At 56.2% G+C, this 57,671-nt stretch carries 49 protein-coding genes, 1 tRNA gene and 1 other RNA gene (2 of these 51 cut by a window edge); 36 read left to right on the top strand and 15 right to left on the bottom strand.

The features are described 5' to 3' along the window. The 4 genes from FQ179_RS17970 to FQ179_RS17955 all read left to right on the top strand — a co-directional run. Positions 1–313, top strand: partial view of a fumarate hydratase gene (locus FQ179_RS17970; protein WP_149398679.1) — the 3' portion only. It extends 1,214 nt beyond the left edge of the window; only the last 313 of its 1,527 coding nucleotides appear in the window; the start codon falls outside the window, past its left edge; its stop codon occupies positions 311–313. A 440-nt stretch (positions 314–753) separates the two neighbouring features. Continuing rightward, positions 754–1,584: a MaoC family dehydratase N-terminal domain-containing protein gene (locus FQ179_RS17965; protein ID WP_149398678.1), complete on the top strand. Its 831-nt coding sequence runs from the start codon at positions 754–756 to the stop codon at positions 1,582–1,584. A gap of 184 nt (positions 1,585–1,768) precedes the next feature. Next, positions 1,769–2,983 (top strand): CaiB/BaiF CoA-transferase family protein, encoded by a 1,215-nt coding sequence (locus tag FQ179_RS17960; protein ID WP_149398677.1) that lies wholly within the window; start codon positions 1,769–1,771, stop codon positions 2,981–2,983. Beyond that, on the top strand, positions 2,983–3,813 hold the full coding sequence (locus tag FQ179_RS17955) for a CoA ester lyase (protein WP_149398676.1): 831 nt from the start codon (positions 2,983–2,985) through the stop codon (positions 3,811–3,813). Before FQ179_RS17960 ends, FQ179_RS17955 begins: the two co-directional genes overlap by 1 nt. Positions 3,814–4,046: 233 nt before the next feature. Here the strand turns inward: FQ179_RS17955 and folK are convergent, their stop codons facing one another. The 4 genes from folK to hda all read right to left on the bottom strand — a co-directional run bounded on the left by folK (position 4,047) and on the right by hda (position 7,463). Continuing rightward, entirely contained in the window at positions 4,047–4,550 is a 504-nt protein-coding gene (folK, locus tag FQ179_RS17950; protein WP_149398675.1) for a 2-amino-4-hydroxy-6-hydroxymethyldihydropteridine diphosphokinase, read from the bottom strand. A 73-nt stretch (positions 4,551–4,623) separates the two neighbouring features. Then, positions 4,624–6,048 carry a polynucleotide adenylyltransferase PcnB gene (pcnB, locus tag FQ179_RS17945; RefSeq protein WP_149398674.1) on the bottom strand — a complete coding sequence of 475 codons (1,425 nt, stop codon included), beginning with the start codon at positions 6,046–6,048 and terminating at the stop codon, positions 4,624–4,626. Positions 6,049–6,057: 9 nt separating this feature from the next. Then, positions 6,058–6,759, bottom strand: coding sequence for an HAD family phosphatase (locus FQ179_RS17940; RefSeq protein WP_149398673.1), 702 nt, complete (start codon positions 6,757–6,759; stop codon positions 6,058–6,060). After that, complete coding sequence (gene hda / locus FQ179_RS17935; RefSeq protein ID WP_149398672.1) at positions 6,756–7,463, bottom strand: DnaA regulatory inactivator Hda; 708 nt, start codon at positions 7,461–7,463, stop codon at positions 6,756–6,758. The genes FQ179_RS17940 and hda overlap by 4 nt, the downstream gene beginning before the upstream one ends. A 110-nt stretch (positions 7,464–7,573) precedes the next feature. On the opposite strand from hda, the gene purM reads away from it, so the two are divergent. Beyond that, on the top strand, positions 7,574–8,626 hold the full coding sequence (gene purM, locus FQ179_RS17930) for a phosphoribosylformylglycinamidine cyclo-ligase (protein ID WP_149398671.1): 1,053 nt from the start codon (positions 7,574–7,576) through the stop codon (positions 8,624–8,626). 53 nt (positions 8,627–8,679) lie between these two features. Here the strand turns inward: purM and miaA are convergent, their stop codons facing one another. After that, positions 8,680–9,633: a tRNA (adenosine(37)-N6)-dimethylallyltransferase MiaA gene (miaA, locus tag FQ179_RS17925; protein ID WP_188074651.1), complete on the bottom strand. Its 954-nt coding sequence runs from the start codon at positions 9,631–9,633 to the stop codon at positions 8,680–8,682. Between the two features lie 108 nt (positions 9,634–9,741). Beyond that, positions 9,742–11,727 (bottom strand): DNA mismatch repair endonuclease MutL, encoded by a 1,986-nt coding sequence (gene mutL, locus FQ179_RS17920; RefSeq protein ID WP_149398670.1) that lies wholly within the window; start codon positions 11,725–11,727, stop codon positions 9,742–9,744. Positions 11,728–11,850: 123 nt separating this feature from the next. On the opposite strand from mutL, the gene FQ179_RS17915 reads away from it, so the two are divergent. After that, positions 11,851–12,492 carry a VTT domain-containing protein gene (locus FQ179_RS17915; protein WP_149398669.1) on the top strand — a complete coding sequence of 214 codons (642 nt, stop codon included), beginning with the start codon at positions 11,851–11,853 and terminating at the stop codon, positions 12,490–12,492. 42 nt (positions 12,493–12,534) lie between these two features. Here the strand turns inward: FQ179_RS17915 and FQ179_RS17910 are convergent, their stop codons facing one another. From FQ179_RS17910 to FQ179_RS17900, 3 genes are read right to left on the bottom strand one after another with little or no spacing between them, the layout of a single operon-like run. Further along, entirely contained in the window at positions 12,535–13,932 is a 1,398-nt protein-coding gene (locus FQ179_RS17910) for an N-acetylmuramoyl-L-alanine amidase (RefSeq protein WP_149398668.1), read from the bottom strand. Then, positions 13,863–14,420: a tRNA (adenosine(37)-N6)-threonylcarbamoyltransferase complex ATPase subunit type 1 TsaE gene (gene tsaE / locus FQ179_RS17905; protein ID WP_149398667.1), complete on the bottom strand. Its 558-nt coding sequence runs from the start codon at positions 14,418–14,420 to the stop codon at positions 13,863–13,865. The genes FQ179_RS17910 and tsaE overlap by 70 nt, the downstream gene beginning before the upstream one ends. A 9-nt stretch (positions 14,421–14,429) precedes the next feature. Then, positions 14,430–15,332 carry an AEC family transporter gene (locus tag FQ179_RS17900; protein WP_149398666.1) on the bottom strand — a complete coding sequence of 301 codons (903 nt, stop codon included), beginning with the start codon at positions 15,330–15,332 and terminating at the stop codon, positions 14,430–14,432. 212 nt (positions 15,333–15,544) lie between these two features. Here FQ179_RS17900 and FQ179_RS17895 point away from each other — a divergent pair, with 212 nt between their 5' ends. The 10 genes from FQ179_RS17895 (at position 15,545) to FQ179_RS17850 (ending at position 27,738) form a co-directional block, all read left to right on the top strand. Then, on the top strand, positions 15,545–16,534 hold the full coding sequence (locus tag FQ179_RS17895) for a tripartite tricarboxylate transporter substrate binding protein BugE (protein ID WP_255475053.1): 990 nt from the start codon (positions 15,545–15,547) through the stop codon (positions 16,532–16,534). Between the two features lie 950 nt (positions 16,535–17,484). After that, positions 17,485–18,615: a zinc-dependent alcohol dehydrogenase family protein gene (locus FQ179_RS17890; protein WP_149398665.1), complete on the top strand. Its 1,131-nt coding sequence runs from the start codon at positions 17,485–17,487 to the stop codon at positions 18,613–18,615. A gap of 14 nt (positions 18,616–18,629) precedes the next feature. Next, positions 18,630–19,643, top strand: coding sequence for an ABC transporter permease (locus FQ179_RS17885; RefSeq protein ID WP_255475052.1), 1,014 nt, complete (start codon positions 18,630–18,632; stop codon positions 19,641–19,643). A gap of 105 nt (positions 19,644–19,748) precedes the next feature. Beyond that, positions 19,749–20,813, top strand: a complete 1,065-nt coding sequence (locus tag FQ179_RS17880) for a sugar ABC transporter substrate-binding protein (RefSeq protein ID WP_149398664.1) — start codon at positions 19,749–19,751, stop codon at positions 20,811–20,813. A gap of 123 nt (positions 20,814–20,936) precedes the next feature. Further along, positions 20,937–22,001 (top strand): sugar ABC transporter substrate-binding protein, encoded by a 1,065-nt coding sequence (locus FQ179_RS17875; protein ID WP_149398663.1) that lies wholly within the window; start codon positions 20,937–20,939, stop codon positions 21,999–22,001. Positions 22,002–22,063: 62 nt separating this feature from the next. Further along, positions 22,064–24,172 (top strand): SMP-30/gluconolactonase/LRE family protein, encoded by a 2,109-nt coding sequence (locus FQ179_RS17870; RefSeq protein WP_149398662.1) that lies wholly within the window; start codon positions 22,064–22,066, stop codon positions 24,170–24,172. Between the two features lie 4 nt (positions 24,173–24,176). After that, positions 24,177–25,265 (top strand): hypothetical protein, encoded by a 1,089-nt coding sequence (locus FQ179_RS17865; RefSeq protein ID WP_149398661.1) that lies wholly within the window; start codon positions 24,177–24,179, stop codon positions 25,263–25,265. Between the two features lie 4 nt (positions 25,266–25,269). Then, complete coding sequence (locus FQ179_RS17860; RefSeq protein ID WP_149398660.1) at positions 25,270–26,760, top strand: sugar ABC transporter ATP-binding protein; 1,491 nt, start codon at positions 25,270–25,272, stop codon at positions 26,758–26,760. Between the two features lie 439 nt (positions 26,761–27,199). Continuing rightward, positions 27,200–27,274 (top strand) — tRNA-Arg (locus FQ179_RS17855). 335 nt (positions 27,275–27,609) lie between these two features. Then, positions 27,610–27,738 (top strand): entericidin A/B family lipoprotein, encoded by a 129-nt coding sequence (locus tag FQ179_RS17850; RefSeq protein ID WP_137235980.1) that lies wholly within the window; start codon positions 27,610–27,612, stop codon positions 27,736–27,738. Between the two features lie 316 nt (positions 27,739–28,054). On the opposite strand, the gene ybaK is transcribed toward FQ179_RS17850, so the two are convergent. Beyond that, entirely contained in the window at positions 28,055–28,549 is a 495-nt protein-coding gene (gene ybaK / locus FQ179_RS17845) for a Cys-tRNA(Pro) deacylase (RefSeq protein ID WP_149398659.1), read from the bottom strand. 11 nt (positions 28,550–28,560) lie between these two features. Beyond that, positions 28,561–29,469: a site-specific tyrosine recombinase XerD gene (gene xerD / locus FQ179_RS17840; RefSeq protein ID WP_149398658.1), complete on the bottom strand. Its 909-nt coding sequence runs from the start codon at positions 29,467–29,469 to the stop codon at positions 28,561–28,563. A 283-nt stretch (positions 29,470–29,752) separates the two neighbouring features. On the opposite strand from xerD, the gene modA reads away from it, so the two are divergent. The 3 genes from modA to FQ179_RS17825 are packed head-to-tail and all read left to right on the top strand — an operon-like array spanning position 29,753 to position 31,939. Further along, positions 29,753–30,508: a molybdate ABC transporter substrate-binding protein gene (modA, locus tag FQ179_RS17835; protein WP_149398657.1), complete on the top strand. Its 756-nt coding sequence runs from the start codon at positions 29,753–29,755 to the stop codon at positions 30,506–30,508. A gap of 7 nt (positions 30,509–30,515) precedes the next feature. After that, positions 30,516–31,205, top strand: coding sequence for a molybdate ABC transporter permease subunit (gene modB / locus FQ179_RS17830; protein ID WP_149398656.1), 690 nt, complete (start codon positions 30,516–30,518; stop codon positions 31,203–31,205). Beyond that, positions 31,202–31,939: an ATP-binding cassette domain-containing protein gene (locus FQ179_RS17825; protein ID WP_149398655.1), complete on the top strand. Its 738-nt coding sequence runs from the start codon at positions 31,202–31,204 to the stop codon at positions 31,937–31,939. The genes modB and FQ179_RS17825 overlap by 4 nt, the downstream gene beginning before the upstream one ends. On the opposite strand, the gene FQ179_RS17820 is transcribed toward FQ179_RS17825, so the two are convergent. Next, complete coding sequence (locus FQ179_RS17820) at positions 31,891–32,736, bottom strand: TOBE domain-containing protein (protein WP_149398654.1); 846 nt, start codon at positions 32,734–32,736, stop codon at positions 31,891–31,893. The genes FQ179_RS17825 and FQ179_RS17820 overlap by 49 nt on opposite strands. Before the next feature lie 90 nt (positions 32,737–32,826). Here FQ179_RS17820 and FQ179_RS17815 point away from each other — a divergent pair, with 90 nt between their 5' ends. The 10 genes from FQ179_RS17815 to FQ179_RS17770 all read left to right on the top strand — a co-directional run bounded on the left by FQ179_RS17815 (position 32,827) and on the right by FQ179_RS17770 (position 46,062). Next, complete coding sequence (locus FQ179_RS17815; protein ID WP_188074650.1) at positions 32,827–35,709, top strand: PD-(D/E)XK nuclease family protein; 2,883 nt, start codon at positions 32,827–32,829, stop codon at positions 35,707–35,709. Beyond that, complete coding sequence (locus FQ179_RS17810; protein ID WP_149398652.1) at positions 35,702–39,118, top strand: exodeoxyribonuclease V subunit beta; 3,417 nt, start codon at positions 35,702–35,704, stop codon at positions 39,116–39,118. Before FQ179_RS17815 ends, FQ179_RS17810 begins: the two co-directional genes overlap by 8 nt. Next, on the top strand, positions 39,006–39,308 hold the full coding sequence (locus tag FQ179_RS22810; RefSeq protein ID WP_370459893.1) for a hypothetical protein: 303 nt from the start codon (positions 39,006–39,008) through the stop codon (positions 39,306–39,308). The genes FQ179_RS17810 and FQ179_RS22810 overlap by 113 nt, the downstream gene beginning before the upstream one ends. 150 nt (positions 39,309–39,458) lie before the next feature. Then, positions 39,459–39,556: signal recognition particle sRNA small type (gene ffs / locus FQ179_RS17800), an RNA gene on the top strand. 91 nt (positions 39,557–39,647) lie between these two features. Beyond that, the gene (dnaX, locus tag FQ179_RS17795) at positions 39,648–42,086 is read left to right on the top strand and encodes a DNA polymerase III subunit gamma/tau (RefSeq protein ID WP_149398651.1); all 2,439 of its coding nucleotides are present in this window, start codon (positions 39,648–39,650) and stop codon (positions 42,084–42,086) included. Positions 42,087–42,151: 65 nt separating this feature from the next. Next, the gene (locus FQ179_RS17790) at positions 42,152–42,478 is read left to right on the top strand and encodes a YbaB/EbfC family nucleoid-associated protein (protein WP_149398650.1); all 327 of its coding nucleotides are present in this window, start codon (positions 42,152–42,154) and stop codon (positions 42,476–42,478) included. A gap of 7 nt (positions 42,479–42,485) precedes the next feature. Continuing rightward, a complete protein-coding gene (gene recR, locus FQ179_RS17785; RefSeq protein ID WP_149398649.1) occupies positions 42,486–43,094 on the top strand; it encodes a recombination mediator RecR in 609 nt (202 codons plus the stop codon). A 327-nt stretch (positions 43,095–43,421) separates the two neighbouring features. Next, positions 43,422–44,462, top strand: a complete 1,041-nt coding sequence (locus tag FQ179_RS17780) for a substrate-binding domain-containing protein (RefSeq protein ID WP_149398648.1) — start codon at positions 43,422–43,424, stop codon at positions 44,460–44,462. Beyond that, positions 44,455–45,264, top strand: a complete 810-nt coding sequence (locus FQ179_RS17775; RefSeq protein ID WP_149398647.1) for an ABC transporter ATP-binding protein — start codon at positions 44,455–44,457, stop codon at positions 45,262–45,264. Before FQ179_RS17780 ends, FQ179_RS17775 begins: the two co-directional genes overlap by 8 nt. 3 nt (positions 45,265–45,267) lie before the next feature. Further along, positions 45,268–46,062, top strand: coding sequence for an ABC transporter permease (locus tag FQ179_RS17770; protein WP_149398646.1), 795 nt, complete (start codon positions 45,268–45,270; stop codon positions 46,060–46,062). A gap of 330 nt (positions 46,063–46,392) precedes the next feature. On the opposite strand, the gene tal is transcribed toward FQ179_RS17770, so the two are convergent. After that, positions 46,393–47,352, bottom strand: a complete 960-nt coding sequence (gene tal, locus FQ179_RS17765) for a transaldolase (protein ID WP_149398645.1) — start codon at positions 47,350–47,352, stop codon at positions 46,393–46,395. Between the two features lie 296 nt (positions 47,353–47,648). Here tal and carA point away from each other — a divergent pair, with 296 nt between their 5' ends. Genes carA through FQ179_RS17750 form a run of 3 tightly spaced genes read left to right on the top strand, consistent with a single transcriptional unit; the run spans position 47,649 to position 52,985 of the window. Further along, on the top strand, positions 47,649–48,803 hold the full coding sequence (carA, locus tag FQ179_RS17760) for a glutamine-hydrolyzing carbamoyl-phosphate synthase small subunit (protein ID WP_188074649.1): 1,155 nt from the start codon (positions 47,649–47,651) through the stop codon (positions 48,801–48,803). A gap of 9 nt (positions 48,804–48,812) precedes the next feature. Beyond that, positions 48,813–52,055: a carbamoyl-phosphate synthase large subunit gene (gene carB / locus FQ179_RS17755; protein WP_149398644.1), complete on the top strand. Its 3,243-nt coding sequence runs from the start codon at positions 48,813–48,815 to the stop codon at positions 52,053–52,055. A gap of 12 nt (positions 52,056–52,067) precedes the next feature. Then, positions 52,068–52,985 carry an SDR family oxidoreductase gene (locus FQ179_RS17750; protein ID WP_149398643.1) on the top strand — a complete coding sequence of 306 codons (918 nt, stop codon included), beginning with the start codon at positions 52,068–52,070 and terminating at the stop codon, positions 52,983–52,985. Between the two features lie 185 nt (positions 52,986–53,170). Here the strand turns inward: FQ179_RS17750 and FQ179_RS17745 are convergent, their stop codons facing one another. Further along, positions 53,171–53,809, bottom strand: a complete 639-nt coding sequence (locus FQ179_RS17745) for a histidine phosphatase family protein (RefSeq protein ID WP_188074648.1) — start codon at positions 53,807–53,809, stop codon at positions 53,171–53,173. 225 nt (positions 53,810–54,034) lie between these two features. Here FQ179_RS17745 and FQ179_RS17740 point away from each other — a divergent pair, with 225 nt between their 5' ends. Together FQ179_RS17740 and greA are read left to right on the top strand one after the other, a co-directional pair. Beyond that, the gene (locus tag FQ179_RS17740; protein WP_149398641.1) at positions 54,035–55,357 is read left to right on the top strand and encodes a solute carrier family 23 protein; all 1,323 of its coding nucleotides are present in this window, start codon (positions 54,035–54,037) and stop codon (positions 55,355–55,357) included. Positions 55,358–55,733: 376 nt separating this feature from the next. Next, a complete protein-coding gene (gene greA / locus FQ179_RS17735; protein ID WP_149398640.1) occupies positions 55,734–56,210 on the top strand; it encodes a transcription elongation factor GreA in 477 nt (158 codons plus the stop codon). 54 nt (positions 56,211–56,264) lie between these two features. On the opposite strand, the gene FQ179_RS17730 is transcribed toward greA, so the two are convergent. Next, a complete protein-coding gene (locus FQ179_RS17730; RefSeq protein ID WP_149398639.1) occupies positions 56,265–56,822 on the bottom strand; it encodes a YhbY family RNA-binding protein in 558 nt (185 codons plus the stop codon). Positions 56,823–56,839: 17 nt separating this feature from the next. On the opposite strand from FQ179_RS17730, the gene FQ179_RS17725 reads away from it, so the two are divergent. Both FQ179_RS17725 and ftsH read left to right on the top strand, forming a co-directional pair. Beyond that, a complete protein-coding gene (locus FQ179_RS17725; protein ID WP_149398638.1) occupies positions 56,840–57,478 on the top strand; it encodes an RlmE family RNA methyltransferase in 639 nt (212 codons plus the stop codon). A 120-nt stretch (positions 57,479–57,598) separates the two neighbouring features. Then, positions 57,599–57,671: the beginning of an ATP-dependent zinc metalloprotease FtsH gene (gene ftsH, locus FQ179_RS17720; RefSeq protein WP_149398637.1), read on the top strand. It continues 1,823 nt past the right edge of the window; 73 of the gene's 1,896 nt are visible here — the first part of the coding sequence; the start codon lies at positions 57,599–57,601; its stop codon lies off the right edge, out of view.

Raw genomic sequence — 57,671 nt, 5'->3', positions numbered from 1 at the left:
GCTCGACCAGACAGGCCTGATTGCCATGGTTGGCAAGGCAGAGCGTGGTCCTGTAGCCATTGACGCCATCCGCAGGCACAAGTCTGCGTATCTGATGGCTGTGGGTGGTTCGGCTTATCTGGTGTCTAAAGCCATTCGCGGCGCACGCGTCGTCGGGTTTGAAGACCTGGGCATGGAGGCGATTTACGAGTTTGATGTCAAAGACATGCCTGTGACCGTTGCCGTCGATGCACAAGGGGTGTCGGTGCATGAAACGGGGCCAAAACAGTGGAAGGCTCGCATCGCTGAAATCCCTCTGATCCCGGTGAGCTGATCGCCGCCCAGCGTGCCCGTGCAAGTGCGAGTACGAGCAGAAAAAGTACAGAGGTTGATATCTCTGTTAGACGTGCCCGCGCAAGTGGATGAGAGTACGGGTAAGCTCAGCCGTGGCCCACAGCGCCTTTAGCGCTTAAAAGCGGCCTGAGCGAGCAATACCCTTACGGGGTTTGGCATTTTGGGCGTAACGTTAAGCGTAACTACTTAACGTTGAAGGGCTTCATACTGATCTGGCCGGACTCGGCCCAGAGAAGCATGAAGCCCTTTTACATTATGGTAAGTTTCTATGTAGCGCAAAGCACGTATTTCCGTTGGGTTTTGCTGCATGGCCGTCGAGTGCTTTGGCAGAAGTAAACGGCCTCTTGCAGAAAAACGAATTCCAGATTTACGGCGACTCAGGCAATCTATAGCCTGAACTTTTAGTATGCGGAATAAATCATGACAACACCAGATTTCAGCGCTTGGTTAGGGCGCACCGAGTCCACCGAAGACAATCTTGACATCGGGCACGTGCGCAAAGTGGCGCTCGCGATCGGCGAGACGGCTCCCGCTGCAGGCGGCGCGCTTCCTGCTCTCTGGCAGTGGGCTTTCTTCGTAGAGGGCGTACCATACGCCGAGATCGGCGAGGACGGGCATCCGCGGCGAGGGGGCTTTTTGCCGCCTATTGAAGGTCGCAACCGCATGTGGGCGGGCGGGCGCGTGCATTTTCACCAGCCGCTGCGTGTGGGCACGCCAGCGCAACGCAAGTCAGAAATTATTGCGGTAAAAGAAAAAGAAGGCCGAACCGGCAAGCTGCTGTTTGTGACGGTTAACCACCAGTACGTCCAGGACGGCGTGATGTGCATCAATGAAGAGCAGGACATTGTTTACCGCGAGCCTAGCCCACCCAAGTTGACGGGCAGCACAGAACCACCTGAGGCGCAGTGGTCTGAATCTGTTACCCCTGACGCGGTCATGCTGTTCCGCTATTCGGCGGTCACCTACAACGGCCATCGCATTCATTACGACTACCCTTATGTCACCGAGGTTGAAGGTTACCCAGGCCTGGTGGTGCATGGGCCTTTGCTGGCGACACGTATGTGTAGCGCTTTTCAGAAGGCACACCCAGAAAAACGGCTGCAGTCTATGTCTTACCGAGGATTAAGGCCTTTGACTTCGCCGCGCCCATTTCAAGCCGCTGGCCGCCTGGAAAGCAACGAAAAAGCTCAGCTGTGGGTTGAGCAGGATGGTACGCTGGCACACCAGGCTGAGCTGATTTTTTCCGTCTGATTGCCGCTTTGCCCTTGCGCACCAAATTACCCGTGTGAGGGCCCCAAGGCCGAGCCAGTCGCGATACCGGCGCGCCGGGCAGGCACACACAGCGCACAAAAGCACAGTTACGCCGGCAATGTAAACAAGTAGGGTGTGGCGTTGAGCCACGCCCGGTTTCTGAGCTGAATTCTCGAGAATAAATATGCCAACTACCACTACCAAGCCCGCTCACGACGCTCCGCGCCCTCTGGACGGCATTACTGTCATCAGCCTGGAGCATGCCATCGCTGCGCCGTTTTGCACGCGTCAGCTTGCCGACATGGGCGCGCGGGTCATCAAGGTGGAACGGCCGGGTGTGGGTGATTTTGCCCGAGGCTACGATGAACGCGTCAAGGGTCTGGCTTCTCATTTTGTGTGGACCAATCGCTCCAAAGAAAGCCTGACGCTCGACTTGAAACACCCTGATGCGTCGGGTGTTCTGGAAAAACTGCTGAATGAGGCCGATGTGCTGGTGCAAAACCTGGCTCCGGGCGCGGCAGCACGTATGGGCCTGTCCTATGATGCGCTAAGCAAGAAGTATCCCCGACTTATCGTCTGCGATATTTCCGGGTATGGGGAAGGGGGCGATTACGAAAAGAAAAAAGCGTACGACCTGCTTATTCAGAGCGAAAGTGGCTTTTTGTCGGTAACGGGTACGCCTGAAACCCCAGCCAAAGCCGGGTGCTCAATGTCAGACATCGCTGCGGGCATGTACGCCTACAGCAGTATTCTTTCGGCGCTACTGTTGCGTGGGCGAACCGGCAAGGGCTCACGTATAGACGTGACCATGCTTGAAAGTACGGTGGAGTGGATGGGGTTTCCCATGTATTACGCTTTCGATGGGGCCGAGCCTCCTCCCCGTGCAGGCGCCTCACACGCCACGATCTCTCCTTACGGGCCTTTCCCTGTGGGTGATGGCAGCGAGGTTATGTTGGGTCTGCAGAACGAACGTGAATGGGCGTCATTCTGCACGACCGTGCTAGGCCAGCCTGAGCTCATCGACGACAGTCGTTTCAATGCCAACTTCAAGCGCGTTGAAAACAAAGATGCACTGCGGGTGCTTATTGTTACGGTGTTTGCAGCGCTGACGCGTGAACAGGTTATTGAGCGACTTGAAGCGGCCAGCATCGCCAATGCCAGCGTAAACACCATGGCTGATGTCTGGGCCCACCCCCAGTTGCAGCAACGTGCGCGCTGGACACAGATAGATAGCGAAGTAGGCTCGCTTCCGGCATTGATTCCGCCAGCCACGAACTCTGAGTTTCAGGCCCGTATGGATAAAGTACCCGCTTTGGGCGAGCATTCTGCCGCCATCTTGCAGAAATTGGGCTATACCCCCGAGCAAATTCAAACCTACACCGAGCAGGGGATGATCTGATGACCAGCGCTGCTAAATCACTTCGCAGTGCCCTGTTTGTGCCCGCCACCCGCCCCGAGCGTTTTGAAAAAGCGCTGGCGGCTGGGGCTGACGCCGTTATCATCGACCTGGAAGATGCGGTAGAGCGCACCGCCAAAACACAGGCCCGTGACCATGTGCGTGAATTTGCCCTTACCGCCGCACCAGCCTCATTTTTGCTACGGGTCAATGATGCGTCGACACCGTGGTTTGAAGATGATCTTGCATTGTGTGCTGACTGTGATGCCATTGCCGGCATTATGCTGCCTAAGACAGAGTCGGCGGCTCAGGTCAACCGTGTAGCGGCTGTTGGCAAGCCGGTTGTGCCTATTATAGAAAGCGCGCGCGGTGTACTGGCCTTGGCTGAGATTGCCGGTGCAGGTGGCATAGAGCGACTTTCTTTCGGCTACCTTGATCTCATGCTTGATACCGCCACCACACCCGATACGGCAGGTGCACGATTATTGCTGGATCACATTCGGTGCCAGATCTTGCTGCACAGCGCCGCAAATACACTTGCGGCACCGCTGGACGGGGTTTATCCCAATTTTGCCGATGCCCAGGGCCTTGCGCAATTGGCAACACAGGTGCGTGATATGGGTTTTGGCGGCATGCTGTGCATACACCCTAAGCAGGTAGGTGTAATTCATACGGTTTTTCAGCCTGCCGAGCAAGAGGTGAGCTGGGCTCGTCGTGTGCTGGAACAGGCCGAGGCCACTGCATCGTCAGCGTTTCAGCTGGACGGGCAAATGGTGGACGCGCCGGTGATCGAACGGGCACGACGCATAGTGGCGCAGGTGAGTGAGCAGTAGGCTGTAGTCGTGCCCGCTAGCATGAGTTGCGCGCAATGGCTCGCAATCTGCGCTTCGGCGGGCATTGCACAGCAGCAAATCACCGCTGCGCCCGAAGTGAGTGGATGCGCCTGGTACACGGTGCCACAGCACCGTTGTGGGTATTTATTGCTTTGGGCAGCTGTTGGGCCGTTTGCTGCAAAGATGCTCAGGCGTTCGCAACGCCAGCAATTCGTCGACCTAATCAAGCATTGTTAATTGATACGGTGCAATGCCTGATCGGCGCAGGCTTCAATAAGATCGTGCAGGCCACCCTGGGCCAGCATTAGCGTGGAATCCAGATCAGCGAGTGGGCGCAGCACAAAGGCGCGTTCATGCATGCGCGGGTGGGGCACACGCAGGTCGGGCGTATCAATATCTTGGTCGCCGTAAAGCAACAGATCAAGATCCAGCGTACGCGGGGCATTACGGTATGGGCGTTGGCGCCCATGCAGGTGCTCTATGTGCTGAAGAACAGACAACAATTCATGCGCGTCGAGTGACGTGAGAATCTCGGCCACGGCATTGATATAGTCGGGGCCGCTGGCGTCCACGGGTGCACTGCTGTACAACGGAGAAACTCGCACAAACTCAATGTGGGGCAAACAAGCCAGCTGCTCGATGGCTTGGTGCAGGCTGGCCTCTGCGTCGCCCAGGTTGGCACCCAGGCCGACATAGGCGCATACAGGCGGGGCACTGGGGTGCTTAGTGTGTGTCATTAGCACCTGGTGCCATCTGAACAAGCCTGTGCGGGTGAGTGATTACCCGCTTAACCATGCCTTGTGCCATCGTTTAGTCTTGTGGTGCGCTGTCGTGGTGTGTGCCAGAGCTGGCCTGCTGCGCACCTGAGCCGCCATCGGTATGTGCTGATGCACCGTCTGCGCTGCGTTTTTTGCGGGGGCGACGGCGTCGTTTGGTGGCGACGGTGGCACCGCTTTTGCGGGATTGTTCCTGATAAGACTCGATCATTTCAGCGCGGGTTGAATCATCGGCATTGGCCAGATCCATCCACCATTGCGCCTGCACGCTGTCGACCTCTTTGGCTTCTGCGCGCAATTGCAGAAAGTCGGCAGCGGCCCTGAAGCGCGGCTGATCCAGCATGCGCCAGATGGCGCGTGGGTTGACGCGCTCGAAACGGGCCTGCATAAACCAGATCTCGCGCATATCGGCCTGAAAGCGCCGTTGTATGGCCAGCTTGCGTGTTTGCTGTTCAATAACCGAGTCGGCAGCCTGTACCAGGGCTTGTGACGCCGGTTCGCCTGACGCGCGTAATTCGTTCCATCGTCGGTAGACCAGCTTCCAGAGTAGTGCAGCGAAGAGAAAGCTTGGGCTGACGGTTTTACCGCCTCGCACACGCGTATCTGTACGTGCCAGGGCAAATTCTACGAACTCTTCGCCGCCTTCTTCAGCAAAAACCTGGTCAATAAGTGGTATTAGCCCGCGGTGCAAGCCTGCTTTCTGCAGCAGTCGCAGGCAGTCCATGGCGTGGCCGCAGGTTAGCAGTTTGAGCGTTTCATCGAACAGGCGCGAAGCAGGCACATGCTCAATTAGCCCCGCCATGCGCTGTATGGGTTCGGCCGTTGCCGGGTCTATGGTGGCGTCGAGCTTGGCAGCAAAACGCATGGCGCGCAGCATGCGTACGGGGTCTTCACGATAGCGCGCCTCGGGGTCGCCAATCATGCGAACAACGCGATTTTTTAGGTCAGCAACGCCCCGGTGGTAGTCAATGACGTATTCGTCGATGGGGTCGTAATAGAGTGCATTGAGCGTAAAGTCGCGTCGGGCGGCGTCTTCTTCCTGGCTGCCAAACAGGTTGTCGCGCAAAATGCGACCATGCTCGTCGGTGAATTCGTCGCCATTGGCCATGGCCCGAAATGTGGAGGTTTCGATGATTTCTTGCCCGAACACCACATGCACGAGCTGAAAACGGCGACCAATTATGCGCGCGCGCCGAAACAAGGGTCTAACCTGTTCGGGGGTGGCGTTGGTGGCAACGTCGAAATCTTTGGGCTGCAGGCCCACGATAAGGTCGCGCACGGCACCCCCGACAATGTAGGCCTCGTAGCCGGCATTGTGCAGCACTTCGCATACCTTGACGGCATGGCGCGATACTTTGCGCTTGTCGATGCCGTGTTTTTCGGGGGATATTCGCTCTGGCCCGCGAGCAGGGCCTGCGAAAAGGCGCCCGACAAAGTTCTTTATTGTTTGCTTTAGCATTGCGATAGTTTAAGACTTTGCGTCCAGCATGTCGCTGAACAGGTCGAGTACGGGCCAGCTGCGGGCCTCTGCGATCTTTCGCAGTGCAGGGCTGGGGTTGGTGGCGACAGGGTGGGTAACGACTTCGAGCAAGGGCAAATCGTTGGGTGAGTCGCTGTAAAAGAACGAAGCCTCAAAGCTGTCGAGCGTCAGCCCCATTTCGGCCAGCCACGCTTGAACGCGCGTGATCTTCCCTGCCTGGAAGCTGGCCACACCTTGTATACGGCCTGTATAGCGACCGTGGTGCATTTCGGGCACGGTGGCAATGAGGTGGGGTATGCCAAAGGCCTGGGCGATGGGTTGGGTGACGAACTCATTGGTCGCCGTCACGATGGCGCACAGGTCGCCACGGCTGATGTGCTCGTGCACGAGTGCGCGTGCCGAGGGCAGAATGGCGGGCATTACGATGTTGGCCATGAAGTCTTCATGCCAGGCATTGAGCTCAGCGGGTGCCGCGCGTGTCAGCAGGCCCAGCATAAACTCGGCCGACTGCTCGGCCGTGAGCTGGCCTGCGTTATAGCGCTCCATAAGCTCATCGTTGCGTCGCTGGGCCTCGGCCGGATCGCCGGCACGTCCGGTGCGGGCGAGGAAGTCGGCCCATTGATAGTCGCTGTCGAGCGGAAGTAGGGTGTGGTCCAGATCGAATAAGGCCAGGCGTTGCGAGCTTGTCATGTGTCTTCAGGATGATGAGTTGGGTGGCCAGAGGCCAGCAAGTCTTTAAGCAGGGGCAAGGTAATGGCCCGATGTTTAGCAAGTGAATAGCGGTCAAGCGCATCAAGCAGCGCACTCAGCATGCGCATGTCGCGTGTGTAATGGGTAAGAACCCAGGCGACCACCTCGGGCGCCAGACGCAGGCCGCGCTCGGTGGCTTTGGTATTAAGCGCCCGTGCACGGTCGTCATCAGACAATAATTCAAGCCGAAACACCAGATCCCAGCCCAGACGGGTGCGCAGGTCTTCACGTAACGGCATGGACAGCGGCGCACGGTCACCTGCCAGCACCAGCATGAAGCCCTGATCCGCTGTAGCAACCTCACGCCAGCGATTGTACAGGGTGAACAGGGCTGCCTGCCCTGCCTCATCGAGCAGTTCGACATTATCGATGGCGATCAGGCGATACGTCAGGGTGTCTGAGGTGGCAATATTGGACAGCACGCCGGGCGGCGAGTCGGCGCCAGAATAATAGGCGTGTTCGCCGCTGGCCATGGCGCGCAACAGATGCGTGCGGCCTGCACCGGGTGGGCCCCATAGATAAATAGCTCGACCGGGCCCGCCGTGCCGAAGCGCATCGAGAACGCCGTCGTTGGCGCCCACAACGAAGTTTTCGAGTGAGGGCGGTGGGGGTGGGAGCAGGTCAAGAATCAGTTGTTGTGTCATGATTTTGTTGTGCAGGGCGAGCGACTTTCCATAGAAAGCCGCGTTCGTCGTAAAATCACCCTTCAAGTTCAACTAAACATGCAATTCTTGCACATCCCACGGCTTTTCTCATGACAAACAAATTTTCCGCTCCCATGACCTACCGCGACGCAGGGGTCGACATCGACGCTGGTGAGGCGCTGGTTGATCGTATCAAGCCTCTTGCGGCACGTACTATGCGGCCAGGGGTCATGGCCGGAATCGGCGGGTTTGGCGCATTGTTCGAGGTGCCGCGCCACCTTAAAGAGCCTGTGCTGGTGTCAGGCACTGACGGCGTGGGCACCAAGCTGCGCCTGGCGTTCGAATGGAATCGTCACGACACCGTGGGCATTGATCTGGTGGCCATGAGTGTTAACGACATTCTGGTGCAGGGTGCCGAGCCTCTGTATTTTCTCGATTATTTTGCTTGCGGCAAGCTGTCCGTCGACACTGCAGCCAGCGTGGTAGCTGGCATTGCAAAAGGCTGTGAGCTGGCAGGCTGCGCATTAATCGGTGGTGAAACGGCCGAAATGCCGGGCATGTACCCCGATGGCGAGTACGATCTGGCGGGTTTTGCGGTCGGGGCGGTTGAAAAATCACGCATTATCGATGGCAAATCAATTGCCGTCGGCGATGTGGTGCTGGGCCTGGCTTCCAGTGGCGCGCACTCCAATGGGTTTTCCTTGTTGCGTAAAATTCTCACGCATGCCAACGCCAGGCCTGACCAAGAACTTGGCGGCCGTCCTCTGCGTGATGCCGTCATGGAACCTACCCGTATCTATGTCAAGTCAGTGTTGGCCGCGTTGGCTGAACATGGCAATGCCATTAAAGGCCTGGCGCACATTACGGGCGGCGGTCTGCTTGACAACGTGCCCCGTATCCTTCAACCCGGTCTGGCCGCACGCCTGCATCGTGATGCCTGGCAAATGCCCGAGCTCTTTACCTGGCTGCAGCAAAACGGCGACGTCGACGACGTCGAAATGTATCGTGTGTTCAACTGCGGCATTGGCATGGTGATTGTTGTTCCGGCTGACCAGGCAGACGCCATAGTCGCTACGCTGACCCAACATGGTGAGCAAGTTAGTCACCTGGGCGAGATCGTGCCCCAGGAAAGCGCTGACGCACCGCAAACGACGGTCGTTTAATCAGTGCCCTGACGGTAACGGTGGCGCTGCAGCAACGCCATAGCGTGGCGTGCTCAGCGCCAGTGCAGGGCCACCTCGTCTGCGATCTGGGCTGCAGCTGTTGGCGCCAGGCAATCAACAATCGTTCTTTCTGGTTGCGACCGCAGCCAGGTCAGCTGCCTTTTTGCCAACTGGCGTGTGGCGGCGATGGCACGCTCTATGGCTGCGTCCAGCGTACACGTGCCATCGAGGTAGTCCCAGATCTGGCGATACCCCACGCAGCGCACCGACGGGAGCCCTGTATGCAGGTCTGGCCTGACGTGCAGCGCCTTGACCTCTTCCACTAGCCCGGCCTGAATCATGCTTTGGTAGCGCTCGGCAATGCGGGCATGCAGCGCCAGCCTGTCCGACGGTTCCAGACTAAGCGTAATAAATGAAAACGGTGTTGCCGTGCGCGGTCGAGACTGCTCCAGCCAATCTGTCATGGTGCGTCCGCTGACGCGATAAATTTCAATAGCGCGTTGCACGCGCTGGCTATCATTAGGTTTTAGCCGTTCAGCGCTTTTGGCGTCGAAGGATGCCAGCTGCTGATGCATGGCGGGCCAGCCTTGTTCACGGGCTTCCTGATCGATTTGCGCACGCAGGGCAGGGTTGGCCTCGGGCAGGTCGCTCAGGCCCTCGCGCAGGGCCTTGTAATACAGCATGGTGCCCCCGCACAGCAGCGGGTAGTTTCCGCGCGCGATGATTTGCGGGATAAGCGTGCTGGCATCGCGTTGGAACTCGGCCGCCGAATAGCTTTCAGCCGGGTCGCGGATGTCGAGCAGATGATGCGGTATTTTGGCCTGCTCTGCTGCGCAGGGCTTGGCGGTGCCTATATTCATGCCGCGATAAATCGTGGCTGAATCAACCACAATAATCTCAACTGGCCAGCGTGCGGCAATGGCAAGCGTTGCGGCGCTTTTCCCCGAGGCGGTGGGCCCGGCCAGGCAGATAACGGGTAACGTGTCGGAACCAGCAGGCATACTCATGGGTGATATCGGCAAGTGTGGTCGAGGCGTAAGCGGTAGGTGCGATGCCCAAAGCGGTGGTGACAGCGGTTTGCGTCGGGGACGGCAGGCTGGCGGCGTTTCAACTGGCTACTGACCGCGCATGAAGAGTCGGTCGAGCTCGGCAATTGGCCATTGCATCCATGTGGGGCGACCATGGTTGCACTGGTCGGCTCGCTCGGTGGTTTCCATGCGGCGTAGCAGGCCGTTCATTTCGTCCAGTGTCAGACGACGGTTGGCCCTGACAGAACCATGACATGCCATGGTGGATAGCAGCTCGTTGCGCTGCTCTGTAAGCCGCGGTGACGAACCCACGCCGGCCAGGTCACGCAATACGCCGCGTGCCAGCGACTCGATATCACCGCCTGCCAGCAGTGCCGGTACGGCCCGCACAGCGACCGAGGCGGGGCCAGCGGCCCTGATGTCCAGCCCTAGTTCGGACAGCGTATCGGTATATTCTTCAATGAGGCCGATTTCTTTTTCGGCCACGCTGAAGACCACGGGGACAAGTAGCTCTTGGCGCGGCAGGCTGCGGGTGTCCATGGCCTTTTTGAGTTGCTCATAAACAACCCGCTCGTGTGCCGCATGCATATCGACCAGAACAAGACCGTGCTCATTTTGCGCCAGTATGTAAATGCCGTGAAGCTGTCCCAAAGCCATGCCAAGTGGAAACTCTGAATCAGTTTGAACCCGTGTTTGCGGCTCACCCATGCGCTGCATGGCGGCCGGCAGCGATGTCAGAGGCCCGGCAGCTGCCGTGGTATAGGTTTGATAGGGGGCGGCATCCAGCCCGTCAGCGTGCCCGGAGAAGGGGCCGGCGCCAGGCGTACTGGCGTGTAGGGCGTCATCGGCAGGGCGATACAGCTCGCGCCAGTCGGTACCCGCTGCGTCATCCGGACGCAGCCGCAGTGGCTGTTGCTGCGGTCGACTGCCAAACGGGAAGGCACCGGGCCTGGGTGCTGGCTGACCTGGAGGGGTAACGCCGTCTGCTGCGCCCGCTTGGCCGCGCCCTTCAGCGTGCCCCGATTGCGGCGTGCCGCTGGCATCTGTAGGGGTGGCGTTGCCCTGGGCAGAATCGAGCATATGACCGCCAGCCGCCGCCAGAGCCTCGCCCAGTGTCTGGCTGACAAATCGGTGGATGGCGCCGCTGTTGCGAAAGCGCACTTCGTGCTTGGCAGGGTGTACGTTGACATCAACGCCCGATGGGTCGGTTGAAAGAAACAACACATAGGCGGGTTGCCGATCACCGTGCAGCACATCGGCATAGGCCTGTCGTATGGCATGCGATACGGTGCGGTCTTTGACGTAGCGCCCGTTTACATAGAGATACTGGCGATCGGCGCGGCTGCGCGCGAATGTGGGGCGCGTGATGATGCCATGCAGCGCCACCAGGCCAAGCTCGTGGCTGACCTGTACGCCCTGGCTGACAAACTCGGCGCCAAGCACATCGCGTACTCGCTGGCCCATGTCACAGGCGCGCCAGTTACGTTGTGGCTTGTCATTGTGAAACAGCCTGAAGGCGATGTGAGGTTGGGCCAGCGCAATGCGTTCGAGCGCGTCGACACAGTGGCCGTACTCGGTGGATTCGGTACGCAAAAATTTGCGGCGCGCGGGCACGTCATCAAAAAGCTGTCTTACGTCTATGGTGGTGCCTACTGAACCAGAAGCGGGCACAGGGGGGTCAAATTCGGAAGTGACTTGCCAGGCGTGCGGGGCGTCAGCCGTTCGTGACGTGAGCGTAAGGCGCGACACCGAAGCAATCGAGGCCAGTGCCTCGCCCCTGAACCCCATGGAAGCGACCGCCTCGAGTTCGTCCAGCGAGCTGATCTTGCTGGTGGCGTGACGGGTAAGCGCCAGGTGCATTTCGTCGGCGGGGATGCCGCTGCCGTCATCGCTGATGGCGATACGCCGTATGCCACCGCCATCCAGACGAACCTCTATGGCGCGGGCGCCTGCGTCAATGGCGTTTTCGAGCAATTCTTTCAGGACGGAGGCCGGGCGCTCAACGACCTCACCAGCAGCGATCTGGCTGATCAGCAGGTCGGGCAGGGCGGTAATGGAGCGTCGTTCATGCATGGCGTAAATTTATCAAAGTAATAAGAGTGGGAGAATGGTACGATTTTAGCCCTTGGCAGCCAGGGGGGCGGGTGGGCTTCACCCTCGTCAGTTTCGGGCAGGCCGCTTTTTCCGGTAGACGCTATGCTTGATTTTTTACACATGATTCTTCATATCGACCAGACCTTGGGTATTTGGGTGGCTGAATATGGAGCGTGGATCTACCTGGTTCTGTTCCTGATTGTATTTGGTGAGACTGGGCTTGTGGTGCTGCCTTTTTTACCGGGCGATTCGTTACTGTTTATTGCCGGGGCATTTGGTGCCAGCGGTCTGCTTGACCCCGTGTTGCTGGCGGCGCTGCTGGTGGTGGCTGCGGTGTTAGGGAATACGGTTAATTATCATATAGGCCGGTATATCGGCCCACGTGTGTTTACCAGTAATTCACGCTATCTCGACCGCAAAGCCTTGGTGCGTACCCATGCTTTTTACGAGAAGCACGGCGGCAAAACCATAATAATGTCGCGGTTTTTGCCGGTATTTCGCACCTTTGCGCCGTTTGTGGCTGGTGTGGGCAGCATGAGTATTCTGAAGTTTCAGCTGTTTAATGCAGTGGGCGCACTGCTTTGGGTCTGTGGGCTGATTACGCTGGGCTACTTTTTTGGCAACGTGCCCATTATCAAAGAGCACCTGAACACCATTGTACTAATTGGCATTGGCGCGGCGGCCGTGCCTGTGGTTGGCGGTGTGCTTTGGCGCGTGATCAAGGGCCAGACGAGCAAGCCCTGACCCTGGTAGTGTCAGGCATGCCGTACCGTCGGCATGCCATGCCTAGCTGCGCTGAGCGAGTGTCGGGCTAGACTCAAAATAGCCATTGATACCGACCAGAACTGCCCGGGCAATACGGTCTTGGTGGCGGTCGCTGCGCAATTTACGCTCTTCTTCAGGGTTGCTGATGAAGGCCGTTTCAATCAGGATGGACGGGATATCAGGCGCCTTCAGTACGGCAAAGCCTGCCCGTTCGACGTTGCGCTTGTGCAAGGTATTGATCTTGCCGATTTCTCCCAGAATCATATCCCCCACACGCATGGAGTCGTTGATCTGTGCTGTGGTTGAAAGATCTAGCAGCACTTTTGCCACTTGCTCATTATGCGAGCCCAGGTTTACGCCGCCGATCAGGTCCGCTTCGTTTTCACGTTTGGCCATCATGCGGGCGGCAGCGCTTGAGGCGCCATTTTGCGAAAGTGCATACACCGAGGACCCGCGTGCGCTAGGCTTGATCCAGGCGTCGGCGTGCACTGAGATGAACAGGTCGGCCTTTACCCTGCGGGCCTTTTGAACACGCACATGCAGTGGCACGAAGTAATCGCCGTCACGAGTGAGATAGGCGCGTGTGTTGGGCTGAGCGTCAATTAATTTCTTGAGCCGCTTGGCAATACTGAGCACGATGTCTTTTTCACGCGTGCCAGCACGCCCGATGGCGCCAGGGTCTTCGCCACCATGGCCGGGGTCAATGGCAATCAATAACGGCTTGCTGCGCTGCCGGGTAAAGCTGGGCGGCGCAGGAGCAGGCTCGTTGGGCTTTGTGGCAATGGGCGGCAACCTGCTGGGCGGTGGAGGCGCACTGGGCTTTGACGGAAGGTTTTGCCCAGGCACGGTTGGCACGGGCGCATCGGCAAGAGGCGCGTTTTGAGCCAGGTCTTCAAGCACCGAAGCCAGAGGGTCACTTTCAGTGTTGTTCAGGATGGCCAGCAAGGGGTCTTGCGCAATCTTGGGGTACAGGTCGAGCACCAGGCGGTACTTGTATTCGCCTATTGGCTTTAGCGTAAAAACCTGGGGGGCAATGGGCTGCTTCAGATCCATGACCAGACGCACGACATCGGCCCGGTTCTGGCCAACACGCACGGATGCAATGTACGGGTCGTTAGGCCTGATCTTGGAAACCAGCTCTTTGATGGTGGAATTTATGGTTACACCCTGAATATCCACGACAAGTCGATGAGGGTTGTCGAGGGTGAAGTGCTCAGCCTTCAGCTCGGTATCCATTTCGAGGGTGACGCGGGTGTATTCGTCAGCCGGCCACGTACGTACCGCAACAATTGTCGAGGCACGTGACAGCGAGGGAATAACCTGAAAAGCCAGCAGAACCCCGGTGGACGCTAAGAGGCGTCGCCTGGATCCGTTGGCAGGTTTTGTGTCGGCGCGGGCAGGGAAAGTGTCGTCAGCCATTTTTGTCCTTTTTCGCTATGGGCGGCGAGACAGGCATTGCGCCCGACATCAGCATAGTCAAGCTTGATGTCAAGGTCGGGAGGGGGAAGAAGGCCGCCGGCCTGCTCAGGCCACTCAATCAAAATTACGGCATTATCTTGGAAAATATCCCTGAAACCTGCATCTACCCATTCGCGCGTATCGCTAAATCTATAAAAATCAAAGTGATAGAAGTATAAGTTAGAAAGATTATAGCTTTCAAGCAGCGCGTAGCTAGGACTTTTAATTCTTCCGGTGATTCCGGCCGCACGCAACAGGGCGCGAGCGAAGCTGGTTTTACCCGCTCCCAACTCGCCACGCAAATGAATACGGCCTCCTGCTGACAGGTTGGGGAGGCCAGGATGCGTGCCGCAAAGCATGGGTGCGAGCGCATTGGCCAATGTTTCAGTGGCCGCTTCGTCGGGTAAATATATATTAATTTGTAGGTAATTGTCGTTATTTGTCGACATTTCTTCTCTCTACGTCATTGGCGCTATGGTTAGCCAGAATGGAATTGTGATGATGGAGAACAGGGTGGTCAGCGACATGGTAACGGCAACCAGGGGGCCATTGCCGCCCATTCTGGCCGCCAGCACGTACGCGGCCGACGAGGCCGGCAACGCACCAAATAACAACAGTGCCTGGCGATCGGCCGGTTGCAGATCAAGCGCCCAGCCAATGAAAAGCGCAGCGGCAGGCATGACAAGCAGCCGTACTGCCAGGATCCAGCTCATGAGGGGCGCAGACCCGCGCCCCCCACGCAGCGACAGCGTTGCACCCACGCACATCAGGCCCAAGGCAATGGCACATGCCCCCAAACGCCCCAGTGTTACGTCTATGACATGGGGGATGGGAATGCGCAGTAAATTACAGGCCAGAGCCAGCACGGTGGCAATGATGAAAGGGTTCTTGATGAGCTCAGGCAGTATTTTGAGGCCTTTCTGCTGCCGGGCCAGCCCATGAACGGCGGCAATATTGCTGATGGGGACAGCAAAGCCCACGATAACCGCCATGGCGGTCTGGCCTGAGGCACCCGCCAGGCCAGCGGCCAGTGACAGGCCTATATAGGTGTTGAAACGATATCCGCATTGCGCCACCGAAGCGTGATCCAGACTATTTGGGTGGATGACGGGTACGGCCAGCCAGGATGCCAGCACCCCAAAGCCCATGAGGGCGGCGACCGCTACAAAAACCAGATAGGTGCTCGATAGCGTAAGCGGGGTTTGTGTGATGGAATGGAACAGCAGGGCAGGAAACAGAATAAAATACACAAGCTTTTCAGTCCCTTGAAAGAAGCTTGCCGAAAATTTTAGTTTGTGAAATAGCAGCCAACCCATAGCGATTAGCAGAAAATCAGGCAAAACCAGTTGTACGACTGACATAAGGTGCGTGTATGTGGGTGGCTTGGGCGCGAGCGGGCTTCGGGGGACGGTATTCTGTGCTCTTTTGCACAGGCGCCTCCATTTTACAGAAGTGCACGATCTGCCTGCTCAGGTATAGTGGCCGGCTGCATTGGTGTCGTGCGACGTCAGTCGTAGCTTGGCATAATGCCAGACGCCTATTCACAATAATTAATCACGGAGTCTCCAACAATATGGCAATTTTCCAAAAGAAATTTATTGCGGCTGCACTTACCCTGGGTGCTGCTTCACTGTTCGGATCCAGCGTGTCTATGGCTGCTGACTACCCGTCGAACCCTATCCGGGTCATTGTTCCTTTTGCTCCTGGTGGGTCAACCGACATCGTTGCGCGTATCGTAACGCAGCGCATGGGTGCGATTCTGGGCCAGCCCATGATTGTCGAAAACAAGGGTGGCGCCGGTGGTGCCATCGGAGCGCAAGAGGCCGCACGTGCCAAGCCTGATGGCTATACGCTTTCTATCGCTACCGTGTCGACCATGGCCGTCAACTCGGCGTGTCGGCCCAAAGACCTGCCCTACGATCCGCTCAAAGACTTCATGCCGGTCACTAACTTTGCCAATGTGCCTAACGTCATTGAAGTGAACCCCAAGTTTCCTGCAAAAACCTTTAAGGAATTTGTACAGGTACTTAAGGACAATCCAGGCAAGTACACACACGGCAGTTCGGGCACATGCTCGGTACTGCACCTGTTTGGCGAAGCGTTCAAGCAGGCGACAGGCACCGATGCCATACACGTACCGTATAAAGGTTCAGGCCCTGCGGTTACCGACGCCGTGGGTGGCCAAATCGACAGCATGTTCGATAATGTGCCATCGTCCATGGGCCAGATCCAGGCCGGAAAGCTTCGTGCGCTGGCCATTGCATGGCCTGAGCGTCTGAAGGCCTTGCCAGATGTACCTACACTTGCCGAAGAAGGTTACCCTGAGCTTAACCAGCCAGCATGGTACGGTTTGCTGGCACCTGCAGGCACGCCCGAGGCAATCATTACCACCTTGCGCAATGCGGCAGTCGAGGCACTGAAAGACCCCAAGGTTATCAGTGCGCTTGAAAAGCAGGGTGCAGCGCCTTCAGGCAACACGCCCGAAGAGTTCGCCAAAGAAATCAAAGAGCAATACGATTGGGCCCGTGACGTTGTCGCCAAAGGCCATATCACGCTCGAGTAAATTGCACTGCTTTTCTGCGCTGTAATGTAAGTTCGCAGCGTATATGAGCTGCAATCAGTAAAAAAGCCAACACCTGCGGGTGTTGGCTTTTTTATTTGGTGCGCCTGGTGGCATGCACTTGCAAGCGCAAGACCTCTCGTAAGTTGTTCACGGCGAACGAAATGATGCGCAGCAGCTTGGTGTAACCGGGAGTGGAAGCACCCGGGCCGCTTTACTCCAGCGGGTAATCCCGAATAAGCATTTTATGAAGCGCCGCTTAACATAAATAAAATTGACACAAAGTTGTTGCCATTTCTACCATGATCCATGGCAAATAAGAGTGCGCATTGCCTTTGGTAATTTGCTGGCCACTAAGCATGTCGTTTTCTGACTTCTTTCCCCGATCGTGTTTGGACCATGGAACGATGTTCAACTCAAGTTAATCGGGAAAATAAAATGGCGTTTGGGGCAATAAACGGAAGAAGTATAAAAGCAGAAGATAGCCTGAAAATTAATATTTTTTGCTCTGACGAGGGGCAATTCGTTAATACGATACTTGGCGTTGTAACCGAAAACACGACTCTGGCTGTTAATGCTGCATGCTCATGGCTTGGCAGCGAACGGGCTCAGAAGTCGGTATTTCAGCGGCCGGTCTGCTTGAAACGGGCCGAGGTGTCAATATTTCAACGGCAGGTCTGTTTATGAGGCACAGCCAAAAAATCAATGAATACCGGGCTGGGCTTAAATTGAATGGTATCGGGGCTGAAGCCCTGAATCAGTCCCATGCGAAGCAGTACCGTCTCATACAACGATTATCTACTTCCACGGTTAATTAATAATCGGCGTAATCCGGGTTTCTCTTGGGCCTGGTATCAACGTTTAAATAGGGAGCAGTTCCATGACGGGAAGCTAGCTGGAAGGTAAGTCCTGTAATTAGCTGGAGGGTAAGTCGTGCAATTGAGGAGTCCGATATGAAGATCCGTGCAGCGGTATTGCGTGAAATGGGGCTGCCTGCTCCTTATGCACAAAGTAAACCAATCAAAATCGTCGAAGTGGATCTGGATCCTCCCGGGGAGGGAGAAGTTCTGGTAAAGATCAAAGTAGCGGGTCTATGCCACTCTGATCTTTCAGTGATCAACGGTGATCGGCCACGGGGTGTGCCCTTGGTGTTGGGTCACGAGTCGTCGGGCGAAGTCGTTGCCATAGGCAAAGGCGTGCATGGGTTGCAGCCAGGTGATCATGTGGTCACCGACTTCGTTCCAACGTGTGGTCATTGCCTGCCGTGCAGTCAGGGGCGCCCAGCACTGTGCGAACCTGGCGCTCAGGCTAATACGCAAGGGTCCTTATTGGGGGGCGGTCGGCGTCTGCATATGGGCGACGAGCTGCTTAACCACCATGTGGGGGTGTCGTGCTTTGCTGACCACGCCGTCGTGTCACAGCATTCTTGCATCAAAATTACACGCCAGATATCACACCGGGAAGCCGCCCTATTTGGTTGTGCCGTATTAACGGGTGCCGGGGCTGTCATTAACCGGGCCAATTTCAAGTTGGGTGAAACCGCCGCAATTGTAGGTTTGGGTGGAGTGGGGCTCAGTGCTCTGTTAGCGGCTGTTGCAGCGGGTGCCCGAAGAATCGTGGCCGTTGATCTCAGTGATGAAAAACTTGAACTGGCTAAAACGCTGGGAGCCACTCACGTTATTAATCCCAAGCACATTACCAGCGATAAAGATCAGCTTGATGCGGCGGGCGGGGCGGTTGACTACGGTTTTGACATGGCTGGCGCTGTGGCTGCATTTGAAATGGCGTACAAACTCACGCGTCGAGGCGGCACCACGATTACTTCAGGCCTGCCAAATCCGAAATCATGCTTTTCGTTGCCGTTGGCGCAAATGGTGGGTGAAGAACGCGATATACGGGGTAGCTACCTGGGGTCGGGCGTTCCAGCCATAGACATAGCCAAATATATTGATTTGTATTTGGCCGGAAAATTGCCCGTAAATAAGCTTCTGGGTCAGGCATTTACCCTGGATCAAATTAATGAGGGTTTTGATCATCTGGCCTCGGGGTCAAGTCTGCGCGATTGCATCATTTTGGATAATTGACCAAGGAGAAACGTGTGAGCGCAGACAAAAATACGATGTGGATGAATCCGCTAGTCAAAAAGTTCGCCAAGTTTGATCAGCTGACTATTGTATTTTTGCTTTTTATTGTTATTTTTTTGGTATTTACGGCAACGCTTCCTGGGTTTTTCTCAACAGGAAATCTGGTGGCCATGCTGCGCTCGATATCTGTGCTCGGTATCCTGGGTTTTGCGATGGCTATTGTCGTGATTGGGCGCGGTATTGATTTGTCCATGGTTGCAGTCATGGCGGTTCCTACGGCGCTCATCATGACTCTTGCCGGTTCCGGCATGGGTGTATGGCCTGCTTTACTTATCGGCCTGTTATTCGCGCTGGTAGTTGGTTTGCTCAATGGTATTTTCGTTGCCTATGCCGAGATCCCGGCTCTGTTTGTTACCTTGGCGATGGGCTTGGGTTTGGCAGGCTTGGGCCAGGTAGGCATTTTGAAATCTGACATGGTGCCTTGGCCCGACCAAATGAATGGGCTGCTGTGGTTGGGTGGTGTTGATGTGTTGGGCATCCCCAGCAGCATATTGGTAGTTATTACTGTTGCCTTGCTGGTTTGGTTGTTTCTGAACTATACGAAACTGGGTTTATTCATTTATGCGATTGGTGATAACCCAAATGGAGCACGCACCACGGGTATTCCTGTTCGCCCAATTATTGTTCTTCAGTATGTATTGGCGGCACTGATCGCTGTTTTGGCTGGCCTGGTAACGGCCTCTTCCAATAGCCTTATAGATACCAGAATTTACAACCTTTCTTTAATCTACGACATCATTTTGGTGGTGGTTATGGGTGGCGTAGGTTTGTCTGGTGGCCGAGGTGGTGTCATGAGCGTTATTGTCGGCACTTTGCTGGTGGGCACCATCATTAATGGAATGACGATTCTCAACCTGACCCTTGATGTACAAAACTTAGTCAAAGGTGTGGTGCTATTAATTGCCATTGCACTTGACAGCGTTTTAAACCCCCGCAACGAGGAGACCGCACAGCAAGGAGATATTTGATCGCAATTACTCAGCCCCAGGACTCAGCATTCAAGAGTAAATCAAAAATTATCATAGATTAAATCAAATAAATTGAATGCTGATATACATATTTAGGAGACAAAAATGAATGGTTTTCGATTTCTGCGACGCGGTCATCTGGCAAATTTTCTAGCCACCACGGTTTTGGGGTTGTCAGTCGCCACACTTTCGATTCTGGGCCCTGGCGTCGCCGTAGCCCAAGGTGCAGGCGCTATCAAAGATCCTGAGCGTGCTCGCTACTACGATATTTACAAAGACAAACGCGTGGTTTTTGTGCCGGTGTTCATGGGGCTTGATCTGACCGAAGGCTGGTCTGAGGTTATGAGCCAACAGGCAAAGCGTCTGGGCTATCAATACGAAGTCAGGAATGCAAATTTTGACACCTCGGCGGGTGTACAAATTCTTACCCAGCTTCTCAATGAAAACCCCAAGCCGAATGTGGTGGTGATACAGAACCCTGATGTCACCTCTTATGCCAAGATCGAGAAAAAGCTGGAAGAAGCCGGAATCTACGTCATTCAGCTCAATATGAAAAGCCTGACCATGACGACAGGTTTTGCCGGTGCAGATGCAACCGTTATCGGTGAAACTCAAGCGCAGTGGGTGGTGGACCAGTGTGGCCCGTCTACGTCACAAAAGATCATGATTCTGAACGGCCCTACAACCGCTCCCTGGACGGTATATATGCAAGAGGGCTACAACAATATTCTCGAGAAACATCCCGATATCAAGGTCGTGGCCCGGCAATCTGTGGGCAACTACGAGTCGAGCAAAGCCAAATCCATTACTGAGGTCACGCTTAAGCAGCATCCCGACCTGTGCGCCATTATGGGGGTTTGGGATATTCCCGATTTGGCTACAGCAGCCGCTGTCAAAGACGCCGGGAAAACCGGCAAGATACTGGTTTCCACCAGCGGCGGTGGGGGCGAAGTCGCGTGTAAGGGCTTGAAGTCTGGCGGGTTCGATCACTATGTTAGCTACGATGTGCCGGGCCAAAGTCGTGACGTGAACGATCTTATTCAAATGGCAATGCAAAGCCCCGAAAAGCCGGGCAAGCTCAAAGTAGCGCTGTATACACCTTTGTTTGTTTATACCCAGAAAGATGCCGAAAGCCATCAATGCTGGTCGGTAGACACCTTGCACCAATAGACCTGCTGTCGTCGAACGGGTTGTTGTTTATATCGGGTACGCGGGGCAGTTCTTGGAATAGCCCTGCGTCCCTGAGTCGCTGTCGACAAATAAAGGCTTGCCACGGATGTTACGGAGAATATTATGAAAACTAACCGCTTCGCGTACCGCAGGTTTCTGGGCCGAAGATTTTCCACCCTGGCGGCTGGCATGGTAGCCACCATACTGTCGCTCGGTCTGTTTGGCCAAGCGTGTGCACAGGGATCAGGAGCTATTAAAGATCCTGAACGTGCCCGTTATTACGATCTTTACAAAGGCAAGCGTGTTGTTTTTGTTCCGGTATTCATGGGGCTTGATCTGACCGAGGCGTGGTCCAAGATTATGCAGCTGCAGGCCAAACGCCTGGGGTATGAGTACGAGGTTCGCAACGCCAATTTTGATACGTCTGCGGGTGTACAGATTCTGACTCAATTGCTTAACGAAGACCCCAAGCCGGATGTCGTCGTAATACACAACCCTGATGTCACCTCGTATGCCAAGATCGAGAAAAAGCTCGAACAGGCAGGCGTGTCTGTGGTGCAGCTAAATATGAAAAGCTTGCAGATGACAACCGGCTTTGCTGGTGGAGACGCGACGGTCATTGGTGAAATGCAGGCCCAGTCTGTGGTTAAACACTGCGGGCCAGATACATCACGCAAAGTGTTGATCCTCAATGGCCCTACAACGGCTCCCTGGACGGTTTATTTACAGGATGGGTACAACAAGGTATTTGAGAAAAACCCCGAAATTAATATCGTTGCCCGCCAGTCGGTGGGTAATTATGAGTCTTCGAAAGCCAAGTCGATTACCGAAGTAACCCTTAAGCAACACCCTGACTTGTGTGCTGTTATTGGTGTCTGGGATATTCCAGATATGGGGACGGCTGCCGCCATTGCCCAGGAAGGGAAAACAGGGAAAGTGTTTCTTTCGACCAACGGTGGGTTTAGCGACTATGCCTGCAAAGCCATTGAAGAAGGAAAGTTCAGTAATTACATCAGCTTTAATGTGCCGGGCCAGGGGCGTGATGTTAATAATTTGATTCAGATGGCGCTGCAAAGCCCCGATAAACCTGGAACATTGCAGGTGGCTCTGTACTCGCCCCTGCAAGAAATTACCAAGAGTGATTTGGCCAGTAATCGGTGCTGGACGCTAGACACCGTGCATCAGTGATGTAATTTCCTCAAGCCCCCAGGGGCTTGAGCTGTCGAACTAAATGGATACCCCATAGAAGCATGGATACGATAAAGAAACTTCGGTATCGCTATTGGCCCGACCGCGCAATTGGTGAGTTGCTGGCAAAACAATGGATGGAAACGGCGGTACCGTTACTTGTGCTCTTGCTTGTAATTGCAGGCTTTGCATCGGTTTCTGAAAACTTTCTTACGTTTAGCTCTATTTCTGTGCTGCTGCGGCAATCAGGTGAAATCGGCTTCATCGTATTTGGCATGGCATTGGTGCTGATTGTTGGCGGGATCGATCTTAGCGTGGGGTCGATGTATGCAATTTGCAATGTACTGGTTCTGTACTTTATCCACGTTCTTGAATGGTCTATTTTCCCCGCAATGGGGGTGACCCTGTTGTGCGGTGCGCTAATGGGGGCCGTCAATGGCGTGCTGATCGGGTATCTGAAGCTGCGTGCTTTTCTTACGACGCTGGTTACCCTGATTGTTTTTCGCGCCATATTCAACCTCATTCAATTTAAATGGGCGGTTGAAATTGCGTCGACGATTCCAGACTCTGATCTGTGGGATGAATTGGGCAACGGTACTGTGCTTTTTCTGCCGGTTTCTACCTGGATCTTCATCATCGTCGCCATTTTGCTCCACATATTTCTAACTCGCATGCGGGGCGGATGGCACATGATGGCAGTGGGCGGCTCGCGTCGCTCTGCATACAATTCCGGCCTGCCGGTTAATCGGATCGCGGCTCAGGCGTATGTTGCTTCTGGCGTGTTTGCTGCCGTAGCCGCCATTTTGTATGCGGCTCGGGTCGACAGCAGCAGCGCTGACACAGGCATGGGTCTGGAGATCGTGGTGCTCGCAGCGGCTTTGCTGGGCGGTATCCGCCTGGGGGGCGGTAAGGGCTCGGTCGTCAAAGCAGTACTCGGTACCCTGATTATTCTGATCGTTACCAACGGCCTTAGGGGGTTATCTGTTCCTGCCGGGTATATCCGCATGTCGTTGGCTTTTATCATGATTGCAGCGGTAACCCTGGATATCCGCTGGTTCAAGAATCGTGGCAAGGCGTTAAGCGAGCTGTATGTTAGCCCCGGCTATTTATCCTTGCCATCGGCTCCCGATACGCATGCCGAGTCGAACTCACCCTATTCGGTAAATAATAAATTTGGTGATACTGAGTTAATCGGTCTGGGCATGATCGAGTCCCCCGAAGACGTGATCCTGGACGAGGACGATAACCTTTATTGTGGCACCCGTCATGGCGACGTCATGCGGTTTTTTGCGCCTGACTATAAGCGTATGGAGCTTTATGCGCATATTGGCGGCCAGCCCCTGGGGATGGCATTCGACAAAAGCGGTAATTTGTATGTTTGCGTGGGTGGTATGGGGCTTTACTGCATTAAACGCAATGACCGTTCGGTCGTAAAGGCAACCGATGAAACAGGGCGCTCATGGCTATCAGTTGTGGATGACAGCCGATTGCGGCTGGCAGATGACCTGGATATTGCCCCCGATGGCCGAATTTTCTTTTCTGAAGCGACCGTACGCTACGAGATGCATGAGTGGCCCATCGACAGCCTTGAAGGGCGAGGCAATGGCCGTATTATTTGTTATGACCCACGTACCGGCCGCACCCACACTGTACTGAAGAATCTGATATTTCCTAATGGTGTTTGCATTGCATCGGATGGCCAGTCACTGCTTTTTGCAGAAAGCTGGGCGTGCCGGATTAGCCGTTATTGGTTTGATGGGCCTAATAAAGGCAAGCTGGAGGTTGTTATCGCCGATTTGCCAGGTTACCCGGACAATATCAACAGGGCTTCTGATGGTAATTACTGGATTGCCATCATGGGCATGCGCAGCCCGGCTTTCGATCTGGCGATGCGTTCACCCGCATTTCGTCGACGTATGGTCAAACGCCTGGGGCAGGATGAGTGGTTAGCCCCGAATATCAATGTGGGTTGCGTAATCAAGTGCAATGATAATGGGCAGGTTCTGGAGTCGTACTGGGATCGCAGTGGTAAAAATCACCCCATGATTACTTCTATGCGCGAACATCGAGGTTATTTGTATCTGGGGGGTATATCCAACAACCGCATTGGTCGATACAAATTAGAAGAGGCTGACCCCGATTTCATGCAGCATCCCATCGAAAAGGTTTGACAACATGCTCAAAAGAATTAAGCGTGCGCATAATCGTTTTTTTGGGGTGGGTGAGGCCGATACGTCGGTACCTGTATTTGATGGGGCGCTCAAACCCAATCATTTACTCGATACCGCAGAGGTCTTTCTTGAGCGCCCGGGCCTGGAGGACATGGCCATCGATGGCCAGGGTCGTCTGGTTGTGGCGTGTGGCAATGATATCTTGCGTGTCGAACCCGGTGGGGCCTTGCAGCCGATTGCCAGTTTGCCTGGGCCCATACAGGCCCTCGCGTCGTATCGCGATGGCCTGGTTGCGGCTACCCGGGATGGCCTGTCGTTTGTGACAGGCGCTTTCGACGGAAAACATGTTCAAACACTGGGCGATCAGCCTGCGCAATGCATTAATGCACTGTGTGAAGGCCCCGACGGCACTGTATTGATCACCGAGGGGTCGCGCACCATACCCTATGACGACTGGGCTGTAGATTTGCTCAGCGGGGGTAAAAGTGGGCGTCTTCTTATGTACAACCCAGAATCGGGCAACACCCAAGTTCGTGCGCAAGGCTTGGCCTATGGCTATGGCGTGTGTTACGACGGTGAGCGCATAGTGGCGTCAGAAAGCTGGGCTCATCGCCTTTTGGTTTTGCGCGAAGACAGCATAGATTCAGGCCCGAGCCAGATACCGGGCTACCCCTCGCGTATTGCTGCCGCTTCTGGCGGCGGTTTCTGGCTGACAATTTTTGCTCCGCGCAGCCAATTGCTTGAATTCGTGCTGCGGGAAGATGCCTTTCGCGCTGAAATGATGCAAACCGTCGAGTCCAAGTATTGGATTGCACCCGCCTTAAGCTCAGGCCAGGATTTTCTGGAACCCCTGCAACAGGGCGGCGTAAGGCAAATGGGCACACTGAAGCCATGGGCGCCTGCACGTTCCTATGGCCTTATCTTGCGTCTTTCGCAAGACTTAGTGCCGCTGTATTCCTTGCATAGTCGAGTTGGAGGCTTGCACCACGGTATTGTGGCCGCAGCCGAACTCGATGGCGCCTTGCTGGCCTTGTCCAAGGGTTCAGGACGCATTCTGCGTGTGCCGCTATCTGATCTTGAACTACAGGACTGACACCATGACACCGATATTGGAACTTCATCAGGCGACCAAGCGGTATGGGGGCGTTCCGGCCATAGAACAGGTCGACTTCACGCTCATGAAAGGGGAAATCCATGCGCTATGCGGCGAAAACGGTGCAGGCAAATCGACACTGACCAAAGTCATGGCGGGGGTGGTCGACCTTAGCTCAGGCGAGATGAAGATCGATGGCAAACCTGTGTCGTTTCGCAACCCCGTCGAGGCCTTGTCGGCCGGCGTGGCCATGGTGTTTCAGGAGACCAGCCTGGTACCCACCATGACGGTAGGTCAAAATCTGTTTCTGGGCAAAGAGAAATTCGTTAATCGCTTGCGGGCTATTTATATTGCTGCACAGCAGTTACTGCAGTCACTTAACTTTAATGTAGACCCAACCCTCATGGTGGCCAATCTTGGCGCTGCCCAAAAGCAAATGGTTGAGATTGCCCGTGCCGTGCTGCACGATGCACGCGTCATTATTTTTGATGAGCCCACGGCCACGCTTACACCAGAAGAGAAAAAATATTTCTTTGACTTGATACGTAATCTGAAAGCCCGGGGTGTCTCTATTATTTTTATTTCCCACGCGTTGGAAGAAGCGCTGGAGCTGTCGGACAGAATCACCGTGATGCGGGATGGCAAGCATATTGTGACTGACGAGACCGTAAAGTTTAATCGTGACAGTATTGTGCACGCCATGGTTGGTCGTGACCTGGCCAGCACGCTGTATGGTCAGAAGACGACGTTGCGTAAGGCAGGAGAGCGGGTGCTTAGCGTACAGAATCTGCGCATGGGGACTATGGTACGCAATACGTCATTTTCGGTTTTTGCCGGCCAGATCACGGGTGTGTTTGGTCTTATCGGGTCGGGTCGTACCGAAACATTCAAGGTGGTGGCGGGGGTGCTCAAGCGCGACTATACCCACGGAGGCAAAATTCTATTCAAAGACAAGCCTATACGCTACCGGGTGCCAGCACCTGCAGTTGCTGCTGGTATTGCCTACATTACCGAAGACCGAAAGGTTGATGGTTTTTTTGAAACCATGACTATTTCGCGCAATATCTATGCGGGCTTGCTTGCAAAACTGCGGGGAAAGCGCCAGGTGATGCGGCGTTCTGAAGAAAAAGCCACAGGTTCACATTGGAGGCAAAAGCTGAATGTGCGTGCAGTAACCGAAAATGCCAAAGTCATTGAGTTATCAGGTGGCAATCAGCAAAAAGTCGTTATTGCCAAATCTTTGGTTCAGAACCCCGAGTTGGTCATCTTCGACGAGCCTACGCGCGGCGTGGATGTAGGTGCCGTTGCCGAGATCCACGAGATCATTCGTGGCCTTGCTGACCAAGGTCTGGCCGTTGTCGTGATTTCTTCTTACCTGCCCGAAATCATGATGCTATCTGATCGCATATTAGTGTCGCGTCAGGGGCGTATCGTAGAAGAGTTCACCAATACGAACGTGACTGAAGAGGAGATCATGTATGCCTCCATCCACTGATGAGTTAATTGCCTGATCCGTGCGTCAGGGTCTGAACTTGATTAGCCGATAGTTTGGCCAGGCCTTCGATACCCAGGTGGTCCTTCTATGGCGTGTTGCACAAGTAGCTGGCGTAATCAGGCTACCAGTTGCCGTGCCGTGCCGTCTGGAATTGCGTCGCGTTGCCAACGTAAATCGGCGGGTGCCATGGTGGTCGGATATGGCGAGTTCCAAGTAGTGTGTTGTTTGTTGTTTGTTGTTTGTTGTTTCATATATGACTGTTGCTGTCGCGGGTCAACTATCTTGGCCGACGTGTCAAGTTAATTGTCGTTGAACATGTTGCTGTGGTTAATGCCGCATTCGGGCTCGCGGCAACATTGCTTTATAATGCTAGCCCGGTGTGCTCGGCTTGGCGTTTCTACACGCCTATGTAGCTGTGCATCTACTCACCGATAATTGCGTCCCTGTAGTTAAATGGATATAACTTTCCCCTCCTAAGGGAAGATTGCAGGTTCGATTCCTGCCGGGGACGCCAAGCCTATTCTGTCAGTCTGTTTGTATCTCCATTAGCGTTCCCCCCATAATAAAGCCGTAGCCGCCTCGCGCCCTGTACTTGAGGCACCAGTGGCTGCATCTGCCTGCGAGCACCGCACCAGATACCTGGCACCCGAAGCCTGAGACCATAGATCACTGTCTTCAAGACAGCGAACTCATGCGCGATACGCGACCCGTGCTGGCGTTTTCCCTTTCCTATAAAACCTTGTTGTTGATCAATTACCAAACTACAGCGTATGATCGTGACGGCAGTCAATGCTCCGGGTGTTTAAGCCCGGTTTTCCTTATCTGCAAGGTATGTAAAGGAGTTAAAAAATGAAAAAAGCGATTGTTTTGTTGCTGCTGGGGGCGTCCGTTGTTATTGCGGGCTGCAATACAATTAGCGGTGCTGGTAAGGATATCGAGCGCGGTGGCGAAAGCATTCAGAAAGCCGCCGACAAATAGGGCTTAACTCAGCGTGATGGCGCCGGGACAAGACTTCCGTGGTTTTGAGGTTGTCATGTTCCCGAGCGCCATTTTGTTTTTTTGGCATTGCGGTGCACCTGATGATCAGGATGGGGCCGGTGCGGCTGACTCTGTTCCAGCCTCAGAACCCCGGCATCAAAACCCCAGTCCCGGCCCCAGAGACCCAGAGAGCCAGAGAGCCAGAGAGCCAGAGAGCCAGAGAGCCAGAGAGCCAGAGCCCCAGCCCCAGCCAGAGCCAGAGCCCCAGCCCGAGCCCAGCCTCCGGCCCCAGTCGCTGTCATCGCCATAGCGTGCGTTATGCCTTAGCCAGCCCTGCTTCCACAGGTTGTGCGGCCAGCAATTGCGTCAGTGCATCAGGCGCCACGCCTATCAGGTAGCCACGCCGGCCTCCGTTGACATAGATCACGGGGTAATCCAGCAGCGCGGCCTCTACCCATACCGGCATCTTCTTGCGCGTTGCAAAAGGCGACGTGCCACCCACCAAATATCCCGAATGTTTTTGCGCGGTCTCAACTGAGCAGGGTGCGACGCGCTTGACGCCGATCTGACGCGCCAGATTTTTGGTTGATACCTCACAATCGCCGTGCATGACCACGATCAGTGGCTTGCTGTTTTCATCTTCCATGATGAGTGTCTTACCCACCTGGTGTGGGTCAAGGCCCAACTGACGCGCCGCTTCGCCTGCACCGCCATGATCCACATAGTCATAGGCATGGCCGGTGAACGCAATCTTGTGTTTTTTCAGCAACTGCGTGGCAGGTGTTTCGGAAACGTGTTTTTCTTTGCTCATGTCGTTGGCCTTCAAGCGCGGGGGTGATGTTTTGCATGCAGCGCCTTGAGCCGTTCGCGGGCCACATGTGTGTAAATTTGGGTGGTTGAAATGTCGGCATGGCCCAGCAACATCTGTACGACCCGCAGGTCGGCGCCGTGATTTAGCAGATGCGTGGCAAAGGCATGGCGCAACACATGGGGCGACAGCGGCACCTGTATATTGGCCAGGGCAGCGTATTTTTTTACGATAAGCCAGAAAGCCTGTCGCGTCATGCCTGAGCTGCGGGCTGTAATGAACAGAACATCGCATTGCCTGCGCCCCAGCAATTCGGGGCGGGCGTTATTCAGATAGAGGCTTATCCAATGCAGGGCTTCTTCACCCAGGGGCACGAGGCGATCTTTCCCGCCCTTGCCCATAGTCACCCTCACCACCCCTTCTGTCAGGCTGACATCAAGCACGTTGAGGCCTACTAGCTCAGAAACCCGCAAGCCGGTGGCATACAGGGTTTCGAGCATGGCCCGGTCACGCAACCCCAGGGTGCTGCGTGTGTCGGGCGCCTCAAGCAAATCATCTACCTGGCCCTCAGAGAGTGTTTTGGGAAATCTGGGCGCCTGTTTGGCGGCGTGCAGCGTAAGGCAAGGGTCTTGCGTAACCTGGCCATGACGCAGCGCCCAAAGATAATAACGCCTCAGCGAAGCCAGCCTTCGGTTGGCCGTTGTGGCTTTGGTGCTGGCGTGGCGGGCGGCAAACCACGCCTGGATATCGTTGGCGCCGGCCTGTTCCAGAGAGCCTGCCTGCTGCTGGTGCAACCACTGTGCAAATGCAGTCAGATCACGACGGTAAGCGGCCAGGGTGTTGGCAGCAAGGCCGTCTTCAAGCCAGACAGCGTCCAGGAATAGGTCGATGGAGGCAGGGGGGGTAAAGAGTGTAGGAGGCACGCGGCGTGACAAGAAGAGGGTTTGACGACGATCAATATGTTATCGCACGCCGTTTGACGTATCGCTATATACGTATATATATTACGGGTGTTCGTATCAAATGTATAAACGTATCAATCGCATTAAGGAAACTCTGAAGAAGCGCGAGATCGAAAAAACAGATTCAATAAAGTCAATCGTTTACGACAGCGGATTCAACTGAAAACCGACTTATTAGACCCTGCTTAAGCGACGGTCTCATCCCTACATTCTATTCTCGCCTCCCCGGAAAAAGGAAGATTACATGAAGCTCAATAAATGGATGGCAGCGACTGCCCTGGTTGCCTTGGGTTGGCAGACGCAAGCGTCTGCCGATGACCTGGTTGTTGCCGCAGCTGCCAGCCTGACCAATGCCTTTACCGAGCTGGGTGTGCAGTTTCAGCAAGCGCATGCAGGCACCAAGGTGCTGAACAGCTTTGCGGGGTCTGATACGCTGGCCCAGCAGGTGATCCAGGGTGCCCCCATTGATGTGTTTGCCTCCGCAGACCAGAAGGCCATGGACAAGGCGGTAGCAGCAGGAAGCATTGTAGAAGGCACGCGCCGCAACTTTGTGCGTAATGAGGTTGTGCTGATCGTGCCTGCTGATGACCGTATCGGGATTAAGTCAGTCGCTGATCTGCAAAACGACAAGGTGACACGTATTGCGCTGGGCAACCCCGCCACCGTTCCGGTAGGGCGTTACACCAAGGCATCACTTGAGAAGTCAGGCCATTGGGAAAGCCTGAAGCAGCACGAAGTGTTGGGCCAGAACGTACGGCAGGTGCTTGACTACGTGGCGCGTGGTGAAGTCGACGCAGGTTTTGTATTTGCGACCGACGCCGCCATCATGCCTGACAAGGTAAAAGTCGTGCAAAAGCTAGAATCGCCCATTCCGGTTTTGTACCCCATTGCCCTGGTCAAGCGTGATGGCAGCAACCCACAAGCCCGCGACTTTGTCGATTTTGTTTTCTCCCCCCAGGGTGAACAAACTCTCGCCAAATACGGTTTCTCCAAGCCCTGAGTAGTAAATGGCCGAGCTGAGCGTTCCGTTATTTTTGTCCCTTAAGGTCGCTGGCTGGGCCACCTTGTGTGCCATGTTGCTCGGTATTTCCATTGCGTATGGGCTATCGCGATGGAATTCACGCTGGTGCGACATGGTTGATTCACTGCTCACCCTGCCACTGGTTCTGCCGCCCACGGTTATCGGCTATTACCTGCTGGTACTGTTGGGCCGGCGCGGTTGGTTAGGAGAGTGGCTGGCTGGGCTGGGGATTGAACTTGTCTTTACCTGGCAGGGCGCTGTCGTGGCTGCAACCGTGGTGGCCTTTCCTATGGTGCTCAAGGCAGCGCGTGCAGCGTTTGAAGACGTTGATCACACCCTCGAAAATGCGGCGCGCGTGCTGGGTCTGAGCGGGCCGGCCATTTTCTTTCGCGTATCCTTGCCGCTGGCCCTGCGCGGCATTGTGGCAGGCGTATTGCTCGCTTTCGCGCGTGCCTTGGGCGAATTTGGCGCAACGCTCATGATTGCAGGCAGTATTCCAGGCCGTACCCAAACTCTGTCTATCGCTATTTATGAGGCGGTACAGGCGGGCAATGACAATCTGGCCAATGTACTGGTGCTGGTTACCTCTATAACCTGCGTGACGGTGCTGTGGGTGGCCAGTGCATTGGTGCCGCGCCGCGATCGCATTATGGGCCTGCAAGGAAAGCGACGATGATACGTCTGGATATTCACCGCAAATTATCTGCAGGCAGCCGTCATTTTGAACTGAACGTGCAGCTTGAATCTTCAGCGACACGGATCGCGCTGTTTGGCCCTTCTGGTGCGGGGAAGTCACTGACCATTAATGCAATCGCGGGTCTGCTGCGCCCCGACCACGGGCATATCTCGGTCAATGATACGGTGCTGTTTGATTCGGCCAAGGGGGTTTGTCTGACGCCGCAACAGCGTAGGTTGGGCTATCTGCAGCAAGATTATGGTCTGTTTCCGCATCTGACAGTTGCCCAAAATATCGTGTTCGGCCTGAGCAAAGGGTGGTTCAACCCGCGTGGCCGCGCCTTGCCCGACTCAGCGCAGCAGTGGGTTGATTCGTTTGAACTGGGGCCTATTCTGGGCAGTTACCCCTCTGAAATCTCAGGTGGGCAAAAGCAGCGTGTCGCGCTGGCGCGGGCACTGGCGGTAAAGCCCAGACTAATGCTGCTCGACGAGCCGCTGGCGGCTCTGGACGCAGGCTTGCGCCATCGTATGCGCGATGAGCTGGCTTTGTTGCAGCAGAGGCTTGATATCCCCACCATTCTTATTACGCACGATCCGGCAGATGTAGAAAAGCTGGCAGACCAGGTTTTCAGAATTAGAGATGGCCGTATCGTGCAGGCTTGCAGCCCAAAAGAGCTGATAAGGTGTCAGTCGGCGACACCCATCATTACACTGGATGCCTTGAAAATAGCGTAGGCTTGAACGCCTTCTTTTAGCCCCAGTGACACCAGCCCGTCGAGGCTGAGCATGGCTGTAATCGTGTGCCCCGAGATCAGCTCAAGGGTTACATCGGCATTGACGGCACCTTTAACAATGCGCGTAACGCACCCCTTGATTTGGTTGCGGGCGGAAAGCCGCATGTCGCCACCGGGCGTGCCCACCATGACCGACGAGGCCTTTACAAATGCCAGGGCACGACGACCAACTACAAGCCCCAGATTTTGTACGCTCTCGCTGGTAATGCTGGCAGTAATATCAAGGCCGTCGGCGATAGACAGTGTGACTTCATCATTGACGGCGCCGTGCTTGATATGACTGACCGTGCCAAGCAGCCTGTTGCGTGCAGAGGTCTGTACCATCATGTGTTGCATAAGCTCCAGGTTGTGGGACGATGACTCGCTTGCCGCTGTAAGACGCGCCATAAAGCGTTCATGTTCGCGGTTTAGTACCTCATACAGGCGCAGCAGTTCATGTGCCCGCTCACTGAGCGAAGCGCCGCCGCCGCGTTTGCCACCGGTGGTACGCGTTACCAAAGGCTCGCCGGCCAAATTGTTCATGCCGTCGATGGCGTCCCACGCGGCCTTGTAGCTTAGGCCGACCTTACGCGCCGCCCCAGTAATAGAGCCTTCAGTACCGATAGCGGCCAACAGCGCCATACGGTTTTCACTGCCCCAGTTGCGCCCGCCGGAGCGAAACGCAATGGAGCCGCTAAGCTCGATATCGGGTGGTTTGGTTGCTGGGGATTCGACGGTGGGCGTGGTCGGTTCTTTCATAGGGTTTAGTTTAAGCGTTCAGGCAGAATTATGCAGTCTGCCGTTCTCGTTAGAATGGGTCTTTCAGGTTACGCCGCACGTTCTAGGATCATGGAAAACTACGCTACGCTCACTCTGGACGAGTTGTCACAGCTGGAGGCCGAGCAGGTACTTGTGCTTACCGTCAATAACCGTCACGCCAGGCGTGTATTGTCCGAGCTGCTGACCGGGCTGGACGACGCGCGTCGCGTCATGGCAGTGCCCGACATTGTGCCGCTAAGTGGTTGGCTGGCACGTCTGGCCGATCAGCTGGCGTTTTTGCCGGAGTCGGGTCAGGCCATGCGGACGGTTGACGGCTTTGGTACACAGTGGCTGTGGCAACAGGTTATTGACGAGGCCGAGGCCGAGCATGCTTTGCTCGATGCCGCCCAGGCGGCACGGCTTGCGGCCGAGGCTGACAGGCTCATGGATGACTGGCGCATACAGGTAAAGCCTGACGCCGCAACCCCCGATTACCAGCGCTTTGATGCATGGCGTACGCGCTATCGTGCACTGCTGGCAGACAGGGATCTGGACGATGGCAACCTCTCCTATTTGCGCATTATTGAAAGCCTGGAGCAGGGGCTGCTGCCACTTTCCTTCTCTACACTCGTGCTGGCAGGCTTTAACGAACTATCTCCGCGCTTGTCGTACCTGCTTTCCTGCCTGGCACAGCAAGGCGTGCAGCTGCGGGTGCTGGCCCGTGCCGGGCAGCCGGCTACAGCAATCTTACGTGTCGCGGCCCAAGACCTCGACGATGAGTGGCGACTGGCGGCGCGCTGGGCGGCCGAGCAACTGGCCAGTGATCCAGAAGGTCGGTATGCCATTGTGGCTGCCCGGCTGGAGGCAGATGTGGTGCTTGCTCACAGATACCTGCGTACGGCGCTGGGTGGGCAAATGCCCTACAACGTGGCCGTGGCACGTCCGCTGGCCGACTGGCCTATGGTACGGGCGGCGCTTGCGTGGCTGAGGGTCATGGCGACACAGGTACAACGCAAAGCATTTACCCCTGCTGATTTGGGTGCGGCCCTGCTGGCTGGTGGCTGCGTGGCGGCCCGCGATGAGAAGGCGGCGCGCGCCGCTATTGATGCCTTTTGGCGCCAGCGGGCGGTGGTATCGGTGCCAGCAGCGGCTTTCCAGGGCTTACTTGAAAAGTACGCGTCGCAGCTCGCTCAGGCCTGGCTTAGTGTGGTTGCTGCATTGGAAGGCCATGCCGCTCCGGCAGAAGCCGATACTTGGGTGCAGCGATTTCGGGTCTTGCTGGAGGCACTGGGCTTCCCGGGGCAGGGCGCACTCGACAGTCACGCCTACCAGGTTATGGAAGCCTTTGACCGTGTACTTGATCAAATGGCAAGGTTGGCCTTTGTGACGGGGCCGCTGCGGTTCTCCGCCGCTGTCAGCCTGCTTGCAAAGTTGGCGCGTGAAACCCCGTTTCAGCCTGAGCGGGACCCTGCTGCACGGCTCGACGTTCTTGGGTTTCTTGAGTCAGAGGGAGGACGCTGGGATGGCGTCTGGGTGCTGGGCCTAACCGACGAGGTCATGCCTGCGGCGCCACGTCCCAATCCTTTTATCCCACTGGCTGCTTTGCGTGAGGCGGGCGCGCCACGCGCAACGCCAGAACGCGAGCTGCATTGGGCTCATACGCTGTATGCCTCGTTGCTCGAGTGTGCGCCACAGGTTTGGCTAAGCCACGCCTTGCACGAGGGTGAGCGTGAATTGCGGCCCAGCCCTTGCATCGCCGAGGTCCCGTTGGTGGTCATGCCGCAAGGGGGCCAGGTTCATACGCAGTTGGTGGCGCGCCAGGAATGCACTGAGGCTGCTGCGGCCGGAGTGGCCGTGGCTTCGCTGCAGGCAAGCGCAGCTGGTCGCCCACCGTTGCCTGTTGGTCAGGCGGCGCTTGAATACGTGGTTGACGAGCAAGGCCCGCCACTGAAAAACGGGGCTGTCACACGCGGGGGTATAGGCGTTATTGATACACAGGCCCGCAACCCTCTGTGGGCCTTTGTAAAGTACCGGCTTGGCGCCAAGGTGCTGTCAGGCTATGCCGACCTGTTCGACCAGAACGCGCGCGGCTTGCTGTTGCATCGGGCGGCGGAAATTATTTGGCGTTTGTTGCCAGGGCAGCAGGCGCTTAAAGCCAGGCATGAGCAAGGCAGCCTGGGCATCTTGATAGAAGAAGCGGTCGCTCAGGCGGCCGATGAGTTTTTGGAGGATTACGGGCCAACTCTGCGTGCCCTGGAAACGGCAAGGGCTGAAAGCCTGTTGCACGACTGGCTTATGGTCGAGCTGGCACGTACGCCGTTTCGTGTTCATGATATTGAACAAGAGTACACATGGACGCACGGTTTGCTGTCCTTAAGTCTGCGTCTTGACCGGGTTGATGCGCTTGATGAAGCGGGAGGCGGCACAGCGTCTGACGAACCGAACGACGACACACTTTTCTCGCAGAGCAGCTACTCTTTGTTCGGTGATGAAACTGTTGCGGACGCTACTGTGCCCAACGGCTATACAGCACCAGAAGTCCCCTCTGGTGCTGACCAGAAGCTGGTGGTTATCGATTACAAAACAGGTGCTGGCAAAATCGACCCCAAGTCAGACTGGATGCGAGAGCGCCCAGTCGGCCTGCAATTGCCGTTTTATGCCTCGGTATTGGCTCAAGAGAACAGCCCGGTGGGTGCTCTGGTGTTATTGAAACTGCATGCGCGCGGCATCGAGGCCAAAGGTCTGCAAGATGTTGAGTGCGGCCTCGATGGTGTGGCCGCGCTCTCTGACTGGTCGGCATTTTCTGATTACACCTGGGAAAGATTGATGTGTGAATGGCGTGCCACCATACAAAAGCTTGCCGAAGAATTTAGCGCGGGCGCGGCCCACAACCGCAGTCTGCGCCCTGACGATCTCAGATACTGCGACGTGCAGCCGTTTTTGCGTCTGAACGAGGAATACCCCAGTGCCTAGCAAACAACCCAGTGATGCCGCAGTACGTGCTGCGGCCATTGATCCCGCCACCTCTTTTCTGATCCAGGCACCGGCAGGTTCCGGTAAAACCGAACTGCTGACAGATCGTATTCTTGCCTTGCTGGCCACCGTAAACCGGCCCGAAGAGATCGTGGCCATTACTTTTACGCGCAAGGCGGCTTCTGAAATGCATGCCCGCGTGCTGGCCAAGTTGCAGGCGGGCCAAGGGCCCCGTCCCGATGAGCCCCACAAAGTGCGGGGCTGGGAGCTTGCCCAGCAGGCCATGCGCCGTGACGAGGCTCAGGGTTGGAATCTGCTGCAATACCCGGCTCGGTTGGCCATACGCACTATTGACTCATTCTGCGCTTACCTTGTGCGGGCCATGCCCTGGGTCAGCGCGCTTGGGGGTATGCCTGCCGTCACCGACAACGCACGCGAACATTACGAGGCGGCGGCGATGGCCACCTTGGGCATGGCCGACGACTATCCGTGTGTGGCCAACCTTATTGCCCACCTCGACGTCGATGTACGCACGGCGCGCGATCTGCTGGCAGACATGTTGGCCAGCCGCGATCAGTGGCTTCCTCTGCTGGCGCAAGGGGGCATGGCTGATTACCTCATGAACAGCCTGGAGCGCGCCGTCGAAGCTGACCTTGAGCGGCTGGCAATTGCCATGCCACTGGGCTGGGCTTCGTCACTGGCAGAGCCTTTGCGCCTTGCCACAGAAATGCGCGCGCGCACTGATCCCGCGCAAGGCCTCAGCCCTTTGCTCGACTGGGACGGCCAGCCTTTTGACGCCGATATGGCGTCAGTTTCGGCGTGGCAGGCGCTGGCGGCGGCCTTGCTTACCGACAAAAATACCTTGCGTCGTTCGGTTGACAAGCGCCAGGGCTTCGAAGCCAAGTCTGAGTACAAGGACACCTTTGTAGCCTGGCTAAAGCAGGCGTCGGGCGATGAGCCATGGGTAGAAGCGCTGGCTGATATCCGCAGTGCTCCGAACGACGGTTATACCGAAGCGCAGCAAGAGGTCTTGGGCGTGCTGATCGAGGTGCTGTGGCTGGCGGCAGCGCAGCTGGGCGTGCGCTTTACCGAGACGGCAGAGGTTGATTTTTCCGAGATTTCTCAGCGTGCGCTACAGGCGCTGGGCTCGGTGGATGACCCCAGCGATTTATTGCTGTCGCTGGACAACGCCATACGGCATATTCTGGTTGATGAGTTTCAGGACACTAGCCAGACCCAGATTGATCTGCTTGAGCGCCTTACGTCGGGCTGGCAGCAGGGAGATGGTCGTACGCTTTTTCTGGTGGGCGATCCCATGCAGTCGATTTATCGCTTTCGAAAGGCTGACGTGGGGTGCTTTTTGAGGGTTCGCGAGCGCGGTCTGGGCGATATCCCGCTCACCGCACTGGAGTTGCGCGAGAATTTTCGTTCTCAGGCTAATCTGGTGGAGTGGGTCAACCAAACCTGCGGGCCTGTGTTCCCGTCTGAGGTCAACCCGAGCCTGGGTGCAATTGTTTATACGCCATCTGTGCCGTTTAATGATCCGGAAGAGGGCATTAGTGCCGAGTTTCATCCGGTCTGGGTACGTAAGGCCAAAAAGGGCTCGCATGGTGGCTCAGATGGGCAGGATGATGATGATGACGGCGTTGCTGCCGCAGAGGCCGTCGCTGTGCAGTTGGCGGGGCAGGCCTTGCGGCAGCACCCAGACAGCACCCACCCCGTAGCCATTCTGGTGCGGGCACGTGGCCACCTTGATGGCATTGTGCACCGGCTTACGATGCAAGGGGTGCCCTGCCGGGCTGTCGAGCTGGTGTCATTGCAATCGCGTCAGGCTGTTATTGATCTGGCCCAGCTGGCCCGTGCACTGTCGCACCCCGCCGACCGTCTGGCCTGGCTGTCCGTGCTTCGTTCGCCACTATGCGGTTTGACACTTGATAGTTTGCACGCCTTATGCGGCGCGGATCACTTCACGCCCATACCCAGGCTGCTGGCAGTGTGGCTGGCCCGTGCGCCCGCAAGCGACGAGCGTACCGCCCAGAACGGCATCGAGCCTGATGACGCCGCACGTCTGCGCCTGGCCAGCACGATTTTGCTTGATGACAGCAATGCGTCAGGGTCTATGCCTTTTGCTGCCTGGCTGGAACACACCTGGCGCCGACTGGGTGGGCCTGAAATCTACCGCAACCCCAGTGATGCGGCCGACACCGAGCGTTTGTTCAGGCTGATCGAAGAAATTGCCCCCTACGGCAATCTTGACCCGGACGACCTCGAGAGTCGGCTCGAAAAGCTGTATGCGGCGCCCGAAAGCAGCGGACGTGCGGTAGAGGTTATGACGATACACAAGGCCAAAGGGCTGGAGTTTGATACGGTCATTCTGGCGGGGCTGCATCGGCGACCCAGAGGCGATACACCCCCGCTATTGCGTCTGGAACATCAGGATGGCGAGTTGCTGCTTGGCCCCATCCGGCACCGGGCATCAGACGAAAATGACCCCGTTTCCGTCTATCTTGCCGCACGCGAGAAAAAGCGTGCCATGTTTGAAACCGACCGCTTGCTATACGTGGCATTGACGCGGGCCCGCAAGCAATTGCATCTTATCGGTGCCGTTGGGCTGGATGATGATATGAAGCCCAAGAAGCCAGCCGCCAGCTCTCTGCTTGGTCGGATCTGGGACTTCATGCCCGAGCCCACGCCGCCTGAGTATTCTGATCTGGAGGCCGACATGCCAGATACGGGGTTCCGCGACCCGGTGCAGCGTCTGCTGGTGCGCAGGCCCATACAGGGGTTGCCCAGCCCCGCGCCCGTCACGCGTGCGCCCGGACGGGCCATGCCATGGAAGTGGCGTGAAGAAACGGGTGTCGAGGCCATTATCGGTACAGTCGCTCATGCATGGCTTGAGCGTATTGGCAAAGAGGGCGCCGATACCTGGAGCCCACAGCGCATAGCCTCGTCGCTGCCGGTATTCCGGCGTCAACTCGCACGCGCAGGCCTGCCTGAGGCTGCGCTGGATGCGGCTTCTGATACCTTGCGAGATACTCTGGCCGCTACGGTAGGCAGTGACCGTGGGCAATGGCTGCTGCGCGTGGCGCGTGCACACCGCGAATGGAGTTTGCTGGATATTTCAGGACGGGTATCGGTGATTGACCTGGCGGTGTCCCAGGAAACTGACTGGCTGGTGGTGGATTACAAAACAGGTGTGCCAGGGAAGGGCGAGTCGCCAGAACACTTTGCCGAGCGTATGCGTGAGCGATATCGCGAGCAAATTGAACGCTATTGCGCCTGCGTCAGCGCCCTGGATGGCCGCCCGGCGCGAGGCGCTTTGTATTTTCCTCGGGCAGATATCTGGGTCGACTATGGGCAGGGTCAACACACGGCACAATCTAGCACTCGCCCTGGCCCGGCATCGTAGCCGGCTAATTGAAAAGAAAATTGTCATCGAGGCTGAGACCCTGGAAGAAGCCCAGCAGGCGGTGCGTGCAGGCGCTGATGTTATTCAGTTTGACAAGGTCGAACCTGCATTGCTGGCCCAGTGGTGCCCAGATCTGCGCCGCCAGTGGCTCTGCGCTTGGCCTGCTGGATGCAGGAGGCATACGTCTTGATAATGTGGCCCAGTATGCCGCCACCGGCGTCGATGCATTGGTCACCAGCAGTCTGTATTTCGGGCCGCCGGCTGACGTTGGGGTGCGCGTCACGCCGGGTTGGGCGGGTCGCGTCGGCGCAAAAAGCCAAGTCCTGTTAAACTTCCGGATGGTGGGCCCCTTCGCATGGTTCGGCGGTGAACCTGGTCAGGTCGGGAACGAAGCAGCCATAGTCGCTCAGAGTCAGTGCCGAAGTAAGGCTCACCATTTCATTTGGCCGGGTTGTACCCGCCGCCCCCAAGCTGCCCCGAATCCGGTACACTTTTCGTTTATCTCTTCGGTTGGCTTCAGGCTCCCTGCATGACATATCTGGTTCTTGCGCGCAAATGGCGGCCACGCTCATTCGAGACTCTGGTTGGCCAGGATCACGTGGTTCGCGCCCTTACGCACGCCTTGTCTACACAGCGCTTGCATCACGCATGGCTGTTTACGGGCACGCGCGGTGTGGGCAAGACAACGCTGTCGCGCATTCTTGCTAAATCGCTCAACTGTGAAATCGGCATCACGGCAACGCCTTGTGGCGTCTGTCGGGCGTGCACCGAGATCGATGCAGGGCGGTTTGTTGATTATGTCGAACTTGATGCGGCGTCCAATCGCGGCGTCGACGAAATGACCCAACTGCTTGAGCAGGCGGTATACGCGCCGGGCAGCGGTCGTTTCAAGGTTTACATGATCGACGAGGTGCACATGCTTACCGGGCATGCGTTCAACGCCATGCTCAAAACGCTTGAAGAGCCGCCACCGCACGTTAAATTCATCCTGGCCACGACTGACCCGCAAAAGATTCCGGTCACTGTGCTGTCGCGTTGTCTGCAGTTCAATCTCAAGCAGATGACGGGTGAATCAATTGTTACCCACCTGCAAGGCATACTTCAGCAAGAAGACGTCCCTTTCGAAATTCCGGCTTTGCGTCTGCTGGCTCAGGCGGCGTCGGGCTCAATGCGCGATGCGCTGTCGCTCACCGACCAGGCCATTGCCTATAGTGCAGGTAATCTCTCTGCTGATGCCGTGCAAGGCATGCTGGGCACCATTGATCAGCGCCACCTGGTGGTGTTGATCAAGGCGCTTGCCGAGGGCAGCGCCGCGCAGGTGCTGCAGGTGGCCGATGAGCTTGCGTCACGCGGCTTGTCTTACTCTGGCGCGCTGGCCGACATGGCCATCTTGCTGTCGCGCATCGCCATCGAGCAGCGTGTGCCTGGCGCAGCGTCTGTCGACGATCCGCTGGCCGAAGATATTGCAAGTTTGGCAGGGTTGTTGCACCCAGACCAGGTACAGCTTTTTTATTCTGTTGCCGTGCATAGCCGGCAAGAGCTCTCGCTGGCTCCTGATGAGTATGCGGGTTTTGTCATGGCCTGCCTGCGCATGCTTGCGCTGGTTCCGCCCGGGTTGCCGCCGTCCACAGGCGGGGGCGCGCCACAAGCAAAAAACCAGCAAGTGCCATCAGGTTCGACGGCCGGTTCGGCCACTGAGCCAGCCGCCGAACCTGCTGCTGAGTCTTCCCAAGCCGCAAGGGCAAGCTCGGCTGCCGCGTCAACTGCGTCAGCTGCTGCACCACATGCTACATCGACAACCGCAGCCAGCCAGCCCAGCCCTGCACCGGCTGTAACCTCGCCGGTGTCCCGGCCCGTTGCGCCGACGCCTGCCCCGCCTTCGGGCACTCCTTCCAGCCCTGCACCGGCTGCATCCGCACCGGTGTCCCGGCTCGTTGCGCCGACACCTGCATCACCTTCAGGCACTCCTTCCAGCGCTGCCACACATGCCGCCGGCATGGCGCAGCAGACCGCTTTGTCAGCAGGTTCTGCCGATGTCGCGCCAGCTGACCCGCCTGTTTCTCAACCTCAAGTTGACGCGCTCAGCGCCAAAGCCGTAGCAGCGCCTGCTGCCAGCGGTAGCAATCGCCATGGCGCCCAAGAAGAAAGTCTGCAGCCGGCCAGCGTGGCTGACTCCGGGCTTGCCCACGCTGATGCGCACGCCGACATCCCCGCCTGGGAAGACATGCCAGCGGCCAGCGTGTCCGGGCAAAATGGCCACAAAGAACAGCCAGATCGCAACGTATCTCAGGCCACCGAGCGGGTGAATGTGCCTGCACCTAGCCCAATGTCGGACGATGGCTATGCTTCCAGTGCCGACGGTTATGCTTCGACCGCCGACGGTTTTGAAACCATGCAGTCGCCTGAAGACGATTATTTCGATGATGCACGGTTCGAGCCCGACGATTTCGGCGAGGCTGAGGCCAACGATATTCCGGGTGGTGCTGTCCTGTCCGATGAGTCAGGGCAAGAAATTCTCACTTCGGCCTTCAAGACAGGCCGCAGCAAGAAAGGCAAGCAGACCAGGTTGCGTGACATGACGGCCCAAAGCTGGCCCGCATTGGCGGCGCAACTGCCAGTAACAGGCCTGGCGGCCGAGCTGGCCAAGCAAAGCGAATGGCTGGGCGCCAAGGGTGATGAAGTCAGGCTACGTGTTGCTGTTCGCACCCTGGCTGAAAGCCAGGGCCGGGCACGCCTTTGCACTGTGCTTACCGAGCACTTTGGTACCGTGGTGCGGCTTGAAGTCGAATACGGCGCAACCGGTGATGAAACCGCACGCGCTGTCGAGAAAGCCCACCTGGCCACCCTGCAACGCGAGGCAGAAGAGGCGGTCGTTAACGACCCTCTGGTGCAGGCCTTGATCGCAGAGTTTGGCGCAATGGTCGTGCCGGGTTCCATACGCGCCGCGCCGGAGCAAAAAGCAGCCTAATTTCTGTACAGGTTTTGCCAACCTGGGTTTTCACCGTTTTCAATTGTTTTTTAGGAATACTTATTATGATGAAAGGTCAGATCGCCGGTTTGATGCGCCAGGCGCAGGAAATGCAAGAAAACATGAAGAAAGCGCAAGAAGCGCTTGCTGAAATTATCGTGGAAGGCGCATCAGGTGGTGGCCTGGTAAAAGTAACCATGACATGCCGCAACGACGTCAGGCGCGTTACCATCGACCCATCGCTGTTGGCCGATGACAAAGATATGCTTGAAGACCTGGTCGCCGCCGCGTTCAACGACGCACTGCGCAGGGCTGAAGCCACTTCACAAGAAAAAATGTCATCGATTACGGCAGGCATGCCTTTGCCTCCCGGGATGAAACTGCCGTTCTGACGCTGTCGTGAGTACCCCTCTGCCCGAACCTGAGCCGCTTAAGTCGCTCATTGAGTCACTGCGCTGCCTGCCAGGGGTAGGTGTGCGCTCGGCGCGGCGCATGGCCTACCACCTGCTGCAGCATAATCCTCAGGGTGCTGAACGGCTTAGCCGGGCACTGGCGAGCGCGGTCAATGGCTTGCGCCATTGTGAGCGCTGCAATGGCTTCACCGAAGACGAAGTCTGTGCGACCTGCCTTAACCCCAAGCGTGACCAGTCAATTCTGTGCATTGTCGAAACACCGGCAGACCAGAACATGATCGAATCGAGTCACGGTTACCGGGGGCTTTACTACGTGCTAATGGGTCGTTTGGCCCCGCTCGAAGGGGTAGGGCCGACGGAGCTGCAGTTTGACCGGCTGCTTGCGCGCGCCTGCGACGGGTTGGTTAACGAAGTTATTCTGGCTACCAACTTTACCGCCGAAGGTGAGACCACTGCTCATTATCTTTCTGAGCTATTGCGCGAACGCGGTCTGAATGTTACACGGCTGGCGCGTGGCGTACCCGCCGGCAGTGAGCTTGAGTATGTCGATGCCGGCACCATCGCCTGGGCGCTAATGGAACGGCGCAACACCTGATCTGGTGCGCTGCGGCAAGCTTCGCCGTTCAAGGCACAAATAAACATAGCAAACCGCGAAGCTGCCTTTTGGGGTAACAGAGTGGTTGCTGATGCCCAATAAATTGGCTTACGATGGGATGCTGTGCGCCGTCAAATGCTAAGGCCAAGTAGGGCGGCAACCACGGTAGTACGCCCTTGCAATCCTGTTTCTGGATGTCTAGCTTTCCGTCGCGCAGCAGACCGCTGGTGTGGTGTCCTTCGGTAAACGCCCTGATCGGGGCAGGCAAGGTGTTCTTATTGCTATGAAATGGCCACCCCTTCAGCAGACAATAATCAGGAGACCATCATGACACTATCCCGGCGCGACCTGCTCAAGCTAGCAGGTGTAGCAGGTGCCACAACCCTTGCCCCAGGGTGGGCCCTGGCCCAGAATCTGGAAAAAAAAGATGTCACCATTGCGGTAGGTGGGCAGGGGCTCATCTATTACCTGCCTTTGTCCATTGCCAATCTCAAAGGGTATTTCAAGGATGAGGGGCTTAACGCCCAGGTTATCGACTTTGCCGGGGGCTCTAAAGCGCTGCAGGCAGTAGTGGGTGGCAGTGCCGATGTGGTGTCAGGCGCTTTTGAGCACACCATCTCGTTGCAGTCGAAAGGTCAGTTTTATCGCACCTTTGCACAACAAGGTCGTGCACCCATGATTGTGCTGGCAGTTTCCAACAAAACCATGCCAGACTACAAATCACCCGAAGACCTCAAGGGTAAAAAAATCGGCGTCACGGCACCAGGTTCATCAACCAATATGATGGTTAGTTTCTTCCTGGCCAAGCACGGGCTCAAGCCCTCTGATGTTTCATTTATTGGTGTAGGAGGGGGGGCGGGTGCCATCACGGCCATGCGCTCGGGGCAAATCGATGCCATTGCCAACCTGGATCCTGTCATTGCGACCCTGCAGAAAGAAGATGCCATTAAAATTATCGCCGACACACGTACGCTTGCCGTAACCAAAGAAATTTTTGGCGGCAACATGCCCTCGGGTTGTCTGTATACCTCGCAGGCATTTATCGACGCCAACCCCAAGACCACGCAGGCGCTGGCCAATGCCATCGTTCGCGCAGACAAATGGATTCACGCAGCCACACCCGACGACATTGCAAAAGTGGTGCCCGAAGGCTATTTGCTGGGCGACCCCGAACTGTACAAACGGGCGCTGGCAAGCAACAAAGAGGCTTTGTCACCTGATGGCATGGTGCCTGTAGATGGCCCGGAAATGGCGCTCAGGGCACTGGCCGCCTTCGATACCAAGTTAGACGCCAGTAAAATCGACATTTCGCAAGTGTGGACCAACGATTTTGTGATCAAGGCCAATCAAAAGTACCCCAATGGCTGATGCTGCGCTTACGCTGGACAACATTACCTGCACGTTTGCCTCGAATGAAGGTGCTGGAAACCGCTACGTCGCGGTCAGTCAGGCCACTATTCATGTTGCGCCCGGCGAGTTTGTTTCCGTCGTTGGCCCGACCGGGTGCGGCAAGTCTACGCTGCTAAACGTGGGGGCGGGCTTGCTCGCGCCCACGTCGGGGCAGGTTCGGGTGTTCGGCACGCCTTTGCAAGGCGTTAATCATCGCGCAGGGTATATGTTTCAGGGTGAGGCCTTAATGCCCTGGCGCAGTGCACTAAGCAATGTTACGGCCGGCCTGCAGTTCGCGGGCGTGGCGGCTGACCAGGCCGAGCAGCGTGGACGCGAATGGATGCGCCGCGTAGGCCTGGGCGGGTTTGAAAACCGTTACCCGCACCAAATGTCGGGCGGTATGCGCAAGCGTGCGATGCTGGCCCAAACCCTGATCCGCGATCCCGACATCATTCTGATGGATGAGCCTTTTTCTGCACTTGATGTACAGACGCGGCAGTTGATGGAAAACGAAGTGCTTGATATCTGGATGGCCAGCCGCAAGGCGGTGCTGTTCATCACCCACGACCTCGACGAAGCCATTGCAATGAGTGATCGCGTTGTGGTCTTGTCGGCGGGCCCGGGCACGCATCCCATCGGCGAGTTTGAAATCGACCTACCCCGTCCTCGTGACGTGGCTGAAGTACGCACCAACTCGCGTTTTGTTGAACTGCACAAAGCCATCTGGGACGTGCTGCGCGAAGAAGTGCTCAAGGGCTATGCCCAACAGAAACGGGCTTGACGCATGGCTACCTCTACTCAACATCGCAAGTTGTGGTTACGCTTCTGGCAAATTTTGTTGCTGGTCATTGTGCTGGGTGCCTGGCACATCGCCGCACGCGACCGAAATTTTGCTTTTTTCTTTGGCCAGCCGGTCGAAGTGGCTAAAGTTATCTGGGCCTGGTTTGTTACCGATGCCAACATTTACCGCCACCTGGGCATAACGCTAACCGAAACCCTGCTGGCCTTTGCCATCGGCACGGTGGGTGGGTTGGCATTTGGCCTGTGGCTGGGGCTTTCTCGTGGTGCCAGTGCATTGCTTGACCCCTATATTACGGCTGCCAATTCCATGCCCCGGGTCATTCTTGCCCCTATTTTTGGCATGTGGTTTGGTCTAGGTATCTGGTCCAAGGTGGCGTTGGCAGTCACTCTGGTGTTCTTTATTGTGTTTTTTAACGTCTACCAGGGCGTGCGTGAAGTCAGCTCCACCTTGCTCGACAACGCCCGCATGCTGGGCGCCAGCCGCAATCAGTTGCTGCGCTATGTGTATATACCTTCAGCCACGAGTTGGGTGTTCTCCAGCCTGCATACCTCTGTAGGTCTGGCGTTTGTCGGAGCCGTAGTGGGTGAGTATCTTGGGTCTGCCGCTGGCGTGGGCTACCTTATTTTGCAGGCGGAGGGCACGCTGGACGTGAACACGGTGTTTGCCGGTATTGTTGTACTGACGGTGTTTGCCCTGGTGCTGGATGGCATCGTTACACTGGCCGAAGAACGCTTTTTGGCGTGGCGCCCGAAAACCGACGATACCGAGAAACTGTAGTGTAAAGCCGGCAGTACATTCCTGGCAGGCAGCACGCCCATAGTGGGCAGCACGCTCATGGTCGGTTTATGGATAGCGTGTTCAGAGCTTTGACGTCTGGGTTTTTTTAACCCAAACGGTTCACCCGCTTTGAACAACTCCAGGCGGGCCGCTAAGGCTATATCTACTATTCCCATTACGATCAGGCCAGGAAAAACAAAAAGGGCTGAGCCCTGTGCAAAACAGAACGCAGCCCTGCCAGCCCGATCGTCCAACTTTAATAGGCCAGTTCAGCGTGCATAGGCTGTTTTGTGCACGCCGGCCTTCGAGATGGGGCCCTCTTTGGGTGTTTTACTGTGCCCGAGTCTTGGTAATGATCTCGTCCAGAGCGACGGCATCGGCGGCAAACTTGCGTATGCCTTCGGCCAGTTTCTCGGTGGCCATGGCGTCCTGATTTAGTTCGGTTCGGAACACAACTTCATTGGCGGCAATCCATGCCGGTGCGTTTTCTTTGGCGTGCGCCGCATCGAGCTGGCGTGTCAATGGCTGGTCGCTAGCAGCCAGTTCATCGAGCAGATCGGGGCTGATGGTGAGCAGATCGCACCCGGCCAGTGCGCGAATCTGGCCAATGTTACGAAAGCTGGCACCCATGATTTCAGTGTCTATGTCATAGGCCTTGTAGTAATTAAAGATGCTGACAACCGATTGCACGCCCGGGTCGTTGGCGCCGCTGCGCTCCTGTTCGTTCCAGGCGTCACCAGCGTCTTTTTTGTACCAGTCATAAATACGACCTACAAACGGTGAAATCAGCTGTGCCTTGGCCTGGGCGCTGGCCACAGCCTGAGCCAGGCTGAACATGAGCGTCATGTTGCAACGTATGCCTTCGGCCTGCAGCACCTTGGCCGCCTGAATGCCTTCCCAGGTTGAAGCCAGCTTGATCAGAACACGCTCACGCTCAATACCCACTTTTTCGTACATGGCGATGATCTGACGTGCGCGCTCTATGCTTGCCTGTGTGTCAAACGACAACCTTGCGTCTACCTCGGTGGAAACCCGTCCCGGAATGATTTGCAGAATTTCGTGGCCAAATGCCACGAGCAGCTGGCTGGCCGTTTCGCTTAAGGGGGCGTTGCGGTAGTCATTAATGATGCGGTCAAGCAGATATTTATTGCTCTTGTCGTGCACCGCCTTCAGGATGAGCGAAGGGTTGGTGGTGGCATCGGTAGGTTGATGTTTGCGCATGACATCGAAATCGCCGGTGTCGGCGACGACGGTGGTGAAAGTGCGCAGGGTTTCGAGTTGAGTTGGCATAATACGTAGGCTTCTGGATAGGAAAATACGTTTCAGGAATATAGACTAACTGTAGACGATTTTGCAGGTACGTTCAGGCACGAAGCACAAAAGCACCTCTGTTTGTTTTAGGCATGGGCCTTCTCAATGTATAATCAGAAGGTTTAATTACTGACCACGCGCCGCTGCGTGCGCCAGGCCCTGCGAGGGGCAGGCGCGGCGCGGCAATTTTGGGTCTGGCGTTTCGCGCGCTCCCATTAGTGGCTACCAGACGCCGTCGGTCGACGGCGAAAATCACTTTCAATCCGGGGTTTACAGTGCTGCCGTCTATTTTTTCAGAGGAGCCCAACAGGCCTCCCTCAGCGATTCTTGCCTTGGCGGACGGTACCATCTTTAAGGGTGTCTCAATTGGCGCCGATGGTTATTGCGTCGCAGAGATCGTTTTCAATACCGCCATGACTGGCTACCAGGAGATCTTGACAGATCCCAGCTACAACGGCCAGATCATCACACTTACCTACCCGCATATCGGCAATACCGGTGTCAACGAAGAAGACGTCGAGTCATCACAGGTGCACGCCGCTGGCCTGGTCGTGCGAAATTGCCCGCGGCGGGTTTCAAACTTTCGTGCTACTCAGTCGTTGCCCGACTACCTCAAGGCCGAGGGCGTTGTCGCCATTTCCGAAGTCGACACACGCAAACTAACGCGTATTTTGCGCGACGGCGGGGCCCAGGGCGCCTGCATTCTGGTGGGTGATGATGTCGATCGTGCCGTGGAGCTTGCCCGTAATTTTCGAGGCATGTCTGGGCAGGATCTGGCCAAAGTGGTCTCCACCAAGCAAACTCAAACCTGGACCGAAGGCACATGGCAGTTGGGCAAGGGCTTTAACCACCCTGAAAATGCCAAGTACCATGTTGTTGCTTACGACTACGGTGTCAAAACCAATATCTTGCGACTGCTGGCCGACCGAGGCTGCCGTATTACCGTGGTGCCTGCACAAACGCCGGTTGCCGAGGTGTTCGCGCTTAACCCTGACGGCCTGTTTCTTTCCAATGGCCCGGGTGACCCCGAGCCTTGCGACTATGCCATCGAGGCCTGCAAAATTGCCATTGAGCGCAAAATTCCGTTGTTTGGTATTTGCCTTGGGCAGCAGATCCTGGGTCTCGGGCTTAACGGTAAAACCGTCAAAATGAAAACCGGTCACCACGGGGCCAACCACCCGGTACAAGATCTTGATACCGGCAAGGTGTTCATTACCAGCCAAAATCATGGTTTCAATGTTGACCCTGACACGCTCCCGGCCAATGTGCGTGTTACGCACCGCTCGCTGTTCGACGGCACGCTGCAGGGCTTTGAGCTTACCGACGCACCGGCATTTTGCTTCCAGGGTCATCCTGAAGCCAGCCCCGGGCCGCACGACATTGTTGTGCTCTTCGACAAATTCATCAGCCTTATGGCCGGTCAAAAATAATTTATCAATATGCCAAAGCGTACAGACATACAAAGCATTCTCATTATTGGCGCCGGCCCTATTGTCATCGGACAGGCCTGCGAATTCGATTACTCAGGCGCGCAGGCGTGCAAGGCCCTAAAGGCCGACGGCTTTCGTACCATACTGGTCAACAGCAACCCCGCCACCATCATGACCGACCCGGCAACGGCCGATGTAACCTACATCGAACCCGTAACCTGGCAGGCAGTTGAAAAAATCATCGAACGTGAACGCCCCGACGCGCTGTTGCCCACCATGGGCGGGCAAACCGCGCTCAACTGCGCGCTAGACCTCGTTCATCATGGTGTTCTGGCCAAGTATGGGGTAGAACTCATCGGCGCCAACGAGCACGCGATTGAAAAGGCCGAAGACAGGCAAAAATTCAAAGAGGCAATGAACAGCATTGGCCTTGAGTCTGCCAAATCTGGCGTGGCGCACAATATGGATGAGGCCTGGGAAGTTCAGCGCGATATCGCTGTTCAGGTCGGCAGTGCAGGTTTTCCGGTGGTTATTCGCCCCAGCTTTACCCTGGGCGGTACGGGTGGCGGCATCGCTTACAACAGCGAAGAGTTCGAAACCATTTGTCGGCGGGGGCTTGAAGCCTCTCCCACCAAAGAGCTGCTTATTGAAGAGTCGCTGCTTGGCTGGAAAGAATTCGAAATGGAGGTCATACGCGACTGCGTCGACAATTGCATTATTGTCTGCTCCATCGAAAACCTTGACCCCATGGGTGTGCACACGGGCGACTCCATTACCGTCGCACCAGCACAAACGCTCACCGATAAAGAATATCAAGTCATGCGCAACGCATCCATTGCGGTGCTGCGCGAAATCGGGGTAGACACCGGCGGCTCCAATGTGCAGTTTGCCGTCAACCCGGCCAATGGCCGCATGATCGTCATCGAGATGAACCCGCGTGTGTCGCGTTCTTCGGCGCTGGCTTCCAAGGCCACAGGCTTTCCCATTGCCAAGGTTGCCGCACGCCTGGCCGTGGGCTACACGCTTGATGAGCTTCAAAACGAAATCACGGGCGGAGCCACGCCGGCCTCGTTCGAGCCATCCATTGATTACGTCGTCACCAAGGTGCCACGTTTCGCCTTCGAGAAATTCCCGCAGGCCGATTCACGTCTCACCACACAGATGAAGTCTGTGGGTGAAGTCATGGCTATTGGCCGCACTTTTCAAGAATCCTTCCAGAAAGCATTGCGCGGTCTCGAAGTGGGTGTTGACGGCCTAAACCAGAAAACTACTGATCGCGAAAAACTGCAGGTTGAGCTGGGCGAGCCAGGCCCTGAGCGCATCTGGTACGTGGGCGATGCGTTTGCCCAAGGGTTTAGCCTCGATGAGGTCCACAACCTCACCAGTATCGATCCGTGGTTTCTGGCCCAGATCAAAGAAATCGTTGATATTGAGCTGGCACTTGAGCAGCGTACGCTGGCCGAGCTTGACTTCGAAACGCTCTGGCAGCTGAAGCGCCGCGGTTTCTCAGACCGCCGTTTGGCATTTTTGCTTGATACCGCTGAGTCTGAAGTGCGCAAGCTGCGTCATCAGCTGGGTGTGCGTCCGGTCTACAAGCGTGTTGACACCTGCGCCGCAGAGTTTCCCACGAACACGGCGTATATGTACTCCACGTATGAAGACGAGTGCGAGGCCCTGCCTACCGATCGCAAGAAAATCATCGTACTGGGTGGTGGCCCCAACCGTATCGGGCAAGGCATTGAGTTTGACTACTGCTGCGTACATGCCGCGCTGGCCCTGAGCGAAGATGGCTACGAAACCATCATGATCAACTGCAACCCTGAAACGGTTTCTACTGACTACGATACGTCTGACCGTCTTTATTTTGAGCCGCTCACGCTTGAAGATGTGCTCGAGATCGTGCACATAGAAAACCCGGCGGGTGTAATTGTTCAATACGGTGGGCAGACGCCACTCAAGCTGGCGCGTGCCCTTGAAGCCAATGGCGTGCCCATTATCGGTACCAGCCCTGAGTCCATCGACATCGCCGAAGACCGCGAGCGTTTCCAGAAGCTGCTCACCAAGCTTGGCCTGCGTCAGCCCGAAAACCGTACGGCCCGTACCGAAGGCGAGGCGCTGGCCCTGGCTGCCGAGATCGGCTACCCACTTGTTGTTCGCCCCAGCTACGTGTTGGGCGGCCGTGCCATGGAAATCGTGCACGAGCAGCAAGATCTCGAGCGTTATATGCGCGAAGCGGTCAAGGTCAGCAATGATTCTCCGGTGTTGCTGGATCACTTCCTTAACAACGCCACTGAGGTCGATGTCGATTGCATCTGCGACGGCGAAGCTGTCTTCATCGGCGGCGTCATGGAGCACATCGAACAGGCTGGCGTGCACTCAGGCGATTCGGCATGCAGTCTGCCGCCTTACTCGCTGTCAGACGAAACCATTGCAGAAATCAAGCGTCAGACATCGGTTATGGCGCGTGCGCTCAATGTTAAAGGTCTGATGAACGTGCAGTTTGCCATCCAGAATGGCGACGTTTATGTGCTTGAGGTCAACCCGCGTGCTTCACGCACTGTGCCGTTTGTTTCCAAGGCGACCGGTCTTCAGTTGGCCAAGATTGCTGCACGCGTCATGGCGGGCAAAACCCTGGCTCAGCAAGGCATACATCGCGAAATTGTTCCTCCCTATTTCTCGGTCAAAGAGGCCGTCTTCCCGTTCGTCAAGTTCCCGGGCGTTGACTCCATACTTGGCCCCGAAATGAAATCCACGGGTGAGGTCATGGGTGTGGGCGAAAGCTTTGGTGAAGCTTTCGTTAAATCGCAAATTGCAGCCAGTGCCTGGTTGCCCGAGACCGGCACGGCGTTTGTCAGCGTTCGTGGGCAAGACAAGCCCACGGCCGTCGAAATCGCACGTGGGCTTATAGGTCTTGGTTTCAAAATAGTTGCCACGCGCGGTACGGCGGCGGCTATTCAGGAAGCGGGCCTTGATGTGCAGGTTGTTAATAAAGTAACTGAAGGGCGACCGCACATTGTCGACATGATCAAAAACCGTGAAATTGCCATAATCATCAATACGGTCGAAGAACGTCGCAATGCCATTGCCGACTCACGCGCAATTCGTATCAACGCGCTGGCGGCAGGTGTTACCTACTTCACCACGATCGCTGGTGCGCGGGCAGCTGTAGAAGGCCTGCAGTATCTGCGTCATGGTGACGGGCTCAAGGTTTACTCGCTGCAAGACCTGCACGCGAGCTTACCGGCACAGTAGTCAGGAGTGAAGGTGCGGCGCATCTTCATCACCGGGGCGAGTAGCGGCATAGGTGCCGCACTCGCCCTTTATTATGCCAAGCGGGGCGATCAGCTGGCGCTGGTGGGCCGTCGCGAAGCCGTGTTGCGCGCGCTGCGTGATAGCCTGCCTGTGCCCGCAGGTAACGAGGGTGGTGAGGGCCAGGTGGTTGATGATTCCACCAGATCTTTTAGCGACGAGCATGGCGATGGCCAGGTAGTTGCCGGTCTCAACAGGCCTTTTCGCGACGAGCATGGCGAAGACGCATCGCAGGCATCGACGCAAACGTTTACGCATCGTATTTATGTGCTCGATGTACGCGACCGTCAAGCGCTGCACGCCGCCGCCCATGATTTTCTGCGCGATGGCCCCGTCGATATAGTCATAGGCTGCGCTGGCATCAGCGTCGGCACACTTACCGAAGAACTCGATGATTTTCAGGTTTTCGAAGCCGTTGTGGCGACCAACCTTACTGCCACGGTTGCCACGTTTGAGCCTTTTGTCGCTGCCATGAAACAGCGCGGGCAGGGCGTGCTGGTGGGCGTGTCCAGTGTGGCGGCCGTGCGCGGTTTGCCGGGTGCAGGCGCCTACAGTGCTTCAAAAGCTGCAGTACGTGCTTACTGTGAAAGCCTGAGGGTTGAGCTGGGGCCGTCGGGCGTTAAAGTCGTTACGCTTGCGCCCGGGTTTATTCAAACGCCCATGACGGCCCACAACCCTTACAAAATGCCTTTTCTCATGCCTGTAGGCGTCTTTGCGGCCAAGGCCGCCCAGGCTATTGACCGTGGCGTCAGTTACAAGGTCATCCCATGGCAAATGGGCTGGGTCGCCCGGCTGCTGCGCCTGGTGCCTGATTGGCTTTATGATCGTGTTGCCGTGCGTCGCAAGCGCAAGCCCAGGTCACCCGCAAAATAAACGTAAGTATTGCGGGCGCTGCGCCGTTTACTCATTGGCGTAAAAATGCGGGCCAGCCATGGCCTATAAGGCGGTGGGCCAGTGACGGTGCTGGCCCCTACTGGGCTGGAGGCGCTTGGCCTTACCGAGGCCGATGACTTGGCATTTGAAGAAGGTCGCGGTGCTGCGCGCTACACCCACCGGTGTCACCCCACGTCGTCAAAGGCTACGGTGTCAAGGTGTGCCGTCTTGCCCCACTCTCGCATCACCCATTTTCCACTTTCGTATATCGAAAACTCATTGATGCTGGTATTTAATATGGGGCCGGGCCGGGGGGCTTCGAGCGTCTGCTGGTCGCACAGGCGCCAGGCCATATCGATGACACCGCCGTGCGAAAACACCAGAATCTTCTGCCCGGCATGCAAGGTGGCGATGTGCTCAAAGGCCTGGCGAATCCGCGTATTGAATTCTTGCAGCGTCTCGCCGTTGGTGATGGGCGCGTCGGCAGAACGTAAGGCGGCCTGGACGCCGATTTCTTCCAGCTTGGCCCAGTCTTGCCCCTCGTAAATACCGTAGTTGCGTTCTCGCAACGACGCATAGGTTTCCACCGGCTTGCCAAGGTGGCCTGAAGCAATGCGCGCCGTTTCTGCAGCGCGACTCAGGTCGCTGCTAATGATGACGTCGACGTTTACATTAAAGCCTGGAGGGTGCAAAGCCAAAGCCAACTGCTCTGCCTGGCGCACGCCTTTGGGGTTCAGGGGAATATCAATCCAGCCCTGCAGGCGTCTTTGGGCATTCCAATCGGTTTCGCCATGGCGGATAAGCCAAAAAGAGGTGTAGTTCATTGTTGCGGTCGCACATGCGAAAAGTAGATGTTTAAAATAATACGCTTGCTTTTGAGTGTAGCCCGTATGTGTCGGATCAGCTTTGCGTAGGCGCGCTGTTGCGGGCGGCTTTTTTGGTGTGTTTTGGCAGATCAATGCGGTGGCCCTTGCTGTATGGTGCATCCAAACCGTAAACTCTCGCCTCAGCGCATGATTAAATCCTAAAAACAACCAAGGCAAACTCCCATGTCCAATGCTTATTTTCCCCGCTGGCGCCGCATACAGGGCGATACCAGCGGTGTCGTCGTGCAGCCTGATGAGTGCCTGTCAGTGCCACAGAACATCGCCATGGGTGCCCAGCACGTTGTGGCCATGTTTGGCTCCACCATTCTGGCACCGCTGCTTATGGGTTTTGACCCCAACGTCGCCATTTTGATGTCCGGCGTGGGAACGCTGATTTTCTTCCTGTTTGTCGGCGGCCGCGTACCCAGCTATTTGGGGTCCAGCTTTGCATTTATTGGTGGCGTTATTGCGGTGACGGCGTACTCGGGCAGTGGGCCCAATCCCAACATCGGTGTTGCGCTGGGTGCCATAATTGTCTGTGGTCTGGTCTATACCTTGATCGGTCTGCTGGTGTGGTGGGCAAATGTTCGCGCCGGTGGCGCATCCGCCTGGATAGAGGCCTGGATGCCACCGGTCGTCACAGGCGCTATTGTTGCAGTGATTGGCCTGAACCTGGCCCCCATTGCTGCCAGAGGGGCTATGGGCGGGTCAACGTTTGAAGCACTCATGGCCTTGATGACGGTGTTGTGTGTGGGTGGTATTGCGGTGTATACCCGCGGCACCACTCAGCGGCTGTTGATTCTCGTGGGGTTGCTGCTGGCCTGCGTCATTTATGGTGTGCTTACAAACGGGCTGGGTCTGGGCAAGCCCATTGATTTCAGCGTTATTGCCGCTGTGCCATGGTTGGGTCTGCCGCACTTTGCGGCTCCTGTCTTCGAACCACACGCCATCAGTGTGATTGTGCCTGTCGCCATTATTCTTGTGGCTGAAAACCTTGGCCATATCAAAGCCGTCAGCGCCATGACAGGCCGCAATCTTGACGTGTATCTGGGCAGGGCGTTTGTTGGGGATGGCATTGCCACCATGGTGTCGGGCGCGGTCGGTGGAACCGGCGTTACCACGTATGCCGAAAATATTGGCGTTATGACTGTAACGCGCATCTACTCCACCCTGGTTTTTGTGATCGCGGGCCTGATTGCCATTTTGCTGGGCTTTTCTCCCAAGTTTGGCGCGCTGATCCAGGCCATACCGGGGCCGGTGCTGGGCGGCATGTCAATTGTGGTGTTTGGTCTTATTGCGGTTGCGGGTGCGCGTATCTGGGTGATCAATCAGGTTGATTTCAGCGATAACTGTAATCTTATCGTTGCGGCGGTCACGCTCATTTTGGGTGCGGGCAATTTTTCAGTGCAAATAGGTGCTTTCAAGCTTGACGGCATAGGCACGGCCACGTTTGGGGCCATTATTTTGTACGCTTTGTTAAAGCGAGGCAGAAACGCCAGGCAGTAAACCAAGGTGTAGTCAAAGCCGAAATCGTTTTGTAATCAAGTGCTTCCAGGTTTCTTGATTTTAGGCAAGACAAAACTCAGCGGGGACTTGCAATTTTTCCCGACTTTGCCGACAATGAACACATACCCCCGGTTCACAAATACGGCCGGGGGTTTGTTTTGGGCTGATCCCGCATTGTTAAATCGATAACAATCAGCAATGCCGGCGCATCATGCTCACGGGTTGTTTTAAGCCCGGTGTCTTGTCTGGCTAGTTCGCCGCCTTGGGCCTGTATTTACAGCGTCAGGGGGCCATTAACCAGACAGGACACTCAACTACCTATTGTTTCAGGCGCTCCCTGTAAGGAGCGTCTTTTTACTTTTAATTCAGGAAGATTATGTCCACGATACCGTTGACTGCACGTGGTGCTGAGCGCTTGCAAGTAGAGTTGCACCGTTTAAAGACTGTAGAACGCCAAGAAGTTATTACCGCCATCGCCGAGGCGAGGGCGCAGGGTGACCTGTCTGAAAACGCCGAGTACGACGCCGCGCGTGAGCGCCAGGCTTTTGTTGAAGGTCGTATCCGCGAGCTTGAAGGCACGCTGTCTAACGCGCAAATCATTGACCCATCGGCCCTTGATACTGATGGTCGGGCTGTGTTTGGCGCAACCGTCGAAATTGAAGACCTTGAATCGGGCGAGCGCGTTAAATACCAGATCGTCGGCGATGTCGAAGCCGATATCCGCTCCAACCTTATCTCGGTGTCGAGCCCTGTGGCACGCGCACTCATTGGCAAGTCAGAGGGTGACGTTGTCGAAGTGCGCGCGCCTGCCGGCGTGCGCGAGTACGAAGTACTTAGCGTCAGCTATCAATAATCTGCCAACGCCAACTGTTTTTCTCGCCAACAGGCCTTATACTTCAGGCCTTACTTAGCGTTTTCCGGCACGAGGCCCACGCCTTGCGCCGGCGCGCAATGACATCGCACTGCCAGATCGGCGAGGTATGCCGTGTGCATCGCGTTCAGTAAGAGAGCTGGTTTTGCGTGCACGGGGTGACAAACTGCCGCCAGTGGCCTCGGGCGATTTGGGTTTAGGTGTACGCCGACGCCGCTTAATGCCTTCAGCCGCCTGTTTTTTGGGTGTATAGGGCTCGGACGGCTTGCGCACTGCGCGGGTCATGTTTAGGGCTTCGACGGCGGCGCGCTCGGCTGCCAGGTCTGGGCGGTACAAAATTAATGTTTTGCCAAGGTGATGCACCGGCGCACACGAAAGCGTGTCGCAAATGGTGTCGTACATGGCGGTTCGGGCTTCACGGTCATCGCCGGCGACCCGCACCTTGATAAGCTGATGGGCGTTCAGGTTAAGGTCTATTTCTTTTAGAACAGATTCTGACAGGCCGCGGTCGCCGATGAGCACGACCGGACGCAAAGGGTGGGCCGCGGCGCGAAGTTCGCTGCGCTTGTTTGAGGTAATGTCGAGTTTAGGCATGTTGGAATTGTACGGGAATGGCCAAGAAAAAATTCTCAAAAGAATGGGTTATGCAACATATTAACGACCCATACGTCAAAATGGCGCAACAGAAAGGGTATCGGGCACGTGCGGCGTTCAAGCTGCTCGAAATTCTTGATACCGAAAAACTGATGCGTCCGGGCGATGTGGTGGTTGATTTGGGGTCAGCCCCGGGCAGTTGGTCACAGGTGGCCCGCGAACGGCTTGCAGACCCTGAGGGCATCATACAGGGGCGGGTTATTGCGCTCGATATGCTGCCCATGGAGGCTATTGCCGGTGTGGAGTTCATTTTGGGCGACTTTCGTGAAGATGAAGTGCTCGATCAACTGTCAAAAAAACTGAATGGCCAGCAAGTAGACCTTGTAATGTCAGATATGGCCCCCAACTTGTCAGGTGTGAGCTCAGCCGATTCGGCACGAATTCAACATGTGTGTGAACTCGCGCTCGAATTCTCTTGTAGTCATCTTAAGCTCGACGGCACGCTTATTGTCAAGGCCTTTCATGGAAGTGGCTTTTCCCAGATCGTGGAAACCTTCAAGCAGCACTTTCATCGGGTGGTCGAACGCAAGCCTAAAGCATCGCGCGCGAAGTCGTCGGAAACCTTTCTGGTGGCCTCAAAATTCAAGCCCCGTTGACAGACGGGTTTTACAAACCAGCATTCGATCTATCGGGTAGAATGGCTTAATTGACATACTTGTTTTGCTGCCGTGATTGCGGGGGTTTGGCAAGCTTAGGTTACAAGTAGGAGATTGGCTTTGAACAACTCATTTTCCAAGGTTGCGATCTGGATGGTGATCGCGCTCGTGCTGTTTACAGTGTTTAAACAGT

Origin of the sequence: Pusillimonas sp. ANT_WB101 (assembly GCF_008369125.1) — a bacterium.
GTDB lineage: Bacteria > Pseudomonadota > Gammaproteobacteria > Burkholderiales > Burkholderiaceae_B > Allopusillimonas.
This window is presented reverse-complemented; position numbering and strand designations above follow the sequence as displayed.

What these genes read in the sequence shown, in the direction of transcription:
- FQ179_RS17725 (WP_149398638.1), top strand. Translation starts at nt 56,840, where the DNA reads ATGGCCAAGAAAAAATTCTCAAAAGAATGGGTTATGCAACATATTAAC.
- tal (WP_149398645.1), bottom strand. Translation starts at nt 47,352, where the DNA reads ATGCCAACTCAACTCGAAACCCTGCGCACTTTCACCACCGTCGTCGCC.
- mutL (WP_149398670.1), bottom strand. Translation starts at nt 11,727, where the DNA reads ATGCATGAACGACGCTCCATTACCGCCCTGCCCGACCTGCTGATCAGC.
- purM (WP_149398671.1), top strand. Translation starts at nt 7,574, where the DNA reads ATGACAAACAAATTTTCCGCTCCCATGACCTACCGCGACGCAGGGGTC.
- FQ179_RS17740 (WP_149398641.1), top strand. Translation starts at nt 54,035, where the DNA reads ATGTCCAATGCTTATTTTCCCCGCTGGCGCCGCATACAGGGCGATACC.
- FQ179_RS17815 (WP_188074650.1), top strand. Translation starts at nt 32,827, where the DNA reads ATGGAAAACTACGCTACGCTCACTCTGGACGAGTTGTCACAGCTGGAG.
- FQ179_RS17960 (WP_149398677.1), top strand. Translation starts at nt 1,769, where the DNA reads ATGCCAACTACCACTACCAAGCCCGCTCACGACGCTCCGCGCCCTCTG.
- pcnB (WP_149398674.1), bottom strand. Translation starts at nt 6,048, where the DNA reads ATGCTAAAGCAAACAATAAAGAACTTTGTCGGGCGCCTTTTCGCAGGC.
- FQ179_RS17870 (WP_149398662.1), top strand. Translation starts at nt 22,064, where the DNA reads ATGGATACGATAAAGAAACTTCGGTATCGCTATTGGCCCGACCGCGCA.
- modB (WP_149398656.1), top strand. Translation starts at nt 30,516, where the DNA reads ATGGCCGAGCTGAGCGTTCCGTTATTTTTGTCCCTTAAGGTCGCTGGC.
- FQ179_RS17915 (WP_149398669.1), top strand. Translation starts at nt 11,851, where the DNA reads ATGCTTGATTTTTTACACATGATTCTTCATATCGACCAGACCTTGGGT.
- FQ179_RS17865 (WP_149398661.1), top strand. Translation starts at nt 24,177, where the DNA reads ATGCTCAAAAGAATTAAGCGTGCGCATAATCGTTTTTTTGGGGTGGGT.
- FQ179_RS22810 (WP_370459893.1), top strand. Translation starts at nt 39,006, where the DNA reads ATGGCCGCCCGGCGCGAGGCGCTTTGTATTTTCCTCGGGCAGATATCT.
- FQ179_RS17910 (WP_149398668.1), bottom strand. Translation starts at nt 13,932, where the DNA reads ATGGCTGACGACACTTTCCCTGCCCGCGCCGACACAAAACCTGCCAAC.
- FQ179_RS17890 (WP_149398665.1), top strand. Translation starts at nt 17,485, where the DNA reads ATGAAGATCCGTGCAGCGGTATTGCGTGAAATGGGGCTGCCTGCTCCT.
- FQ179_RS17900 (WP_149398666.1), bottom strand. Translation starts at nt 15,332, where the DNA reads ATGTCAGTCGTACAACTGGTTTTGCCTGATTTTCTGCTAATCGCTATG.
- carB (WP_149398644.1), top strand. Translation starts at nt 48,813, where the DNA reads ATGCCAAAGCGTACAGACATACAAAGCATTCTCATTATTGGCGCCGGC.
- FQ179_RS17895 (WP_255475053.1), top strand. Translation starts at nt 15,545, where the DNA reads ATGGCAATTTTCCAAAAGAAATTTATTGCGGCTGCACTTACCCTGGGT.
- FQ179_RS17775 (WP_149398647.1), top strand. Translation starts at nt 44,455, where the DNA reads ATGGCTGATGCTGCGCTTACGCTGGACAACATTACCTGCACGTTTGCC.
- FQ179_RS17820 (WP_149398654.1), bottom strand. Translation starts at nt 32,736, where the DNA reads ATGAAAGAACCGACCACGCCCACCGTCGAATCCCCAGCAACCAAACCA.
- dnaX (WP_149398651.1), top strand. Translation starts at nt 39,648, where the DNA reads ATGACATATCTGGTTCTTGCGCGCAAATGGCGGCCACGCTCATTCGAG.
- FQ179_RS17965 (WP_149398678.1), top strand. Translation starts at nt 754, where the DNA reads ATGACAACACCAGATTTCAGCGCTTGGTTAGGGCGCACCGAGTCCACC.
- tsaE (WP_149398667.1), bottom strand. Translation starts at nt 14,420, where the DNA reads ATGTCGACAAATAACGACAATTACCTACAAATTAATATATATTTACCC.
- FQ179_RS17955 (WP_149398676.1), top strand. Translation starts at nt 2,983, where the DNA reads ATGACCAGCGCTGCTAAATCACTTCGCAGTGCCCTGTTTGTGCCCGCC.
- folK (WP_149398675.1), bottom strand. Translation starts at nt 4,550, where the DNA reads ATGACACACACTAAGCACCCCAGTGCCCCGCCTGTATGCGCCTATGTC.
- FQ179_RS17790 (WP_149398650.1), top strand. Translation starts at nt 42,152, where the DNA reads ATGATGAAAGGTCAGATCGCCGGTTTGATGCGCCAGGCGCAGGAAATG.
- FQ179_RS17940 (WP_149398673.1), bottom strand. Translation starts at nt 6,759, where the DNA reads ATGACAAGCTCGCAACGCCTGGCCTTATTCGATCTGGACCACACCCTA.
- FQ179_RS17860 (WP_149398660.1), top strand. Translation starts at nt 25,270, where the DNA reads ATGACACCGATATTGGAACTTCATCAGGCGACCAAGCGGTATGGGGGC.
- FQ179_RS17745 (WP_188074648.1), bottom strand. Translation starts at nt 53,809, where the DNA reads ATGAACTACACCTCTTTTTGGCTTATCCGCCATGGCGAAACCGATTGG.
- FQ179_RS17825 (WP_149398655.1), top strand. Translation starts at nt 31,202, where the DNA reads ATGATACGTCTGGATATTCACCGCAAATTATCTGCAGGCAGCCGTCAT.
- FQ179_RS17770 (WP_149398646.1), top strand. Translation starts at nt 45,268, where the DNA reads ATGGCTACCTCTACTCAACATCGCAAGTTGTGGTTACGCTTCTGGCAA.
- miaA (WP_188074651.1), bottom strand. Translation starts at nt 9,633, where the DNA reads ATGAGTATGCCTGCTGGTTCCGACACGTTACCCGTTATCTGCCTGGCC.
- greA (WP_149398640.1), top strand. Translation starts at nt 55,734, where the DNA reads ATGTCCACGATACCGTTGACTGCACGTGGTGCTGAGCGCTTGCAAGTA.
- FQ179_RS17850 (WP_137235980.1), top strand. Translation starts at nt 27,610, where the DNA reads ATGAAAAAAGCGATTGTTTTGTTGCTGCTGGGGGCGTCCGTTGTTATT.
- FQ179_RS17730 (WP_149398639.1), bottom strand. Translation starts at nt 56,822, where the DNA reads ATGCCTAAACTCGACATTACCTCAAACAAGCGCAGCGAACTTCGCGCC.
- FQ179_RS17875 (WP_149398663.1), top strand. Translation starts at nt 20,937, where the DNA reads ATGAAAACTAACCGCTTCGCGTACCGCAGGTTTCTGGGCCGAAGATTT.
- ybaK (WP_149398659.1), bottom strand. Translation starts at nt 28,549, where the DNA reads ATGAGCAAAGAAAAACACGTTTCCGAAACACCTGCCACGCAGTTGCTG.
- modA (WP_149398657.1), top strand. Translation starts at nt 29,753, where the DNA reads ATGAAGCTCAATAAATGGATGGCAGCGACTGCCCTGGTTGCCTTGGGT.
- FQ179_RS17780 (WP_149398648.1), top strand. Translation starts at nt 43,422, where the DNA reads ATGACACTATCCCGGCGCGACCTGCTCAAGCTAGCAGGTGTAGCAGGT.
- hda (WP_149398672.1), bottom strand. Translation starts at nt 7,463, where the DNA reads ATGACACAACAACTGATTCTTGACCTGCTCCCACCCCCACCGCCCTCA.
- FQ179_RS17880 (WP_149398664.1), top strand. Translation starts at nt 19,749, where the DNA reads ATGAATGGTTTTCGATTTCTGCGACGCGGTCATCTGGCAAATTTTCTA.